Annotated in this window: 41 protein-coding genes and 1 riboswitch (2 of these 42 cut by a window edge); of the genes, 19 read left to right on the forward strand and 22 right to left on the reverse strand. The window is 73.1% G+C overall.

All coding sequences use genetic code 11. The features are described 5' to 3' along the window. Positions 1-697: the 5' portion of a TetR family transcriptional regulator gene (locus tag LQ326_RS18365; protein WP_234538077.1), read on the reverse strand. 47 nt of this gene lie to the left of the window's left edge; 697 of the gene's 744 nt are visible here — the first part of the coding sequence; it begins with the start codon at positions 695-697; its stop codon lies beyond the left edge, outside the window. 183 nt (positions 698-880) lie between these two features. Here LQ326_RS18365 and LQ326_RS18370 point away from each other — a divergent pair, with 183 nt between their 5' ends. After that, positions 881-1,675 carry a peptidoglycan-binding protein gene (locus tag LQ326_RS18370; protein WP_234538080.1) on the forward strand — a complete coding sequence of 265 codons (795 nt, stop codon included), beginning with the start codon at positions 881-883 and terminating at the stop codon, positions 1,673-1,675. A gap of 251 nt (positions 1,676-1,926) precedes the next feature. On the opposite strand, the gene LQ326_RS18375 is transcribed toward LQ326_RS18370, so the two are convergent. The 6 genes from LQ326_RS18375 to LQ326_RS18400 all read right to left on the reverse strand — a co-directional run bounded on the left by LQ326_RS18375 (position 1,927) and on the right by LQ326_RS18400 (position 11,205). Further along, positions 1,927-4,281 (reverse strand): SpoIIE family protein phosphatase, encoded by a 2,355-nt coding sequence (locus LQ326_RS18375; RefSeq protein WP_234538082.1) that lies wholly within the window; start codon positions 4,279-4,281, stop codon positions 1,927-1,929. 84 nt (positions 4,282-4,365) lie between these two features. Beyond that, positions 4,366-4,749 (reverse strand): hypothetical protein, encoded by a 384-nt coding sequence (locus tag LQ326_RS18380; RefSeq protein ID WP_234538085.1) that lies wholly within the window; start codon positions 4,747-4,749, stop codon positions 4,366-4,368. 432 nt (positions 4,750-5,181) lie between these two features. Further along, positions 5,182-6,105 (reverse strand): MurR/RpiR family transcriptional regulator, encoded by a 924-nt coding sequence (locus LQ326_RS18385; protein ID WP_234538086.1) that lies wholly within the window; start codon positions 6,103-6,105, stop codon positions 5,182-5,184. Positions 6,106-6,283: 178 nt separating this feature from the next. Next, on the reverse strand, positions 6,284-7,981 hold the full coding sequence (locus tag LQ326_RS18390) for a phospholipid carrier-dependent glycosyltransferase (RefSeq protein WP_234538088.1): 1,698 nt from the start codon (positions 7,979-7,981) through the stop codon (positions 6,284-6,286). 90 nt (positions 7,982-8,071) lie between these two features. Further along, positions 8,072-10,003 (reverse strand): phosphatase PAP2 family protein, encoded by a 1,932-nt coding sequence (locus tag LQ326_RS18395; protein WP_234538090.1) that lies wholly within the window; start codon positions 10,001-10,003, stop codon positions 8,072-8,074. A gap of 296 nt (positions 10,004-10,299) precedes the next feature. Continuing rightward, entirely contained in the window at positions 10,300-11,205 is a 906-nt protein-coding gene (locus LQ326_RS18400) for a BadF/BadG/BcrA/BcrD ATPase family protein (protein WP_234538092.1), read from the reverse strand. Between the two features lie 323 nt (positions 11,206-11,528). Between LQ326_RS18400 and LQ326_RS18405 the strand changes: the two genes are divergently transcribed. From LQ326_RS18405 to LQ326_RS18430, 6 genes are all read left to right on the forward strand, one after another. Then, entirely contained in the window at positions 11,529-12,662 is a 1,134-nt protein-coding gene (locus tag LQ326_RS18405; protein WP_234538094.1) for an ROK family transcriptional regulator, read from the forward strand. A gap of 274 nt (positions 12,663-12,936) precedes the next feature. Next, complete coding sequence (locus LQ326_RS18410) at positions 12,937-14,259, forward strand: ABC transporter substrate-binding protein (RefSeq protein WP_234538096.1); 1,323 nt, start codon at positions 12,937-12,939, stop codon at positions 14,257-14,259. 123 nt (positions 14,260-14,382) lie between these two features. Further along, complete coding sequence (locus LQ326_RS18415; RefSeq protein ID WP_234538099.1) at positions 14,383-15,294, forward strand: carbohydrate ABC transporter permease; 912 nt, start codon at positions 14,383-14,385, stop codon at positions 15,292-15,294. Continuing rightward, positions 15,291-16,193 carry a carbohydrate ABC transporter permease gene (locus LQ326_RS18420; protein WP_268207231.1) on the forward strand — a complete coding sequence of 301 codons (903 nt, stop codon included), beginning with the start codon at positions 15,291-15,293 and terminating at the stop codon, positions 16,191-16,193. Before LQ326_RS18415 ends, LQ326_RS18420 begins: the two co-directional genes overlap by 4 nt. A 2-nt stretch (positions 16,194-16,195) precedes the next feature. Beyond that, positions 16,196-17,920, forward strand: a complete 1,725-nt coding sequence (locus LQ326_RS18425; protein WP_234538104.1) for a hypothetical protein — start codon at positions 16,196-16,198, stop codon at positions 17,918-17,920. Positions 17,921-17,967: 47 nt separating this feature from the next. Further along, positions 17,968-19,785 (forward strand): hypothetical protein, encoded by a 1,818-nt coding sequence (locus LQ326_RS18430; protein WP_234538106.1) that lies wholly within the window; start codon positions 17,968-17,970, stop codon positions 19,783-19,785. A gap of 136 nt (positions 19,786-19,921) precedes the next feature. Here the strand turns inward: LQ326_RS18430 and LQ326_RS18435 are convergent, their stop codons facing one another. Further along, entirely contained in the window at positions 19,922-20,590 is a 669-nt protein-coding gene (locus LQ326_RS18435; protein WP_234538109.1) for a nucleoside/nucleotide kinase family protein, read from the reverse strand. A gap of 77 nt (positions 20,591-20,667) precedes the next feature. Here LQ326_RS18435 and LQ326_RS18440 point away from each other — a divergent pair, with 77 nt between their 5' ends. Together LQ326_RS18440 and LQ326_RS18445 are read left to right on the forward strand one after the other, a co-directional pair. Next, on the forward strand, positions 20,668-21,402 hold the full coding sequence (locus LQ326_RS18440; RefSeq protein WP_234538110.1) for an HAD family hydrolase: 735 nt from the start codon (positions 20,668-20,670) through the stop codon (positions 21,400-21,402). After that, positions 21,399-23,744 (forward strand): glycoside hydrolase family 65 protein, encoded by a 2,346-nt coding sequence (locus LQ326_RS18445; protein WP_234538112.1) that lies wholly within the window; start codon positions 21,399-21,401, stop codon positions 23,742-23,744. Before LQ326_RS18440 ends, LQ326_RS18445 begins: the two co-directional genes overlap by 4 nt. Positions 23,745-23,769: 25 nt before the next feature. Here the strand turns inward: LQ326_RS18445 and LQ326_RS18450 are convergent, their stop codons facing one another. Beyond that, positions 23,770-24,654, reverse strand: coding sequence for a M56 family metallopeptidase (locus LQ326_RS18450; RefSeq protein ID WP_234538114.1), 885 nt, complete (start codon positions 24,652-24,654; stop codon positions 23,770-23,772). Further along, complete coding sequence (locus LQ326_RS18455; RefSeq protein ID WP_234538116.1) at positions 24,651-25,034, reverse strand: BlaI/MecI/CopY family transcriptional regulator; 384 nt, start codon at positions 25,032-25,034, stop codon at positions 24,651-24,653. The genes LQ326_RS18450 and LQ326_RS18455 overlap by 4 nt, the downstream gene beginning before the upstream one ends. A 147-nt stretch (positions 25,035-25,181) precedes the next feature. On the opposite strand from LQ326_RS18455, the gene LQ326_RS18460 reads away from it, so the two are divergent. Then, the gene (locus LQ326_RS18460) at positions 25,182-26,129 is read left to right on the forward strand and encodes a lysylphosphatidylglycerol synthase transmembrane domain-containing protein (RefSeq protein WP_372496890.1); all 948 of its coding nucleotides are present in this window, start codon (positions 25,182-25,184) and stop codon (positions 26,127-26,129) included. A gap of 73 nt (positions 26,130-26,202) precedes the next feature. Continuing rightward, positions 26,203-27,057, forward strand: coding sequence for a proteasome subunit beta (gene prcB, locus LQ326_RS18465; protein WP_234538120.1), 855 nt, complete (start codon positions 26,203-26,205; stop codon positions 27,055-27,057). A 1-nt stretch (position 27,058) separates the two neighbouring features. Here the strand turns inward: prcB and LQ326_RS18470 are convergent, their stop codons facing one another. After that, positions 27,059-27,742, reverse strand: coding sequence for a phosphatase PAP2 family protein (locus LQ326_RS18470; RefSeq protein WP_234538122.1), 684 nt, complete (start codon positions 27,740-27,742; stop codon positions 27,059-27,061). Between the two features lie 275 nt (positions 27,743-28,017). Here LQ326_RS18470 and efeU point away from each other — a divergent pair, with 275 nt between their 5' ends. The 3 genes from efeU (at position 28,018) to nicT (ending at position 32,826) form a co-directional block, all read left to right on the forward strand. Continuing rightward, entirely contained in the window at positions 28,018-30,195 is a 2,178-nt protein-coding gene (gene efeU / locus LQ326_RS18475; RefSeq protein WP_234538124.1) for an iron uptake transporter permease EfeU, read from the forward strand. A 47-nt stretch (positions 30,196-30,242) separates the two neighbouring features. Continuing rightward, positions 30,243-31,514, forward strand: coding sequence for an iron uptake transporter deferrochelatase/peroxidase subunit (efeB, locus tag LQ326_RS18480; RefSeq protein WP_234538127.1), 1,272 nt, complete (start codon positions 30,243-30,245; stop codon positions 31,512-31,514). A 148-nt stretch (positions 31,515-31,662) separates the two neighbouring features. Further along, the gene (gene nicT, locus LQ326_RS18485; RefSeq protein ID WP_234538129.1) at positions 31,663-32,826 is read left to right on the forward strand and encodes a Nickel transporter NicT; all 1,164 of its coding nucleotides are present in this window, start codon (positions 31,663-31,665) and stop codon (positions 32,824-32,826) included. A 30-nt stretch (positions 32,827-32,856) separates the two neighbouring features. On the opposite strand, the gene LQ326_RS18490 is transcribed toward nicT, so the two are convergent. From LQ326_RS18490 to LQ326_RS18505, 4 genes are all read right to left on the reverse strand, one after another. Next, the gene (locus LQ326_RS18490) at positions 32,857-33,822 is read right to left on the reverse strand and encodes a hypothetical protein (RefSeq protein WP_234538131.1); all 966 of its coding nucleotides are present in this window, start codon (positions 33,820-33,822) and stop codon (positions 32,857-32,859) included. A gap of 11 nt (positions 33,823-33,833) precedes the next feature. Then, positions 33,834-35,306, reverse strand: a complete 1,473-nt coding sequence (locus tag LQ326_RS18495; RefSeq protein WP_234538134.1) for an APC family permease — start codon at positions 35,304-35,306, stop codon at positions 33,834-33,836. Positions 35,307-35,601: 295 nt separating this feature from the next. Further along, positions 35,602-37,005, reverse strand: a complete 1,404-nt coding sequence (sthA, locus tag LQ326_RS18500; RefSeq protein WP_234538136.1) for a Si-specific NAD(P)(+) transhydrogenase — start codon at positions 37,003-37,005, stop codon at positions 35,602-35,604. Positions 37,006-37,178: 173 nt separating this feature from the next. Further along, complete coding sequence (locus LQ326_RS18505; protein WP_234538138.1) at positions 37,179-37,385, reverse strand: hypothetical protein; 207 nt, start codon at positions 37,383-37,385, stop codon at positions 37,179-37,181. 130 nt (positions 37,386-37,515) lie between these two features. Between LQ326_RS18505 and LQ326_RS18510 the strand changes: the two genes are divergently transcribed. Continuing rightward, the gene (locus LQ326_RS18510; RefSeq protein ID WP_234538140.1) at positions 37,516-39,351 is read left to right on the forward strand and encodes a glycoside hydrolase family 15 protein; all 1,836 of its coding nucleotides are present in this window, start codon (positions 37,516-37,518) and stop codon (positions 39,349-39,351) included. A 28-nt stretch (positions 39,352-39,379) separates the two neighbouring features. Here the strand turns inward: LQ326_RS18510 and LQ326_RS18515 are convergent, their stop codons facing one another. The 6 genes from LQ326_RS18515 to LQ326_RS18540 form a co-directional block, all read right to left on the reverse strand. Further along, positions 39,380-42,118 carry a SpoIIE family protein phosphatase gene (locus LQ326_RS18515; RefSeq protein WP_234538142.1) on the reverse strand — a complete coding sequence of 913 codons (2,739 nt, stop codon included), beginning with the start codon at positions 42,116-42,118 and terminating at the stop codon, positions 39,380-39,382. Positions 42,119-42,198: 80 nt separating this feature from the next. Continuing rightward, a complete protein-coding gene (locus LQ326_RS18520) occupies positions 42,199-44,742 on the reverse strand; it encodes a SpoIIE family protein phosphatase (protein ID WP_234538145.1) in 2,544 nt (847 codons plus the stop codon). 100 nt (positions 44,743-44,842) lie between these two features. Further along, positions 44,843-45,529 carry a 2-phosphosulfolactate phosphatase gene (locus tag LQ326_RS18525; RefSeq protein WP_234538148.1) on the reverse strand — a complete coding sequence of 229 codons (687 nt, stop codon included), beginning with the start codon at positions 45,527-45,529 and terminating at the stop codon, positions 44,843-44,845. 20 nt (positions 45,530-45,549) lie between these two features. Further along, positions 45,550-45,831 (reverse strand): YkvA family protein, encoded by a 282-nt coding sequence (locus LQ326_RS18530; RefSeq protein ID WP_234538150.1) that lies wholly within the window; start codon positions 45,829-45,831, stop codon positions 45,550-45,552. A gap of 40 nt (positions 45,832-45,871) precedes the next feature. Then, positions 45,872-47,023 carry a hypothetical protein gene (locus tag LQ326_RS18535; protein WP_234538152.1) on the reverse strand — a complete coding sequence of 384 codons (1,152 nt, stop codon included), beginning with the start codon at positions 47,021-47,023 and terminating at the stop codon, positions 45,872-45,874. Positions 47,024-47,324: 301 nt separating this feature from the next. Continuing rightward, positions 47,325-48,689, reverse strand: a complete 1,365-nt coding sequence (locus LQ326_RS18540) for an FAD-dependent oxidoreductase (RefSeq protein ID WP_234538154.1) — start codon at positions 48,687-48,689, stop codon at positions 47,325-47,327. A gap of 248 nt (positions 48,690-48,937) precedes the next feature. Here LQ326_RS18540 and LQ326_RS18545 point away from each other — a divergent pair, with 248 nt between their 5' ends. After that, entirely contained in the window at positions 48,938-49,999 is a 1,062-nt protein-coding gene (locus LQ326_RS18545; RefSeq protein WP_234538156.1) for an NAD-dependent epimerase/dehydratase family protein, read from the forward strand. Positions 50,000-50,013: 14 nt separating this feature from the next. On the opposite strand, the gene LQ326_RS47920 is transcribed toward LQ326_RS18545, so the two are convergent. Next, the gene (locus LQ326_RS47920; RefSeq protein ID WP_268207232.1) at positions 50,014-52,356 is read right to left on the reverse strand and encodes a C40 family peptidase; all 2,343 of its coding nucleotides are present in this window, start codon (positions 52,354-52,356) and stop codon (positions 50,014-50,016) included. Between the two features lie 10 nt (positions 52,357-52,366). Continuing rightward, positions 52,367-52,541: riboswitch (cyclic di-AMP (ydaO/yuaA leader) on the reverse strand. A 417-nt stretch (positions 52,542-52,958) separates the two neighbouring features. Between LQ326_RS47920 and LQ326_RS18555 the strand changes: the two genes are divergently transcribed. From LQ326_RS18555 to LQ326_RS18565, 3 genes are all read left to right on the forward strand, one after another. Then, positions 52,959-54,908 (forward strand): DUF1996 domain-containing protein, encoded by a 1,950-nt coding sequence (locus tag LQ326_RS18555; protein WP_234538180.1) that lies wholly within the window; start codon positions 52,959-52,961, stop codon positions 54,906-54,908. Between the two features lie 678 nt (positions 54,909-55,586). Beyond that, a complete protein-coding gene (locus LQ326_RS18560) occupies positions 55,587-56,903 on the forward strand; it encodes a lipase family protein (protein ID WP_234538158.1) in 1,317 nt (438 codons plus the stop codon). 278 nt (positions 56,904-57,181) lie between these two features. Continuing rightward, positions 57,182-57,671: the 5' end (the start) of a hypothetical protein gene (locus LQ326_RS18565; protein ID WP_234538160.1), read on the forward strand. It continues 1,643 nt past the right edge of the window; only the first 490 of its 2,133 coding nucleotides appear in the window; its start codon is at positions 57,182-57,184; its stop codon lies off the right edge, out of view.

Raw genomic sequence — 57,671 nt, forward strand, 5'->3', positions numbered from 1 at the left:
GCGGGGCGTCGCGCCGCGAGACCAGGACGACCACGTCGTCGGGGTGTTCCACCGGGCCTCCGAACAGCGCGGCGGCCGTCCCGCCCGGAGCGGGCGCGGCGGGCTCGGTGCCGAACGCGTCCTGCACGTACCCGAGGGCGTGGCCGACCGTCTCGTCCGGGTCGCCCCGCCCGTCCGAGCGCAGCCAGGAGCGGAGCGCGTTGTTGTGCGCCGCGACCACGGCCGCCGCGATCACGTCCGCCCGCAGCGTCCCGTCCGGACGGCCGGCGTACCGGCCGCGCAGGTAGTCGGCGAGCGCGCGCTCGTAGCGCCACACCACCGACAACTCGTACGCGCGCAGTCCCGGGACCTGCTTGGTGAGCCGGTAGCGCTGCACGGAGAACGTGGGGTTCTCGGCGTACATCCGCAGCACCAGCCGCGCCGCGTCGCACACCCGCCGTACCGGTTCGCACTCGGGGTCGCCCGCCGCCAGGAAGGCCGTCATGTCGGCCAGGCACCCCTCGTGGTCGGGGAAGACCACGTCCTCCTTGGACGGGAAGTAGCGGAAGAACGAGCGCCGCCCGACCCCGGCGAGGGCCACGATGTCGTCGACGGTCGTCTGCTCGTAACCGTGCTCCAGGAAGAGCCGGAAGGCCGCTGTGACCAGGGCGTCCCGCATGGGCGGCTTGACGGGCGGTGCCACGCTGCTGGAGCTCATGGACGCGAACGTAGCATTCCGTCGGCTTCCTGGCACTCAGTGCACGTGACCAGGGGACTGAGTGCTTCGCCGCTCCCGCCCGGAACCACTCGCGCCGCCGGACTGAACCGGTGGGCCGGTCCTCCCGTATGTGTTCTCGGGGATCGCGGACACCCGTGCCACGGCACGTGGAAGGAGAGCAGTGTGTCGACACCGCCCGGCCCTGAACAGCCGCATCGCGGACCGGTCCTGGAACCGGTCCGGGTCCTGCGCCCGCGCCGGCTGGACACCCTCGCGGAGCTGATGCGCGAGTTCCACGAGGGGGCGGAGGCCGACGCGAGGGCGGAGGCCGACGCGAGGGCGAAGGCGCCGAAGAGCCGGCACCAGGGCGACTTCGAGGCCTTCGACGCGGTCTCCGCTTCCGGTACCGGGACCTTCGGCTCCGGCACGGAGGACGAGACCCAGGAACTGCCGCCCGTCACCGACGGCCCGCGCACCGCCCCCGGCGGCCGTGGCCGCGGGTACGGCCGCGGGCCGGGCGCCGCCCCGTCCCGTGCCTTCGGCTTCGGGCCGGGACTGCGCCGGGCCGCCGTCGTGGTGGCCGTCGGCGCGGCCGCCCTGGTCGGCTTCGGCTGCGCCCTGCTGCTGCCCGGCCGCGAGGGCACCGCCGAGGCCGCCCAGCCCGCCCAGCCCTCCGAGTCGGCCACCACGGCACCGGCCACCACCCCACCGGCCTCCGACACCTCGGCCGATCCCGACGGCGCCGGCACCCTCCGCCAGGGCGACACCGGGCCCGGGGTGGTCGAGCTGGAGCAACGCCTCCTGCGCATCCCGGACGTCTACCGCGACGGCTCCACCGGCGGCACCTACGACGCGGCCCTGACGGCGGCCGTGGAACGCTTCCAGGTCTGGTACGGGATCAGCGGCGACGAACGGGGTGTCTACGGCAACGACACCCGCCGGGCCCTGGAGTCCCGCACCAGCCTCTCCGCCGGCTGACCCGCGGGTTTCGAACGGTGGGCGACGGACCAGGAGAGCACCGGGAACCCGCGACGGGCGGGCGTCACGACGGGCAGCCCCCGGCCGCCCCGCGCCGCCCGTGCCGCGGCGTGTCCACCGGACGGCCCGAAGCCCATGCCGATGAACGGCTCGGGTGCCCCGGTCCCGCCGCTGCCCGCGGTCTGCCTGCCGGCTTCGGCGGCAGGGCTGCTCCGGCACCGGCTCCACCGCGACGGCGACCGACGGTCCGGCTACTCCTCGCCCGCCTCCGGCACCCGGATGTCCAGCACGCACACGTCGTCCCGCCGTTCGCCGCTCAGCATCGCCGCGAGGAGGTCGTCCAGGGAGGCGGGGCCGGCGGCGAGGGCGGCCGCGGCCAGGCGGTCCAGCCCCGTGTCGATGTCCTCGCCCGGCCGCTCCACCAGGCCGTCGGTGTACAGCAGCAGCCGGTCTCCCGGCTCCAGCTGGAACTCGGCGGACTCGTAGACCGGGTCCACGCACGCGCCGAGCAGCATGCCGACCGGCCTGTCGAGGCGGTGCGCCTTGCCCCCGCGCACCAGCAGGGGCGGCAGGTGGCCCGCCTGCGCCCAGGCGAGCCGGCGCTCGGCGGGGTCGTAGCGGGCGAGGACCAGCGTCGCGGTGGACTGGGCGTCGCGCGAGTGAAGCAGCAGGAAGTTCAGCCGGGCCAGCGCCCCGGTCAGGGAGGAGCCGGTGGTCACCATGCCCTTGGCGGTGAACCGCAGCTGGGCCATCGTGGCGATCGCGTCGACGCCGTGGCCCGCCACGTCGCCGACCACGAACAGCGCGGTCTCGTCGGGCAGTTCGATGGCACTGAACCAGTCACCACCGACATGCACCCCCGCCTGGGCGGGCAGATAGGCGACCTCGACGCGAAGCCCGCGCAGCAGCACCGGCTTGCTGGGCAGCGGCAGCAGCGCGTGCTGGAGCCGGGCGGCCACCGCGCGCTCCGCCTCCAGGACGCCGCGCTGCATGATGATCGCCCGCTCGCTGTCCACCAGGGCGAGTTCGGCGCTGCGCTGCGCGGTGAGGTCCTGCACGAAGCCGTGCACCTCGATGACCGTGCCGTCCCCGGTGGTCACCGCCTCCGCGACGGCCCGCAGATGCCGTACGGCGTTCCCGGTCCTGATCCTGAACGGCACGTCGAACGACCGGCCGGTACGGGCGAGTTCGGAGACGGCACGGGCCAGCGCGTGGGCGTCCTCCGGCAGTACCAGGTCCGGCAGCAGGTCCAGTGGCACCGCACCGCGGCCCGGGTCGCGGCCCAGGATGGTGTACACCTGGGGCGACCAGTTGACCTGACGGGTGACCAGGTTCCAGTTGGCCCAGCCGAGGTTGCCCAGCCGCTGCAACTCCGCCAGCCGCTGCTCCTGCCGCTCCTCCGTGTCGTGCCGCAGCCAGGTCACCAGCAGTCCGTCGCCGAGCCGGGCGGCGCGCACCGAGTAGGTGGCCGTCACGGTCATCCCCGCGAGGACCTCCTCGTAGACGAACGGCTCCCCCTCGTACGGCTCCCCGCCGAGCGCCTTCAGGTACCCCTGCCACAGCGCCTCGCCGGCGACCGAGGGATAGCTTTCCAGGAGGTGCGAGCCCACCATCTCGTGGCCGGTGCGGCCGAGGATGTCGACGGCGTTCGGGGTGGCCGCGTCGATGCGGTAGTCCTCCACCTCGCCGGCGGGGGTGCGCAGCGGGGTCAGCAGGACCGTCGCTCCCGGCAGCGCGTCCAGCACCGTCTGGACCGAGCCGGACAGGTCCGAGGACACCGGCTCCGCGGTGGCGTCCAGGGTGCTGAGCCGGCCGGCGCTGAGCCGGGCGACGGACTGCAGCAGCTCGCGTTCCGCGAGGCTGAAGGCGGCCGCGGGCCGACGCACGACGCCGAGGACCAGGCCGGCCGGGGCCGGTATCCACGCCCGGGACAGCCAGTGCCCGGCGGGCTCGTCGATGAGCTGGAACCTCTCCCGGTCCTCGGCGAAGCGCTCCAGCCAGAGCGGCTCGCCGGCCTTGAGCGCCTCCAGCGGGGCGATCCCCTGCAGCGGCGGTACCTGGCGCCACTGGGCGGCGAGCGTCGCGCCCAGTCCCGCGTGCCCGACGAGTTCCAGGACGTCGCCGGGCAGCCGCCGGTAGAGCAGCACCGCGTCGGCGTCGACCTGGGGCGCCAGGTGCTCGAGGAGCGTCGCGGCCAGCTGCTGCGGGGAACCGACGGTCAGCAGGGCCTTGCCGAGACGGCCGAGGATCTTGGCGGTGCCGGCCGGGGCGGACGACTCCGGGGGCGCGGCCGGGGCGGGCGGTTCGGGGGCGGGGGTCCCGGTGGCGGACGCGGCGGGCATCAGGGCGCCGAGGGTGAGCCAGCACTCCTCGAGCAACGTGCGGCTGCCGGCCTCGGCCCGTTCCAGCAGTGCCTCGTGCGCGGCGTCGGGGGAGCAGCCCGTGGTGGCCATCAGGGCTCCTGTGGCACGCTCGACCGCCGCGGACGTGGCAGCCGCGTCCCGCAGCCGGTCCAGCTCGGCACGCTGCCTGGCCACGATCCTTGCCAGCGCTGCCGGCTCGGCGACGGCACCGGTGTCCAGGGAAGGCACGTACTCGCTCGTCACGAGTCGAGCATGGCACAGGAAGGCACCTGCGATCACACTGGTGCCCGATCCGTGAAGGATGTGGGCATCGGTGGACCGTCGTGGTCAGCGCCCGGTGCTGTGCCCCACGAGCGCCTCGGTGACCGCGCGCACGCTGCGGGCGATGTGCTGCAGCTGCATGACCTCCGCCGCGTACAGCTTGATGGTGTGCTCGATGACCGATTCCGGCAGACCCAGCAGGGGCAGTTCGGCGCGCGCGGTCTGCAGCGCCGTGCGCGCCACCCGGACCTCGTACTGGACCTGGATCTGCGCGTGCCGGGCGAGCAGCACGGGATGCCGGATCAGCGCCGGGTAGCTGGCGTAGCGGGCCGGCACCAGGCCGCGCAGCCACTTCGCGGCGGAGCGCTCCCAGTCGTAACTGCCCGGTGCCTTGACCTGGCAGGGCCAGTCGGAGCTGATGCGCGCGGTCGTCGTCAGAGTCATGATCATCTCTTCCGGGGGTGCGGCGTCGTGAGGGTGGCCGACGGATGTCTGGGCGGCTCCGGCCTAGGGGATGGCCGGAGCCGCCGCGGGCGAATCGCACAGGCGATGCCCGTTGGAACACCCCGGGCGCCGACGCGGGTAGGAGACGGCGGCTGGGGGTGTTCGTGCGAGGCCCCGGGCGCCGGCCGCCGGCACTGCTGGTGGTGCTGCGTGCGCATGGGCGGTCCGTCGGCTTTCTCGGGGCGGGTGCGAGCGGTGCGTCCTCGGGTGGGGAACATGCCCGGAGCGGGCCGGGGTGATCCGTGAGCAGTATTTATATATGCCGTCCGGTTTGCAAGACGTATGAAAACATTCATGCGCGAAATGAGGTGAATACTCCCCCTACGCGACCTTGCACGGGGAGGCGGAGAGAGGGAGCGGGGCGGCCGGACGGCGGGGTCAGTCCTTGAGGAAGAACTGGTGCTCCTCGGCGACCTGCTCGTACTCCTCCAGGCGCGCCTGGGTGCGCTCCGGGTCGGCGTCGGTCATGGCCTGGAGCAGTGCGGCGGCCATCAGGCCGGGCCCCGCGTAGGTGTCGAAGACCAGGCGGGACCCGATGCCGGTGCCGAAGGTGACGTCGGCCTCGTCGGCCAGCGCGCCGAGGGCCAGGTCGGTCACCAGAGCGACCCGGAGGCCCGCGGTGCGCGCCACCCGGATCGAGGTCAGCGTCTCCTGCGCGTGCCGGGGCATGCCGAACGCCAGTACCCAGGTGCCGCCCGCCTCGCGCGACTGCAGCAGCGCGTCGTAGGCGACGCTGCCCCCCCGGGTCACCAGCCGCACGTCGGGGTGGATACGGCGGGCGGCGTAGGCGAAGTACTCCGCCAGCGAGACGGAGATGCGCAGGCCGAGCACGGTCAGCGGGGACGACCGGGACAGCTCGCGGCCGATCCAGATCACCCGGTCCGGGTCGGCGAAGTCCCGGCGCAGGTTCTCCAGGTTCTCGATCTCGGCGTCGACGGCGGCCTGGAGCTCGTTGCTGCGGTGCTCGGTGGCCGCCCCGGTGCCGCCGGCCAGGGTGCGCAGTGCGATCGACTGGAGCCGCTCGCGCAGCGCGGGATACCCGCTGAAGCCGACCGCGCCCGCGAACCGGGTCACCGACGGCTGGCTGACCCCGACCCGCTCGGCGAGGTCGGTGATCGACAGGAAGGCCGCCTCGGTGATGTGGTCGATCAGGTACTGGGCGATGCGGCGCTGGCCGGGGGAGAGCCGGGGACCGTCGAAGAGCTCGCGGAGCTGGGAGGTGGGCGCGGCCTCGGCCTCCGGCACCGTTTTGCCCGAGGTGATCGCGGATGCCTGTGCGCGGGCCTGCTGCGGCGATGGCACCGAAGCGCCTCCTTTGTCTCCCACGAGGACTCAACATAGCTCACGGACCGTGGTGACCAGGGGGTGTGCGGTACGCCGGACCGTCCCGGCGGCCGAACGCTCAGGTTGCCGAGCAGGCACCGGGATTGCGCTGCTCACCGGCGACGGACGCGGTGGCCGTCGCCGGTGAACCGTCCGGTCACCGCCGGTAGATGGTGATCGAATGCCCCACATCATCGATCGGACGGCTGGTGTCGATCAATTCGGCCAGCGTGCCCCGTGCCTTGGCGACCCACGAGTCCGAGACGACCAGCAGCCCGTGCACCCGCCCGGCCGGCACCTTGCGGGGATCGGCGGCGTGGATGCCGTAGTACGCCGGGACGCCACTGCCCTTGTAGACCAGCCAGATCCGCTCGCCCGGGTAGCGCTCCCTGAGCCGGTCGGCGAGCCGGCCCAGGTCCTGCCCCCAGTCCACGTTGGAGTCGTGCAGCCACCGATGGGTGTCCGCCGGACCTCCGAACGCCTCGTTGGCGTAGGGCAGATAGAACGGGAAGGTGAGCAGCGAGCTCACCGCGACGAACAGCGCCAGCGCCGCGCCCGCCGGCCGTGCCCACCGCAGGCGCGAGGCCAGGACCGAAGCGCCGCCCACCGCCAGGAACATCGGCATGAAGATCGCGTACCGGGTCCCGAAGTCCCGGGACCCGGTCATCGCCGCGGCCAGCAGCACGGCCGGCGGCAGCAGCAGGTACGGCGCGGCCGGCCGCAGCCGCCGTACCGCGACCAGCGCGACGGCACCGGCCGCCCACAGCGCCAGCATGCCGAGCGGGGTCTTCACCAGCAGGGCGGCCGGCAGGTAGTACCAGCGGGAGCCGGTGTAGAGGTGCCCGAACAGGTAGCCCTGCCAGGGGAGGTCCTCCAGGGCGAACTGCATCCGCATGCCGTCCCGGTAGGACCGCGGAAAGGGCATCAGGTCGACCAGGAGGCCCCGCAGTCCGTGCACCGCCGGGGCGGGCTCGGCGGACAGCAGGCGCAGCCGGGGATCGACCGCCAGGTAGGAGAGCCACACGACGGCCACCGCGGTCACCGCCACCACGGCCGCGGCCGCCAGGGTGCGCGCCGCACGGCCGGGGCGCGCCCCCCACACCGACACCACCGCCAGCGCCACGAGCACCGGGACCGCGGGCAGCGCGCTCATCTTCGCCGCCAGCGAGGCCCCCAACGCGGCGCCGGCCAGCGGCAGATACAGCCGGGGCCGGCGCCGGGCCCGCCACACCAGCCAGGCCGACGTCAGCACGAACCCGGCCGACGGCACGTCCAGGGTGGCCAGCGAGCCGTGCGCGATGACGTCCGGGGAGAAGCAGTACAGGGCGAGCGCCAGCAGCCCGGCGGCCGTACCGAGGACCTCACGGGCGAAGGCGAGGACCACCAGACCGAACAGCAGCGTCAGCGCGATCACCGGCAGCCGTGCCCACAGCATCACCCGCCAGGGGTCGTTGCCCGACGAGTACAGCAGATGCCGGCCCACCTGCCCCTGGTCGCCCCGGTACGACGGGTCGTAGTGCGGGCCGGCGACGGCGATGCCGGCCATGATGACGAGCTTGCCGAGCGGCGGGTGCTCGGCGTTGTAACGCACCCGGTGCTCGTGGAGGTAGTCGGTGGCCGCCGCCACGTAGACGGGTTCGTCGACGGTGGGCGTCTGCTGGACGGCGGTGGTCACCATCGCCACCGCCATCTGGGCGAGCAGCAGCGCCGCGAGGACCGGCACCAGCCACCGGCGGCGGGCGCGCAGGGCGGCGGCCACCCGGGCCGCGAGGGCGGGCCCGGGGCGCGGCCCGGGACCGGCGGGGACGCCGGGGAGGTCGGGTTCGAGCACCGACTGCTGTTCGCTTGCCATCATCCGCCCCACGGGAACACCGGGCCCGCGGTGACGGGAACGATCACGAGCCGCCATGGCCCTACTGTCGCATCGCTCCCGTCACCGGGCGCGTCACCGCTTCACGAGTCGTACCGACAGACCGTCTGCCGTGTAGACGGGTACGGCCCGCAGCGTGGCGGAGTTCAGCTCCACCGCGGCGAACTGGCCGCGCAGCCGCGGTGCGCCGACGACCGGGAGCGTGCTGCCCGCGGCCGGCGGGCGCTCGGTGTCCAGGTTCAGGGACAGGGTGCTGCCCCTGCCGAGGACGGCCAGGTGCTTCACCGTCAGCGGCGCCCTGCGGCCCTTGGCCAGGGTGACCTCCAGGGTGCCCGCGTCCTGCGTGTACGTACCGCGCACGAACAGCTCGTCCGTGACCCGCAGGGTGCCGTCCGAGATCCGGACGTCACCGCGGCCCAGCGCGTCCGCGGAGGCGGCGACCAGGGTGCCGGCGGCCAGCACGGTGCCGCCCCGGTAGCGGTTGTGGCCGGTCAGGGTCAGCGTGCCGGTGCCCTGCTTGGTCAGACCGCCGGGGCCGTCGATGTCGTTGCGCCAGCTGTCGGCCGCCGAGAAGCCGCCGGCCGCCGCGTCCAGGGTGACCGTGACGTCCGCGTCGAAGGCGCCGTAGCCGTCCGCCGCGGCGAACAGGTTGAGGCGGCCCCACTGCTCCGGGCCGTCGAGGAGCACGTACCCGGAGGGCAGGCCGGTGGTGCGCAGCACCTCGCGGCGCTGGTCGGCGGTGAGGTAGGGCTGACGCGTCTCCAGCAGCACCTCGGCGCCCTTGGGCACGGTGAGCGGGAGGTCGCGGCCCTCCCGGTCGAGGATGTACGTCAGCCGGGGCGTGGCCGCGCGCTCGTTGGCCTCGCGGTCGGCGTACGGGTCGGTGCCGGAGTCGGCCGAGTGGGCGTAGGCGTACAGGGTGTCGGCGGTGCTGCCGGTCTGCGCCTCGAAGTAGGCGAGGGCCTGGGCGCGGGCGGCCGCCTTGAGGTCGGCGTTGGCCGGGTCGGCGAGGGTGGCGGCGGCCAGGGCGGTGGCCATGATGCGGCCGCCGATCACGTCGACCGTGTTGTGCATTCCCGCGATGATCCGGGTGTCGCTCAGCTCCAGGGCACGGGCGACCAGCTCCTGGAAGCGCTCCGGAACGGCGTACGCGTAGGCCAGGCCCGCCAGGTGGAAGGCGTTGGTGTGGCCGGACGGGAAGCCGCCGTCGTCGGCGGCGGAGGTGCTGCGCTGGCGCAGCAGCTGCGGGGCCACGACCACGTCGGACTCGTAGACCGGGAAGCCGTACGCGTCGGTGCCGCCGGTGTCGACGACCTCGCTGTCCTCGTTCATCCGCCACGGACGCGGGTACTGGTAGGCGTACTTGGAGGGGTTGCCGGACGCGTAGTTGCCGCGCACGGTGTCGACCAGGGCGGCCACCTTGCCCAGCGCCGAGTCGTGCGAGCCCGCGCCGAGCGCCGAGCCCGCGGGGGCGCCGGCCGGGACCGCGTCGCTGATGGTGGTGGCGGGGGTGCCGTCGGGGGCGCTGGTGATCGAGGTGACCGCGAGGGAGCCGGCCTTGTACAGGTCGGCGAGCGGGCCGAGGCCGGCGATCATGGCGTAGCTCTGGTGCTGGCGGTCGTAGAGGAACGCCTTCTTCGCGTCGGCGGCGCTGCGCTTCTTGGTGATCTTGGCGCAGTAGCGCATGTTGGCACGCAGGATGTCGGCGCGCAGCACCGTGCCGGTGTTCCAGGCGGAACCGGTCTTCCACACCCGCGCGAAGCCGCCGAGGATGCGGACCACCGCGTTGGTGTCCGCGGTGAGGTTGGTGCTGATGTTGGTCTTGTAGTCGTCGACGAACGCGAGGGCCGTCGCGGCCTTGGCGTCGGCGGCCGCGAGCCAGCCGACGAGGGTCGGGGCCGCCAGCACCCCCGCCGACGCGCCGAGCGAGGTCTTCAGGAATCCCCGTCGGCCGACGGCGAGTCCACGGGCCGGAGAAAGGGAGTGGGGCCCGGCAGGTGACGGCATGGGTGTGCCTCTCTTTTGTTCTACGGGGACTTCACGGGTTCTACGGGGACTTCACGCGGACCGTCGGTGTTCCCGATGCGCGTGAGCGTGTGGGTTCGCGTGGGAAAAGTGCTGAACGAGCGCAGTTCTAGGGCGACTTCGTGACCCGGTGGTCATGGTCCGAAGGACGTCGCATGACCCGGAGTTGAACGACGGCCCGGTGGTTCACCCGGACGACCGGCCGCGACCTGCGCGGTCGCGGCGTCGAACGGCTTGTGGTCCGGGCCCGCGGGAGCGGACGTGCCGCGCACGGGTTCTCACAGGATCGAACGCGCCAGTGCCACCGCTCCCTCGACCGGCGGGAGCCGCAACGGCTGCGGCCGGGCCCCGGGTACGGCCTCGGCGAGCGCGGCGGCGAAGGCGTCGTACAGGCGCCGCTGGGAGAGGATCGTGCCGCCGGCGACCACCACGTCGTCCACGGCGAGACCGCGGGCGGCGAGCCGGGCCACCAGGCCGGCCAGGGCGCGGCCGCCGTCGGCTATCACGTCCGCGGCGAGGCGGGAGCCCGCGTCGGCCGCGGCGAAGAGCACCGGGGCGTGCCGGCCCCACTGGGCGGAGACGTCGGAGGCGCTCTCCAGCGCGGCGCCGAGTGCGGGCACCTCGGCCACCTCGAAGGCGGCGAGGAGCCCCGTCGCGAGGGCGTCGGGTGCCTCGCCCCGGTCGTGGGCGGCCCAGACGGCGCGGGCGGCTTCCCGGACGAGCCCGGCGGCGCCGCCCTCGTCACCGAGGATCGCGCCCCAGCCGCCCACCTGCACGGGGCTGCCGTCGGCCTGCCGGCCGACGGCCACCGAGCCGGTGCCGGCGACCAGGCCGACGCCCTTGTCCAGGCCGGCGGCGGGGACGAGGAGTTCGGCGTCGCCCACCACCCGGACGGGCACGTCGAGCAGGTCCCGCAGCGCGGCGGCGATGCCGGCGCACTGGCGGGGGGTCTCACAGGCGTGCCCGCCGACGGCCAGGGCGGCCGGGCGGGTACCGGGAGGCAGGGCGTCGTGGACGAGCGCGGTCAGCCAGCGGGCCGCGGCGTCCGGGTCGTGCGGCCGCCAGCCGCTGCTCGGGCGGACGTGGTCGGCGACCCGGTCCGCGCCGGCGAGGGCGCGGAGCTGGGTCTTGGTGCCGCCCACGTCGATGCCGACCAGGAGCGGGGAGGAAGGAGTTTCCTGCACGGATCCTCTTTCGTCGTCTGGGCGAAGAGCGCCGAAGAGCCTGGCACTGTGCTGTGACGGCGGGCGAACCGGTCTGGCCGAACAGGAGTCGAGCACGTCAGGAAGCCCCGGGACGGGCTTCTTGCGGAGCACGGCAGGCGAGTACCGTGAACTTCGTTAGGAAGTTAACTAACGAAGTACAGTGCGTCAAGAGTTGCCGCGGACTCGGTCGACGGGACGCTGTCGAGGCCACGATCGCGCGGCACACCGGCACCGCATCGCCGCATCCCGCGACACCCGGGGGAGCGCGGCCCCTGACCCCTGGGGGAACCGTGGAACACGTCGTGGCTGAAGCCTCCCGGCTCACCGAGAGCGCCGGCGCGGTCTTCGCCGTGCTGGCCCAGGTCGGCAGCGCCACCCGGCCGCAGCTCGCGAGTCTGGCCGGCCTGTCCAAACCGACGGTCTCCGCCGCCGTCGCGGAGCTGGAGGGAGCGCGGCTGGCCACCCACTCCGGCACCTCCTCCAGCGGCACCGGCCGCTCGGCCGCCGTCTACGGCCTCGGGGCCGCCTCCGGCTCGGTCCTCGCGGTCGACCTCGGCCCGGCGCGCACCCGGGTCCGCGGCTGCGCCCTGGACGGCACCCTGCTCGCCGAGGCGGACACGCCCCGCACCCGGGCCGCCGACGCCGTCCGCGAGGCCCTGGCCGCGCTGCCGGCGGGCGCCCCGCTGCGGGCCATCGTGGTCGCCGTCGGTGATGTCACCGCCCCCGACCGGGCGGGCAGCGGGATGCGCCCGGCGACCGCCAAGGCCGGGCCCGTCTTCGACGCGGTCTCCGTCGCCCTGCCGCCGGGCGTGCCCGTCCACCTGGAGAACAACGTCAACTGCGCGGCCCTCGCCGAACTCCACGAGGGCGCCGCCCGGGGCCGGCGCACCTTCGGCTACCTGCGGATCGGCGTCGGTGTCGGTCTGGGCATCGTCATCGGCGGCCAGGTGCTGCGCGGCGCCAACGGCGCGGCCGGTGAGCTGGCCCGGCTGCCCTACCCCTGGGACGACGACCGGGAGCCCCGCCAGGAGGCCCTGGAGGCCTACGTCGGCTCACACGCCCTGCTGCGCCGGGCCGCCGAGATCTGGCGGGAGGCCGACGGCCCGTGCCCGCGCACCGCCGACCGGCTCTTCGCGCTGGCCGCCCAGGGCCGGGAGCCCGCCCGTGCTGTCGTCGCCCGGCACGCCGCCGACGTGGGCCGGCTGGCGGCGGCGGTGACCGCCGTACTGGATCCGGGGCTGATCGTGCTGGGCGGCAGCACGGGCGCGGACCCGCAGCTCCTGCCCGGGGTGCGGGCCGAGCTGGACCGGCTGAGCTGGCCCACCGAGGTGGTCAGCAGCCAGATCGGCGATCTCGGTACCGTGGCGGGTGCCGCCCGGCTCGCCGTGGCCAAGGGAGTCCAAACCGTGACCGAAGGCGCCAGGGTGAAGGATTGACGGCTTCCTCATCGGTCTGCCAATGTCCGGACAAGCGCTTTCTAAGTCGGCCGGGACGCCGGCTTGGGGTGAGCCTCCCAGCCCGTACACGACGTACGGCAACCGCACGAGGGCGTGCCCGTGCGGTGACGGCCCAGGCGGCCGGGGATCTCGCCCCGCGTGGACGATGCGGCCGGGCGAGGCCGCGACCCCGGAAAGCGACTTTCCTTCAAAATGCACCCGTGCCGCCTCAGCCGGCGCCGTGCTCCGTCCCTCCGAAGAAATGGGATCGAAGATGACCACTGTGGGTGTGCGGCGCTCCCGCCGACTCGGCCGCGGCGGTATGCGCCGCCTGGTTCCCCTCGCTGCCGTGGCCTCGGCAGGAGCCCTGCTGCTCTCCGCCTGCGGGTCGGGGTCCGGCTCGGGCGGTACCTCCAAGTCGCTGACGTTCTGGATCTCCACGGTTCCGGGGCAGGACGCGGGCTGGAAGAAGCTGGTGGCGCAGTACAAGAAGGAAGCCGGCGTCGACGTCAAGCTCGTCAACATCCCCTACGACGGCTACACGACGAAGCTGCACAACTCCGCGCAGGCGAATGCTCTGCCCGACGTGGCGGCCGTACCGGCGCTGGACCCGATCTGGTCGAACAAGCTGATCGACCTGAGCTCCATCGCCGGGAACAAGAGCTACAACATCAATGCGAACTTCCTGGCGAAGGACTCGTCCGGCAAGGTGCTGGCCATCCCCTCGGACGTCACCGCGTCCGGGCTGTTCATCAACACGACGCTCTTCAAGAAGGCCGGCGTCTCCTTCCCCACCTCGTCGTCGAAGACCTGGACCTGGACCGACTTCATCGCGGCCGCGAACAAGGTCCGGGAGAAGACCGGCGCCAAGTACTCCCTGACCTTCGACCAGTCGCCGTCTCGACTGCGCGCCATGGTGTACGAGATGGGCGGGAATTACGTCCACGCGGACTCCTCCGGCAAGTTCTCGGTGGACGCCGCGACCAAGAAGGCCGTGAAGACCTTCGTCGGATGGAACGACGACAAGATCATGCCGAAGTCGGTGTGGACCAGCGGCGCCGACCCGTCCGCGATGTTCCAGAGCGGTGACGTGGTCGCCTACTGGTCCGGCGTGTGGCAGGTCGCCGCGTTCGCGGACAGCATCAAGAAGTTCGACTGGGCCAGCGTCCCGACCCCCGCCCAGCCCGTGCAGGCCAGCGACGTCAACAGCGGCGGCCTGATGGTCGGCTTCAACAACAACGGCGCCGCGGCCACCGCCGCGAAGAAGTTCATGACCTGGGTGTACGACCCGAAGCAGTACACCGAACTGGTCGAGAGCTCCGGATTCCTCCCGGTCGAGAGCGGTCTGAGCCCGAACTACCCCTTCAAATCCGACGCGGCGCAGTCGGCGTTCAAGCTGTACAACGAGGAGATCCCGCTGTACGCCCCGATCTCCGGCTACTTCAACGGTGCGCAGACGGACTGGGTGCTGAAGGGCAAGAGCCTCACCACCGACCCGACCAAGACGGAGCTCGGCAAGGCGATCAACGGCCAGCAGTCGTCCGACAAGGCGCTGGAGAACATCGTGGCCGGCTACAACCAGCAGGTCGGCGGCTGATCGCAGCCCCCAGGGCGGGGCGGCGGGACCGAGCCCCCGCCGCCCCGCCCTGGCCAACCACGTGATGCCGGGCTCATCGCGTGAACCCACCGCAACCCATTCCACCAGCACGGAGTCAGGAAGATGACAAAACGCGCCTCGGCCGTGTCCGCGAGCCCGCCCAGAAGACGCAGTAAGTACACCCTTGCGCCGCTCACTCTCATCGCGGCCAATGTCGTGCTCTTCGCGCTGTTCTTCGTCTGGCCGGCGGTGATCGGGCTCGTCTACTCCTTCACGAACTACACCGGTGTGGGCGCGTTCCAGTTCATCGGGCTGGACAACTATCACAACCTGTTCGGGGACTCCACGTTCTACGACGCGCTGACCCGGACGCTTCTGTACACCGTGCTCTTCGTGCCGCTGAACTTCGCGCTCTCGCTCCTCGCGGCCAACCTGGTGGTGAACAAGCACGCCAAGGGTTCGTCCGTCGCCCGCGTCATCTTCTTCATCCCGTGGCTGCTGTCGCCCATCGTCGTGGGTGTGCTGTGGCGGTGGCTGTTCGGTGAGAATTTCGGCCTGGTCAACTACGTCATCGAGAAGCTCGGCGGCAGTGCCGTTCCGTGGCAGTCGAACGCGGACCTGTCGCTGCTCGTGGTGGTGGCGGCGGCGTCCTGGATGTGGACGGGTTTCACGATGCTGCTCTTCATCGCGGCGATCAAGAACGTACCCGTGTCGTACTACGAGGCGGCATCGCTCGACGGTGCCGGACCGTGGCGCCAGTTCTTGAGCATCACGCTGCCGAGCATCGCGCCGACCTCCTTCATCGTCGTCCTGCTCAACACGATCAACGCGATGAAGGAATATCCGGTGTTCGTCTCCCTGAACAACGGCGGACCCGGAACGTCGAACAACCTGCTTGTCCAGTACATCTACCAGACCGGCTTCCAACGGGGCCAGATCGGCTATGCGAGCGCCGCGTCGTTCGTGCTCATGCTCATCCTGATGGCCGTCGCGATCATCCAGCTGATCGTCAACCGGCGGGTGGAGAACCGATGACAACCACAGACATACCCCGCAAGGCCGACGCCGATCCCGGTCGGACTGTATCCAAGAAGCGGACCCGCGGCGCGGTGAGCGGCGGGATCCGACAGGCGGTGTCCGCAACCACCCTGCTGTGGATCCTCGCGTGCCTCTACGGGCTGCCGGTGCTGTGGTTCATCCTCAGCTCCCTCAAGCCGGCCAGCGACCTGTTCTCCTATCCGCTGACGCTGGTTCCGCACCACCCCACCCTGTCCGGGTACCTGACGGCGTGGCGCAGTGCCAACTTCTCCCAGTTCTTCATCAACACGACCATCGTGTGTGTGATCACGACGATCCTCACGGTGGGAGTGAGCTGCTGCACCGGGTACGCGCTGGCCAAATACGACAACAGATGGCTCAAGGCGTTCTTCATCTGCATCCTGGCCACCACGATGCTGCCGGGCGAGGTCATGCTGGCCCCGGAGTTCCTGGTGGTTCGCAACCTCGGCCTGTACAACTCGTTCGCCGGCATCATCCTCCCGGCGGTGCTCACCGCGACCGGATGCTTCATGTTCCGCCAGTTCTTCCTGACGGTTCCCGACGAACTCGTGGAAGCGGCCCGCATCGACGGTGCCCGCGAACTGTCGATCTTCCTGCGGATCATGGTGCCGCTCTCCCGGCCCATCATGCTGACCCTCGCCATCCTGTCCTTCCAGTGGCGGTGGAACGACTACATCTGGCCGCTGCTGATGCTCAACGACCCCAACAAGTTCACCGTGCAGATCGGCATCCAGAGCATCGTCGGCGCGCAGAACATCAACTGGTCGGTCCTGCTCGGCGCCTCGGTCATCTCCATGGTCCCGCTGATCGTGATCTTCCTGGTCTTCCAGCGCTACGTCATGGGCGCCGACATCAACGCCGGACTGAAGGACTGACCGTGCCCACCCCGCTCGACCACGAGTTCCTCCGCGCGGTGGCCGGCGCCGCTGACCGGTCGGCCGCCCCACTGGTGGCCGGCCCCGAGGACGAACCCGCCGGTGTGACCCACCGCGTCCTGGCCCGCCGGGTGAAGACCCTGGTCGCGGCGTACCGCTCCCCGGACTCGGCACTGCACGGCAGCAGCCGGGCCGTCGCCGCCGCACTGACCCACCTCCGCGCCCTGCTGGCCGCGCAGACCGCCTCCGGTCTCTTCGCCGGCGGCGACAACGTGCAGTCACCGCCGGACTCCGCGTTCACGGTGAACGACGTGTGCGACGCGCACGTGCTCGCCGCCGGCGCGGGACCGGAACTGCGTGACGTCACGGCCGCGCTTGCCGAGATCGCCGGCGCTGCCTCCGCCGCCCTCCTCACCGGCGGGGTGCACACCCCGAACCACCGCTGGGAACTGTGTGCGGCGCTGGCCCGGCTGCACCGGTCGTTCCCGGACGCCCGGCTGCTCGACCGTGTCGACGCATGGCTCGCCGAGGGCGTCGACATCGACGCGGACGGCCTGTACTCGGAACGCAGCGCCGTCTACGCGTCCCACGTGTCCAATCCCTCGCTGCTCCTGCTGGCCGAAGTCCTCGGCCGCACCGACCTGCGGGACGCCGTCGAACGCAACCTCACCGCGACATTGGACCTGATCAGACCGGACGGCACGGTGGAGACCGTGCACTCGCGCCGGCAGGACCAGCACCACCCGTTCCCGCTGGCGTCCTACCTGCCGCACTACCGGCTGCTCGCGGTCCGCAGCGGCCGGGGCGACTTCGCCCGGGCGGCGCGGCTGGCAGCAGCCGACGGGGTCGACGACCCCGGCCTGCTCGCCGAGACCCTCCTCACCCCCGACCTGTGCCACGCGCTGCCGGCACCGGACCCGGAGCCCCTGACCCGCGACCGGTACCTCGGCACGGCGCGCCTCGCCTCACATGCCTCCGCCACCGCACACACCGTCCTGTACGGCGGCTCGGACGTGCCCGGGCACCGGCGCATCCGCTCGGGACTCGCCTGCAACCCCACCTTCCTGCGCCTGTTCGCCGGCGACGCCGTCCTCGACGCGGTCCGGCTCTCCCGGGGCTTCTTCGACCTGGGCCCTTTCCGCGCCGCCGACATGCAGCAGGTCGCCGGCCACCAATACCGGCTCACCGAGACCCTGACGGCCGCCTACTACCAGCCGCTCCCGCCGGACCGGCGACGGGACGACGGCGCCTACCGCGTGGCGGACGAGGGACGCTTCTCGGCCGCGATGGCCTTCCCGGACCGGCCCCGGGACGAGGTCTCCCACACGACACGCGTCGAAGCGGAGCTGCGGGACGACGGCGCCGACCTGAGGATCGACATCAGCGGCCCACGGGTGCCCTGGGCACTCGAACTGACCTTCCGGCCGGGTGGCGAGCCGCAGGGCGCCGTACCGATCGGTGACAGGCGCTGGTGCCTGACGACCGGGCCGCTGACCTACCGGGTGGGCGACGACGAGATCCGCGTCGAGGCCGCCGTCGAGGCCGGCGAACCACTCGCCGGACCGGACCGGAGCGACGTACTACGGTACGACCCGGGCCAGGACTACACCGTGGCCGGCGGCACCGACGCGACGACCGGGAACCGCGTCTACCTCGGTGGGCACGGCCCGCAGACACTGACCGTCACCCTGCGCGCCCGGCGTTCCGTACCCGGCGTCCGACCCTGACCACGTCCGCCACGGCCACCTCCGCAACGAAGGGCTGACCTCCCCCGATGCACCTGCCGCGCCAGCTCGGCCCGCTGCACGACCTGCCGGCCACCCCCGAGGCGTACGACGCGGTCCTCGCCGACGTCGTGGCGCAGGCCCTGGCCCGCCTCACCCCCGAGGGCAACCTCGAACACCCCGACGCCGACGACGACATCGGCGACACCTCGCTCGGCGTCACCTCCCTGCTGGCCCTCGCCTGGCAGCGCTCCAAGGACCCGCGGCTGCCGGAGGCGGTGCGCCGCAGCCTCGCCTTCCACCTGCGCGAGCGGGTCTACACCGAGGACAACCCCGGCTACCCGAACCTCACGGTCCGCGGCTCCGGCCTGCCGTACGCCCGGTACGTCCTCGAGGCGGGCGCGCACCCGATCGGGGACTGGCCCAGCACGGTGTGGGCGCTGCTCCAGGCCGTGAACATCCTCGACCTCGCGGACGGCCTGGTCGACGACGAACAGCGCGCGGAGCTCGTCGAGGTGAGCCACGGCTACTGGCGCTGGCTGACCGAGGCCACCTGCTTCAACCCGCAGGAGGCCGGGAACCAGGCGATCGGGTGCGTGGTCGGCGGGCTGATGCTGGCGCGCCATCTGCCGCCCGGGCAGGAGGAGCCGGTCAGGGCGCGGGCGCTCGCCCTGTACCGGGACCGGATCCGGGCCCACCGCGTCCTGGACCGGGGCGCACTGCTGCCGCCCGAGCACGGCGGCGCCTACGACAACAACTACGGCCCGATCTCCCTGTCCTTCCTCGCCCAGGCCCACCGGATCAGCGGCGCGGAGATGTTCGCCGAGGACGGCGACGCGCTCGCCCGCTACCTCGACGCCCGCCTGACCAGCGGCGGCTTCGACAACGGCGGTCCGCGCTACAGCGAACAGCACTCCGGTTTCGAGTCGGTGCTCGGGCTGCGCTACTTCGGCGCCCGGGTCGGCTCCGACCTGGGCCGCTACCGGGGCGACACCAACTGGGGCCGGCACGCGGTGAAGCCGGACGGCGGGGTCGACGGGCACTTCGCCTGGATGCTGGTCTGGCAGATCCAGGACACCACCCCCTGGCACCGGAACCCGTCCGCCGGCCCGGCCCGCCACCAACTCCGCGCGGATTCGGTCTCGGTGGCCTTCGACAGCCGCATGACCCCGTCACTCCTCGAGGCCGGCGGCACCTACTACCTGCCGGCGGCGGTGAACCGGCAGCACGGCTTCGGCCCGGTCCTGGACGGCTTCCTGTACTGCCGGCCGATGGGCGAGGTCCGGGTCCGGGACGTACGCGCCGGCGGCCTGAGCGCCAAGCTGGTGAGCAAGCCGGTCGTGGGCCGCGACCACGTCCTGCGCCACGTACGCTCCCTGTACGTCACGGACGGCACCCGGCTCTGGGTGACGGTGGCCGTAGAGCGCCTGGACGGGACGCCCTACCTGCTGGCCGGGCTGCCGTACGCGGCGGACGACGGCGACCGGGTGCGTCGGGTCGCCGAGGGCGAGGTCGCCTCGGCGGGTGCCCTGCGCCTCACGCATCCCGCCGCGCAGGGGACGGACTGCTTCGACGCACGCGCCGAACTCACCCAGGAACAGGCCGCGTTCGCCCTGGCCGCCGACCCGCGCGGCTACGGCGACCCGGACGAGGGCTGGCGCCACCTGGTCACTTCCACTGCCTACGAGGCCGAACCGGCGCCGGGCGCGCCGGAGAACCTGCACGTGTTCGCCGTACGGTACGGCCCCGGCGGTGACTTCACCCCCTCGTTCGAGGGCGATCTGACCGTGCACACCGAGGCGTTCACGGCCGTCATCGGGGCCGAGGACGCCCGCGGCGAGCCGGCACTGGCCCTCGCTGCCCGCTGAGCGCCCGGCTGTACCACCGCGACCTGCGAGATGCCGACGGCGGCGCCGCCGTGGCCGGCCGCGCCCACGCGGCGGCAGCCGCATGCCGGATCCCGCATCGCGCCCCTTCAGGGCGCTGCCGCCGGGCCCGCCCGGTTCAGCGACCGCTGCCCGCGTCGTACGGCGCGGGCAGCGCCGTGCCGGGCACCACCAGGTCCGCCAGGTCCCGGGTGGCGGCGACCAGGTCGGCGTTGAGCTGGTCGGTGCCCGCCACCCAGGCCACCGCCTGCTCGTGCGCCTTGCCGAACTCCTCGTGCCGGGCGACCAGCCGCCGTACCCGCTCCGCCTCGTCCGTCTCGCAGAACCACACCTCGTCCAGGGCCGGCCGCACCCGCGCCCACAAACCGTCCGCCAGCAGCAGGTAGTTGCCCTCCGTCACCACCAGCCGGGCCGTCGGCGGGACGGGGACCGCGCCCGCGAGCGGCTGTTCGAGGACCCGCTCGAAGCCCGGCGCGTACACCACGGTGTCCGTCTCTGCGCGCAGCCGCCGCAGCAGTGCCGCGTACCCGGCCGCGTCGAAGGTCGCGGGCGCCCCCTTGCGGTCCCGCAGACCGAGGCGGTCCAGTTCGACGTCGGCCAGGTGGAAGCCGTCCATCGGCACGTGCGCGGCCCACGGCTCGCCGGTGCCGTTCAGTTCCCGCACCAGATGGTCGGCGAGGGTCGTCTTGCCGGCACCGGGGCTGCCCGCGATGCCGAGGATCGCGCGCGGACCGCGTCCGGCGAGTGAGCGGGCGCGGTCGAGGAGGTCGTCGAAAGTCAGCGGCACGCAAAAAGTGTGACACCGGGCCCGGAATGTGGCGGGCGCCACCCCCTGGAAGCCGTCCGGTGGGGAAGATGCCGGACATGACTGCACTCGGGCTGCCCGACACCATCCAGGCCTGTCTCTTCGATCTCGACGGGGTGGTCACCAAGACGGCCGTCGTGCACGCGGCGGCCTGGAAGGAGACCTTCGACGCCTTCCTGCGCGGCTACGGGGGACAGCGGCCCTTCGATCCGGTCGCCGACTACGACGAGTACGTCGACGGACGCCCCCGCGCCGACGGGGTCCGCGCCTTCCTCGTCTCCCGCGGCATCCATCTGCCCGAGGGCGACCCGGACGACCCACCGGACGCCCCGACCGTGCACGGCCTCGGCAACCGCAAGAACGTACTGCTGCTGGAGAAGATCCACACCGAGGGCGTCGAGGCCTACGACGGCACCCTGCGCTATCTGGAGGCGGTCCGCGCGCACGGGCTGCGCACCGCGATCGTCTCGTCCAGCGCCAACTGCCGTGACGTGCTGCGCTCGATCGGCGCCGAGCACTTCTTCGACGTCCGTATCGACGGGGTCGTGGCCGCCGAGCGCCGGCTGCCCGGCAAGCCGCGCCCCGACACCTTCCTGGCCGCCGCCCACGACCTGGGGGTCGAACCCTCCGGTGCCGCGGTGTTCGAGGACGCCCTCGCCGGAATGGACGCGGGCCGCGCGGGCCGGTTCGGGTACGTCGTCGGCGTCGACCGCGTGGGACAGGCGGACGCCCTGTACGCACACGGCGCGGACACGGTCGTCAAGGACCTCGCGGAGCTGGGGGGCAAGGAGTGATCACCCACCGGTCGTACGCCGTGGAACCCTGGACGGTCCGTGAGACCGCGCTCAACCTGGACGTGCTCGCACAGAGCGAGTCCGTGTTCGCGCTGTCCAACGGGCACGTCGGCTGGCGCGGCAACCTCGACGAGGGCGAACCGCACGGTCTGCCGGGCAGCTACCTCAACGGCGTGCACGAGGTGCACCCGCTGCCGTACGCCGAGGCGGGCTACGGCTACCCCGAGTCCGGGCAGACCGTCATCAACGTCACCAACGGCAAGATCCTGCGGCTGCTGGTCGACGACGAGCCCTTCGACCTGCGCTACGGCCGCCTCGCCGCCCATGAGCGGGTGCTGGACCTGCGCCGGGGCGTCCTGGAGCGGACCTGCGAGTGGACCTCGCCGGCCGGCTCCACCGTGCGGGTCCGCTCCACCCGGCTGGTCTCGCTGACCCAGCGGGCGATCGCCGCCGTCTCCTACGAGGTGGAGGCCGTCGACCGGCGCTGCCGGATCGTGGTCCAGTCCGAACTGGTCGCCAACGAGCAGCTGCCCGGTTCCGACGGCGATCCGCGGGCCGCCATGGCGCTGGAGTCGGCGCTGGAGCAGGAGGACGCCTTCTCCTCCGGGCACCGGCTGCGCCTCGTGCACCGCACCCGGCGCAGCGGCCTGCGGGTCGCGGTCGCCGCCGACCACACCGTCGCCGGCCCCGAGCGGACCTCGACCCGTGCCGAGAGCGGTGCGGACGTGGCCCGGCTCACCGTCACCTCCGTGCTGGAGCCCGGGCAGCGGCTGCGGGTGGAGAAGTTCGTCGCCCACGGCTGGTCCGGGGTGCGCTCGCTGCCCGCCATGGCCGACCAGGTGGACGCGGCCCTCGCGGCCGCCGCCCACGAGGGCTGGCAGGGGCTCACCGAGGACCAGCGCGGCTACCTGGACGACTTCTGGTCCCGCGCCGACGTGGAGGTGGACGGCGACGAGGAGGTCCAGCAGGCCGTACGCTTCGCCCTCTTCCACGTGCTCCAGGCCGGGGCCCGCGCCGAACAGCGGGCGATACCCGCCAAGGGCCTCACCGGCTCCGGATACGACGGGCACGCCTTCTGGGACACCGAGATGTTCGTGCTGCCCGTCCTCACCCACACCGCCCCCGGCGCCGTCGCCGAGGCGCTGCGCTGGCGGTACAACACCCTGCCGGCCGCCCGTGAACGAGCCGCCCAGCTCGGTCTGGACGGGGCCGCGTTCCCCTGGCGGACCATCGCCGGCTCGGAGGGCTCGGCCTACTGGCCGGCCGGTACCGCCGCCTTCCACGTGAACGCCGACGTCGCCGACGCGGTGGTCCGCTACGTCGCCGCCACCGGCGACACCGACTTCGAACGGGACACCGGCGTCGAACTCCTCGTGGAGACCGCCCGGCTGTGGCGCTCGCTCGGACACCACGACAGCCGGGGCGCCTTCCACATCGACGGCGTCACCGGCCCCGACGAGTACAGCGCGGTCGCCGACGACAACACGTACACCAACCTGATGGCCCGGGCGAACCTGCTGGCCGCCGCCGACGCGGTCGAACGCCACCCGCGCCAGGCGGCCCGGCTCGGCGTCGACGCGGAGGAGTCCGCCGCCTGGCGGGACGCCGCCGAAGCGGTGCACATCCCCTACAACCACGAACTCGGCGTCCACGAACAGCACGCCGGGTTCACCCGCTACCAGCGCTGGGACTTCGAGAACACCCGCCCCGACCAGTACCCGCTGCTGCTGAACTTCCCGTACTTCGACCTCTACCGCAAACAGGTCGTCAAACAGGCCGACCTGGTGCTGGCGATGTACACCTGCGAGGCGTACTTCGACGAGGAGCACATCGCCCGCAACTTCGCCTACTACGAGCCGCTGACCGTCCGCGACTCCTCGCTGTCCGCCTGCTGCCAGGCCGTCGTCGCCGCCCAGACCGGGCATCTGTCCCTCGCCCACGCCTACACGGCCGAGGCCGCGCTGATGGACCTCGACGACCTGGAGCACAACACCCGCGACGGACTGCACATCGCCTCCCTCGCCGGCACCTGGATGGCACTGGTGGCCGGCTTCGGCGGGCTGCGCCACTACGACGACGGGGCCAGATTCGCCCCCCGGCTGCCGGAACGGCTGCGCCGGCTCGCCTTCAGCCTGCAACTGCGCGGCAGCAGGCTGCGCGTGGAGATCGGCGCGGACAAGGCGACGTACACCCTGCTGGACGGCCCGCCGCTGACCGTGTTCCACCACGGAGAACCGGTGACGGTCGGCACGGACAGCCCGGCGGTGCGGGCGGTGCCGCCGCCCAGGCCGGGGCCGACGCCGGCACAGCCGCCGCACAGGGTGCCGACCCGGCCGAGTTGATCTGCAGCGCCCCTTACGGGGCGCTTCACGTCAGCGCGTCGGACAGCAGGGCGAGGAGGTCGCCCGTCGCGTCGGCGGCGAACAGGGCGGCTCCGACGCCGAGCGCGAGAACCGCCGCGGCTGCTGGCCACAGCGAGGGCGGGGGAGCCATTTGCAGCGCCGCGATCCGCCGGGTCACCGCGCGCTCGGCGAAGTTCAGGGCGCAGCCCGGCCCCGCGCTGAGCGCCGCGCGAGCCAGCGCCCGGGCGGTGGTCCCGCGGTCCCCGACGTCGGTCGCCGCCTGCTCGTCCGCCCACCGCTCCACCAGGAAGATGACGGCCGAACGGACCGGGCCGAGCAGCGGGTTGGCGGCCGCGGCGAATGTCACCGCGGTCACCAGCTGGCCATGCCGGTGTCTCAGGTGGGCGCGTTCGTGCGCGAGCAGCACCCGCCGTTCCGCCGGTGCCAGCGCGCCCAGCATCGCCGAGGTGACCAGGATGCGGCCCGGCCGGCCCGGGATCGCGAACGCCTGCGGCACCTCGGAGGCGGCCACCACCAGTTCGGTGTCCCGCGGATGCCCCTCGCACAGCCGCCGCAGCATCCGCCGGGTGCGCCGCTCGGTCCGCACCGCCCGCCGCACCCGCCGGACCACCACGGCCAGCGCGACGCACGCGGCGACGCCGATCACCTCGGGCACCGGGTCGGCCAGCGGGCGGCCGTCCTGGTGGGCCTCCCGGATCAACGGCGGAGCGTCGCCCAGCAGGGCTGTCGCCAGCAGGACCAGCGACCAGGTGGCCGCGGCGGCGGTCAGCACGGCGGCGGACGACAGCACGCGGGCCGCCAGCGCGGGCGCCACCCGGCGGCCGATCACCGGGCTCACCAGGGGCAGCAGCAGGGAGACCAGCAGCGGGGTGTAGACGTCGAACCTCATGCGCCGCCTCCGGCGAACAGGTTCCGCAGCGCCCGCTCCTCCTCCGGGCTCAGCCCGGACACGAACTGCTGGAGCGCGGCGATCGGGTCCGGGCCCCGGTCCAGGGCCTCGTGCATGGCCTCGGCGGTCAGCTCGGCCGCGTTCTTCGCCGGCCGGTAGGCGCCGCGCCGCCCGTCCGCGTCCCGCAGCACCAGGCCCTTGTCGTACAGCCGCTTCAGGATCGTGTGCACCGTGTTGTACGCGAGCCCGCCGCCGATCTCGGTCTGGATCTCGGCCGGGGTCAAGGGGCCTTCGGTCGCCCACAGGGCTGCCAGGACCTCGCTCTCCAGTTCTCCGGCGCTGCGCCGCTCCGCCCTTCCGCGGGACCCTGTGCCAGCCATGGCACAACCTTACAGCGCGTAGTGCCGCGGTTCGTATGGCCGTCCCCGCGCGGCCTCCGCCGGTAAGTCCGGTTAGTTTGTCAGTGTTTGTCCCTGAAGCCCATGGAGGGTCCTGCGCGCCGCAGAGGAACAGGGGTGGGTGCCTCGATGGTCCCGAACGTGAACGCCACGCCCGCCGTGGGCCGCCGGGGACTCTACTGGCAGAGCGGTGCCTGCCTGGTGCTGCTGCTCGGCGCGGGCTGGCTGGCGCGGCGGCACTGGCCGGCCGTGGCGCGCGGGGCGGTCCGGCTCGCCGGCGCCGACCAGGGCTGGCTGCTGGTGGCGGCGACGGCGGCGGCCGGCACCTGGGTGTGCTCGGCGCTCGCCCAGCAGGGCGCGGTCACACCCCGGCTGCCCGGCGGACGGCTGGTCGCCGTGCAGTTCGCCGCCTCGGCCGCGGGGCACGTGCTGCCCGCCGGGCTCGGCTCGGGCGCGGTGAACCTGCGGTTCCTGATGCGCTGCGGACTTCCGGCGGGCCGCGGGGCGTCGGCCCTCGCGGTCAAGGCGGCCGTCGGTGCCGTGGTCCGGCTGGTCCTGATCGCCGTGCTCGCCCCCGCGTGCCCGGGGCTGCTGCGGATCCCGCACGTGTCCGCGGCCGCGCTGCTCGCCGTGGCCGGCCTGGCCGCTGTGGCCGGGGTGCTGCTCCGGGTCCGGGTGTGGCCCCGCTGCCGGGGCGCGGCGGCCGCCGTGGCCGCGGACATCCGGGCCCTGCACGCCCGTCCGGTCCGCGCGGCCGCGCTGTGGGGCGGGTCCTTCGCCTTCGCCGGACTGCACGCGCTGGTCCTCTTCGCCGTCACCCGGGCGGTCGAACTTCCGCTGTCCCCCGCCAGGGTGGCGCTGCTCTACCTCGCCGCGAGCGGCGCCGCCGCGCTGCTGCCCACCCCGGGCGGCCTCGGCTCCCTCGACGCGGCCCTCGCGTTCGCTCTCACCGCCTCCGGAACCCCGGCCGTCGCGGCCGCCTCCGCCGTGCTCGGCTACCGGCTGTTCACCGTGTGGCTGCCCCTGCTGCCCGGTCTGCTGTTGCTCGGCGTGCTGATCCGGCGCCGGGCGCTGTGACCGGGCGTGCGTTTCCCGGCGGCCCGCATCAGGTAGGAGTCCGGTGTCGTCAGCCGACAGAAGGGGGATCGGTATGCCAGCGCAGGAGACCGGGGGCCGGCTGGGGGAGGAGTTCTTCACACCGGGAACCTCGTCCTTCGCCGGGTTCCTCGCCGCCCACCGGCCCGAACTGCTGCCCACCCGCAGTCCGCTGCCCCCGGGCACGGTCGCCGCGCCCGGCGCCTTCCCGCACGGCACCACCGTCCTCGCCCTCCGCTTCCGCGACGGCGTGCTGATCGCCGGCGACCGCCGGGCCACCATGGGCAACCTCATCGCCCAGCGCGACCTGGAGAAGGTGCACCCCGCCGACGACCACACGGCGGTCGCGTTCGCCGGCACGGTCGGGCTCGCCCTCGACATGGTCAAGCTCTACCAGGTCGAACTGACCCACTTCGAGAAGATCGAGGGCCTCCCCATGACCCTCGACGGCAAGGCCCGCCGGCTCGCGACGATGATCCGCGAGAACCTCGGCCAGGCCATGCAGGGCCTCGCCGTCGTCCCGCTGCTCGCCGGTTACGATCCCAAGGCGCCGGCGGGGGCACGCGGCCGCATCTTCAGCTTCGACATCGCCGGCGGTCTCTACGAGAAGCGCGCGTTCCACGCCGAGGGCAGCGGCTCGCCGTACGCGGCGGGCGCCCTGAAGAAGCTGCACCACCCCGGCCTCACCCGCCGCGAGGCCGCCCTGGCCGCACTCCAGGCGCTGTACGACGCGGCCGACGACGACTCGGCGACCGGCGGCCCCGACCTCAACCGCCGTATCTTCCCGCTGGTCTCGGTCATCACGGAGGACGGCTTCGAACGGCTGCCGGAGGCCGAGACGGCGGAACTGACCCGGGAGATGGTCGGCCAGCGCCGCACGCGCCCGGACGGCCCCGGCGCCACCCCCTGACTCAGGGCGCGGCCACCGGTCTCTTCGCCGCGTCGTCCGGTGTCCCCGCGTCCGGGACCCACCGGGCGGCCACGCACACGCAGAGCCCGAGCCACCCGGCCGCGAACAGCCAGCCGCCGATCACGTCGGTGCACCAGTGCACGCCGAGGAAGACCCGGGTGGCCCCCACGGCGAGCCCCCAGCAGGCGACGGCCGCGCACCACGGCGTACGGCCGCGCGGGGCCCGCGTCCGGATCGCGAGGATCACGAGGCCCGCGGCGAGCGCGGCGGTAGTGGTGTGGCCGGAGGGGAACGACCAGCCGGAGGCCGATGCCTGCCAGCCGGCCCGCGGCGGCCTGGGCCGGGCGACCAGCTCCATCACGGCGAGCCGGGCCGCCTGGCCCAGAGCGAGGCAGCCGGCGCCGAGCAGCGCGGTGAACAGCCGCTGCCGCCGGGTGCGGCCCACGACCAGTCCGGCCGCCACGACCAGGGCGTACGGCACGATCCCGGTACCGGTCGCGGTGATCCCCCGGGCCACGGCCACCGCCATGTCCGGGCGATGCCCGAGGGACCAGGCCAGCAGCGCGCGGTCCGGGGCGAGCGGGGCACCGTGCCGGCCGGTCACGACCAGAGCCAGCACCACGAACGCCGCCCACGCCCCGAACGCGACACTTCCCGCGAATTCCGCGGTCTTCTTGCGGTCCATGACGACGGCGACGGCCCTCTCGGTGCGGTGACTACGAAGATCCGGTGCGGTGACTACGAAGATGTAGACGGTCTACCCGAATGTAGACGATTGACTTTCGACCGGTGCTCGGAGGTGTGCGTGTCCGCGCCCGGCCGCTGCTTTTGCCGCACCATTACCAGTTCATGGCCGGCTGGCTGCACGGGCGTAGTCATCATGGTCGGCGGAGTAAGGCATGCCTTCACTAAGTTCGAGCCAAAGGGCGGGGACGGGCCTGCCGGGGAGGGCTGGGGCGGATGTGGGACGACGCGTTTCCTAGTTTCCTGATCGGGTTGCGGGAGGGTCTCGAAGCCGGGCTGATCGTCTCGATCCTCGTCGCCACGCTGGTGCGGGCCGGGGCCAGGAACCGGCTGGCACAGGTGTGGACGGGCGTCCTGGCCGCGATCGCGCTGGCGATGAGCTTCGGCGCGGTCCTCACCTTCACCGCCGCCTCGCTCTCCGAGACCGCCCAGGAGGCCTTCGGCGGCACCCTCAGCGTGATCGCGGTCGCCTTCGTCACCGCGATGGTCTTCTGGATGCGCCGCTCGGCGCGCAGCCTGGCCGGCGAGATCAAGGAGAAGGTCAGCGACGCCCTGGCCATGGGCGCGGGCGTGCTGATCCTGACCTCGTTCCTCGCGGTCGGCCGCGAGGGCCTGGAGACCGCGCTGTTCCTGTGGACCACCGCCCGCGCGGCCGGCGAGTCCGCGGGCCCGCTGACCGGCGCGGGGATCGGCCTGGTCCTGGCGGCCGGCCTCTGCTGGGGCCTGTACCGCCGCGTACTGAAGATCAACCTCACGAAGTTCTTCACCCGCACGGGCGTGGTTCTGATCGTGATCGCCGCCGGTGTCCTCGGCTACGGGCTGCGCGACCTCCAGGAGGGCGGCGTCGTTCCGGGCGACGCGGCGTACGCCTTCGACCTCGGCGCCCACATCGACGCGGGCTCCTGGTACAGCACCCTCCTCCAGGGCGTCCTCAACGTCACCCCGGAGATGACCTGGCTCCAGGTGATCGGGTACGCCGGCTATCTCGCGGTCGTGATGACCCTGTTCGTACGGGGCGTGCGGGGCGTGCGCGCAGGGGCGGCGTCCGGTGCCGGTGTGCCGCGGCCTGCTGCCGAAAAGCCCGAGCCGCGGGCGGCCGCCGACGGGTCCGAGCCGCGGCTCGAAGCCGAGGGGGCCGGGTCCCGGCCCGCCGGGAGGCCCGAGCCGCAGGCGCAGCCGGACCCCGCGGTCCGCCGGCCGGAGCCGGGCCCGAAGCCCGCCGGGGTGCCGCGCGGCCGTCCCGCCTGGGTGGTCCCGGTCGCCGTGGTCGCCGTCCCCGTGGTCGTCGCCGGGCTCGTCGTCGCCCTTGGCCGGCCCAAGCCGAGCAGCGGGCAGGCCGTCGCCGTCTCCGAGACCGAGTGCGGCAAGGGCTTCACCGCGCCGAAGCCGGGCCGCCGGACCTTCCGGATGCAGAACACCGGCAGCAAGACCGCCGAGGTGTACCTGATCGACCCGGGCACCGGCTCGGTCTACGGCGAGATCGAGGGCCTCGCCCCCGGCACCACCCGCGACCTGGTGGCCACCGTGGCCGACGGCACCTACGCCTGGCGCTGTGTCCCCTCCAGCGGCAAGGCCGTCACCTCCAGGTCCGTCACCGTCAGCGGTGGCAAGAGCAGCGCCAAGGCGGTCGTACCGGTCTCCGAGAACGACCTCGCGGCGCCGCTGAAGGCCTACCGGGCGTACGTCGAACAGGGCCTGGCCACCCTCGTCACCCAGACCCGCACGCTCGACGCCGACATCGCGGGCGGCCACCTCGGCAAGGCCCGCACCGACTGGCTGACCGCCCACCTCACCTACTCCTCCCTCGGCGCCGCCTACGGCACCTTCGAGGACTTCGACAAGAAGATCAACGGCCGCGCCGACGGCCTTGCGGGCGGGGTCGCCGACAAGGACTTCGCCGGGTTTCACCGGGTCGAGTACGGGCTGTGGCACGGCCAGTCCGCCGACCGGCTGAAGGGTCCGGCACAGGCGCTCGCGGACGCGGCCGCCGGGCTGCGGCAGGCGTTCCCCGCCCAGGCCTTCGACCCGGGCGACCTGCCGCTGCGCGCCCACGAGATCCTGGAGAACACCCTCCAGTTCGAGCTGACCGCCGACACCGACGAGGGCGGCGGCACCAACCTCGCCACCGCGAACGCCAACCTCGCGGGCACCCGCGAGCTGCTCACCGTACTGCGGCCGCTGCTGACCACCCGGGCGCCGAAGCTGCTGCCGGCCGTCGACGCGGACATGGCCCGCCTGCAGAAGCTCCTGGACGCCGAGCACCAGGGCGCGGGCTGGACCCCGGTCGAGAAGCTCGACACCGTCACCCGGCAGCGCGTCGTCGGGGCCACCGGGCAGCTCCTCGAGGACCTCGCCCCGGTGCCGGACCTCCTGGAGATCAGGAAGTCCGCCTGATGAACCCCGCAGAGCACCCGCACCCGTACGACGAAGGGAACCCTCCGATGTCCGCTGCCGACACCCCGTCCTGCCCGATGGGCACCGGCCGCCGCTCCTTCGTGCGGACCGCGCTGGGCGCGGGGGCCGCGGGCGCGGTGCTGGCCGGCGGCGGCTTCGCGCTGAGCCAGGCCGGCGGCACCGCCGAGGCCCGGGCCGCCGACGCGAGCAGCACCACGAAGGTCCCCTTCCACGGCGCCCACCAGGCCGGCATCCTCACCGCGGCCCCGGCCGCCGCCACCTTCGTCTCCCTGGACGTCATCGCCGACAGCTGGCAGGAGCTCGCCGACCTGCTGAAGACGATCACCGCACGGGCCCGGTTCCTCACCTCCGGCGGTGCCCCCGAAGACCTCGGCGTCGGCGCGCCACCCGCCGACAACGGCATCCTCGGCCCCGAGGTCCCCTCCGACGCGCTGACCGTCACCGTCGGCGTCGGCGCCTCCCTGTTCGACGACCGCTACGGCCTGGCGAAGGCGAAGCCGGCCCGGCTGACCCCGATGCGGACCTTTCCCAACGACAACCTGAAGGCCGCCGAATGCCATGGCGACCTCTCGCTGCAGATCTGCGCCAACAGCACGGACACCGTGCTGCACGCGCTGCGGGACATCGCCAGGCACACCCGTGGTGCCATGCAGATCAAGTGGCGGATCGACGGCTTCCAGAACGCCCCGCGGCCGACCGGCGCCCAGCGCAACCTGCTCGGCTTCAAGGACGGCATCGCCAACCCGGACGTCACCTCGGCCCGGGAGACCGACCGGCTGATCTGGGTCGGTGCGGGGCAGGGCGAGCCGGCCTGGACGGCGGGCGGCAGCTACCAGGTCATCAGGATCATCCGGATGCTCGTCGAGTTCTGGGACCGGGTCTCGCTCAGTGAGCAGGAGCTGATGTTCGGCCGCCGCAAGGACACCGGTGCCCCGCTGGACGGCGCCGAGGAGACCGACATCCCCAACTACGCCAAGGACCCGAAGGGCGACGCCATCCCGCTGGACGCCCACATCCGGCTCGCCAACCCGCGCACCGCCAAGACCGACGGCTCCCGCATCCTGCGCCGCGGCTACAACTACGACCGGGGGATCGACAGCGTCGGCAACCTCGACATGGGCCTGGTCTTCTGCTGCTACCAGCAGGACGTCCAGCGCCAGTTCGAGGCCACCCAGACCCGGCTCATCGACGAGCCCCTCGTCGACTACATCTCGCCGACCGGCGGAGGCTACTTCTTCGCCCTGCCCGGTGTGAGGAACGCCGGGGACTGGCTGGGGAGCGGACTGCTGGCGGCCTGACCGGCAGGCCGATCTTTGCCTTTTCATGGCTTTCTCTTGGTGAAGACCTGGCGCAGGGCTTACTGCGAACGATGTGCAAGTACGGGAAGATGGCACAAGGCTGCCGACGGCAGCTGCCCATCGCCCGACCGAAGGATGTCGCCTCCCGATGACGGCCGCCCCTGGTTCCGCTCCGTCCCTCCCCGTCCAGGCCGAGACCAAGCGCTCGGCCTGGCGTCGGGTCCGAGGCTCCATGACACGCCAGGAGTGGCTCAGGGTCGGCGGGATGGCCGGCTTCGTGCTGGCCCTCCACGTCATCGGCTGGGGCACCCTGGTCGGGATCATCGCCCCGCAGCACTTCAGCGTGGGCACCGAGTCCTTCGGCATAGGCATCGGCGTGACCGCCTACACCCTCGGCATGCGGCACGCCTTCGACGCCGACCACATCGCGGCCATCGACAACACCACCCGCAAGCTGATGGGAGCGGGGCAGCGGCCGCTGTCGGTCGGCTTCTGGTTCTCCCTCGGCCACTCCAGCATCGTCTTCGGGCTCGCCCTGCTGCTCTCGCTCGGCATGAAGACCCTGGCCGGACCCGTCCGGGACGACGGCTCGCACCTCCACGAGGTCACCGGCCTGATCGGTACGACGGTCTCCGGCACCTTCCTCTACCTCATCGCCGGCATCAACCTGGTCATCCTGGCCGGCATCTGGAAGGTGTTCCGGCAGATGCGCTCCGGCGCCTACGACGAGGCCGCGCTGGAGACCCAGCTGAACAACCGCGGCCTCATGAACCGTTTCCTCGGCCGGGTCACCGGCTCGATCAGCAAGCCCTGGCAGATGTACCCGCTCGGCCTGCTGTTCGGGCTGGGCTTCGACACCGCGACCGAGATCGCCCTGCTGGTCCTGGCCGGTTCCGGCGCCGCCTCCGGGCTGCCCTGGTACGCCATCCTCACCCTGCCGGTGCTCTTCGCGGCCGGGATGTCGCTCCTCGACACCATCGACGGCTCGTTCATGAACTTCGCCTACGAGTGGGCGTTCTCCAAGCCGGTCCGCAAGGTCTACTACAACCTCACCATCACCGGCCTGTCCGTGGCCGTCGCCCTGATCATCGGCACCGTGGAACTCCTCGGCCTCCTCGCCGACAAGATGGACCTGCACGGCGTCTTCTGGGACTGGGTCTCGGGCCTCGACCTCAACACCGTCGGCTTCGTCATCGTCGGCCTCTTCTTCGCCACCTGGGCGATCGCCCTGCTGGTCTGGAAGGCGGGCCGGATCGAGGAGAAGTGGACCACCGGCCTCGCCCCCGCGCCCGCCGAGCAGGCCGAGGGCTGAGCCCGGCGGGCCGGGGGAGCGGTGGCGTCGTCAGCTCCGTACCTTCAGGTCCGCCCGCCATTTGACGATCTGCTTCTCCGCGTCGCCGGTGTACGACCACGGGGTGCGGGTCGCGCGCCGGCCCTGGAGCCGCAGCAGGGCCGTGGCGAGATCCGTGACGCCCGCCTGACAGGCAGCGTGCGTCAGGTAGTTGAGGTCACGCAGCTCGCCGGGGGCGACGGGAGCCTCGCCGCGCTGGGCGATCCAGCGCTCCCAGGTGCGCCGTACGTCGCTGACCGCGCCGTCGTGCTTCCAGTGCTGGCTCAGCGCGACCGTGTTCTGCTGTCCCTGCGCCTGCGCCGCGTCCAGCGCGTACCGGAACTCCTCGACGCGGGCGTACTGCACCAGGACGGGCAGCGGGCACCCCGGCGGGGCGACCCCGGCCGCGTCCCGGGCGAAGTCGTACATCAGGCCGTGCGTGCCGTGCCAGCGCGCGGAGTAGTAGTGGAGGACCTGGAGGTGGCCCTCCACGTTGTACGGGTCGCGCCGGTGCAACTCGTCCCACCAGCGGGCGAGTTCCTGCCGGCGGACCCCGGTCGGATACAGCCGGGCCACCGAGATCAGGGAGACCCAGGGGGTGGGGTCCTGCGGGTGGGCGTCGGCGGCGGCCAGGCAGGCCAGCACGGCGGTGTCGATCCTGGCCCGGTCGATCGGGACACCCCGGCCCGCCGAGATGGCCAGGGTGAACGCCCGGGCGGTCTCGGTCGCCGCCCGCAGCATCAGCGCGTCGGCGCCGTGCGGCTCGGCGGCCAGCCAGGACTCGGCCGTCGAGTTTCCCGCGCAGGCCTGCGCCAGCAGCCGTACCCGGTGCCCCCGGACCAGCCAGTCGGGGCCGGTGGTCCGGAGCAGTTCCCTGAGTCCCTGCCAGCGGCCGATGACGATGTCCTGACGGGCCGAGGTGAGGGATTCGTCCCCGCAGTCCGGGTCGAAGTCGGGGACGAAGCGGTCGCGCGCCATCGGCTCTTACCTCAGAAATCGGTGGGGAGGCCTTCGTAAGCCTGGGCCTGCGCGGTCACGTGGTCGTCGGGAACGTAGTCGGCCGCCACCGTACGGGCGGCGTCCAGCTTGGCCGGCCGGTAGTAGTCGCTGCCCTGCCTCCAGTACCAGAGCATCGGGATCAGGCCGACGGCCAGACCGCCGATGCCGATCGAGATCGCCGCGGTGCTCAGCTCGCCCAGCGACTCGACGAAGATCCAGAACATGAACGCCGCGCCGAGCAGCGGCCACAGCCCGCCGAACAGGAAGTTGCCCGCCGACTTGAAGAGCATCTTGCGGTAGGCGACGACCACCGCGAGGCCCGCGAGGCCGTAGTAGACCGCGATCTGCAGGCCGATCGCCGAGATGGCGTCGGAGAGGATCTCCCCGACCGAGCCCAGCGCGTTGGAGGCGATGAACAGGGTCAGCGCCACCACGCCCACCACGGCGATCGCCACGTGCGGGGTGTTCCAGGTGCGGTGCACCCGGCCCAGCGCGGACGGCATCGTACGGTCACGGCCCATCGCGAACAGCGAGCGGGTGACCTGGATGAGGGTCGTCTCCAGGGTGGCGATGGTGGACAGCATCACGGCGACGACGAGCAGCTTGCCGCCCCAGCCCGGCCAGACCTCCTCGCCCAGCACGCCCAGCACGTTGGCGTCGTTCGCCGCGATCTGGTCCGAGGACAGGATGACGTTCACGGTGATGGTGAACACCTCGAACAGGGCGAAGACGATGCCGACACCGATCAGACCCGCGAGGCCGGTGGTACGGCGGGAGTTGCGGGTCTCCTCGCTGAGGTTGCTGGTGACGTCCCAGCCCCAGTAGTAGAAGGCGGCGATCAGCGCGCCCGAGGCGAACCCGGAGACGCCGTCGAAGTGGGAGAAGCCCAGCCAGGACCAGTCGAAGGTGCGGGCGTTGCCGGTGTGGAAGAGGGCCAGCACCGCGAACAGCAGCAGGATCGCCAGCTCGATGCCGGACATCAGCAACTGGGCGCGCACGGTGAGCCGGGCGCCGCCGAGCACGACGGCCAGCATGATGATGAACCAGGCGGCGCCGACCACCGTGGACAGGCCCACGTTGTCGGCGAGTTCCGCGTCGAACAGGGACAGCGTCATGGACCCGGCGGGCAGGGAGCCGGCCACCATGAAGATGGTCGCGGACACCACCAGCGCCCAGCCGCTGACGAAGCCCAGGAAGGGATGCAGGGTGCGGCCCACCCAGGAGTAGCTCGCGCCCGCGTTCACGTCGATGCGGCCCAGGTAGCTGAAGGCGAGCGCGATGCCCAGCATCGGTATCGCACACCACAGCAGGGCGGCCGGACTGGCCAGCCCCACCGCCCCGACCAGCACCGCGGTGGTCGCGGCCAGTGAGTAGGCGGGGGCGCTGCCCGCGACGGCCATGACCACGGTGTCGAACGTACCGAGGGCATTGGCCTGAAGCCCTCTGCCCCTGATGTTGCTCATCGTTGTGCTGCTTTCCGGTCGTGCAGGGCGCACGGGAGTGCAGACCCGCGGTGGTACGGGTGGGGGGTGCACGACCCGCCCCCTACCCGGTGAGGGATGGCCTCGAGCAGGGGGCCGGTCGGAAGAAGAAAGGGGTGGTGCGCGCCGCGTGCCCAGAGTCGGCGAACGGTCACACCGCGTGTGTGGGTGTGACTATAGCGGCACTCTTTGGCCTTTCAAGCTGACCGTCCGGTAATCACATATGACATCCGAGGCCGAAAACCGTCACACCGGAAGCAGCGGTCACGTCGCCCTCTCAGTCCTCCAGCCGGTCGAGCTGCCGCAGCTTGTTGGTGGCGTCCAGGGCCGCGACCTTGTACGACTCCGCGAGCGTCGGGTAGTTGAACACCGCGTCCACCAGATAGTCGACCGTGCCGCCGCAGCCCATCACCGACTGACCGATGTGGATGAGTTCTGTCGCTCCGCTGCCGAAGCAGTGCACACCGAGCAGCCGCCGGTCCTCGGGGGAGACCAGAAGCTTGAGCATGCCGTGCGAGTCGCCGATGATCTGGCCCCGGGCCAGTTCCCGGTAGCGGGCCACCCCGACCTCGAACGGCACGCAGTCCTCGGTGAGCTGGTCCTCGGTCCGGCCGACGAAGCTGATCTCGGGGATGGTGTAGATGCCGATGGGCTGGAGGTTGTCCATCTGCCCGACCGGCTCCCCGCAGGCGTGGTACGCGGCGACCCGGCCCTGCTCCATCGAGGTCGCGGCGAGCGCGGGAAAGCCGATGACATCGCCGACGGCGTAGATGTGCGGCACCTCGGTGCGGAAGTGCTCGTCCACCGTGATCCGGCCACGCCGGTCCGCGGACAGGCCCGCCTTGTCCAGGTCCAGCCGGTCGGTCAGGCCCTGGCGGCCCGCCGAGTACATCACCGTGTCCGCCGGTATCTTCTTGCCGCTCTCCAGCACGGTCAGCGTGCCCCGGGGGTGCCGTTCGACGGCGGCGACGGTCTCCCCGAACCGGAAGGTGACGGCAAGGTCCCTCAGGTGGTACTTGAGCGACTCCACGACCTCGACGTCGCACATGTCGAGCATGGCGGCGCGCTTCTCGACGACGGTGACCTTGCTGCCGAGCGCGGCGAACATGCTGGCGTACTCCATGCCGATGACGCCGGCGCCGACGATGACCATGGAGCGCGGCACCCGCTCCAGGGACAGCACGTTGTCCGAGTCCATGATGGTGCGGCCGTCGAACTCGACGCTGTCCGGGCGGGCCGGCCGGGTGCCGGTGGCGATGACGATGTGCTCCGCGCTCAACAGCCTTTCGTTGCCGGTCGGTTCGCGCAGGGCGACGGTGTGCGGGTCGGTGAACCGGCCGATGCCGGAGCAGAGGGTGACGTGGTTGCGGGAGAGCTGGTTGCGGATGACGTCCACCTCGCGGCCGACCACGTGCTGGGTGCGCGCGGTCAGGTCGGCGACGGTGATGTCCTCCTTCAGCCGGTAGCTCTGGCCGTACAGGTCGCGCTGGGTCAGGCCGGTCAGGTAGAGGACCGCCTCGCGCAGGGTCTTCGAGGGGATGGTCCCGGTGTGGATGGACACCCCGCCGACCATGTCGGGGCTGTCGACGACGGCGACCCGGCGGCCGAGCTTGGCCGCGGCGATGGCGGCCTTCTGGCCGCCGGGTCCGGAACCGATGACGAGCATGTCGAAGTCAGGCACCCTGGGAAGTCTGTCAGCAGCCGCCCCCGCTTCGAAAGGGTGAACGGGCAACCTTCGCGTGAAATCCGGTACGGACCTGGGTAGTTGCAGGCCTCACGGGTCCCGGCCGCCATCTCGGCCGCCGGGACGGGTGCGACGGCGCGGGGCGCGTTCGGGCACGCCCGCGGCCTCGGTCAGGGCAGGAGCCGCTCGATGCAGTTCGGTCCCTCGCGCTCCATCTTCTTCCTGGCCCATTCGAGGGTGGCCGGGGTGATGTCCCGGCCTGACGCCATCACCAGGTCTTCGGGCGCCACCCCGGTGCCGGGGGCGCTGTGCAGCAGGGAGTCGGGGGTGGTGCGGTCGTCGGGCGACCGGGACGCTTCGGGTTCTGTGGTCGACATGGTCCCTCCTTCGCGGAGCGGGTGCACACTCTCACGATTGCCCGCCCGGCCGCACCGCGCATCCCGGGAAGCAATTCGCCCCTTTCGGGCTGTATGGTGACCGTACATCCGTACCGGGGAGGCCGTCACGATGGCCGAGCAGCCCTACTTCCAGAACGCACCCGGGAGCCCCCGCTACCTGCCGATCGCCGAACACGGGCTGATCGGCGATCTGCGCAGCGTGGCTCTCGTGGGCAGCAACGGCACGATCGACTGGTACTGCAGCCCGTCCTTCGACGCCCCCAGCGTCTTCGCCGCCGTCCTGGACGCCGAGCGCGGCGGATTCTTCGCCCTGGCCGCGGCCCTGCCGGCCCGGACCAAGCAGTTCTACTTCCCCGACACCAACGTGCTGATCACGCGGTTCTACACCGACGAGGGTGTCGGCGAGGTCCAGGACTTCATGCCGGTGGCGAGCGGGTCGGCCGAGTGCGAGCGGCACCGGCTGATCCGCCGGGTGCTGTGCGTGCGCGGCACCGTGCCCTTCCGGGTCCGGGTGGCCCCCCGCTTCAACTACGGCGCCGACCCGCACACCCTGCGCCTGCTCGACGGCACCGCCCTGTTCGAGTCCGCGGACAAGGGCTTGCTGCTCACGTCCACGGTGGCCCTGGAGGGTGACGGCCCGGACGTCCGCGCCGACTTCAAGGTCTCCGAGGGGGAGTCCGCCGTCTTCGCCCTCGACCAGGCCGGCGAGGGCATCCCCCCGCGCGGCTGTGCCCGAGCCGAGGCCGAACTTCAGTTCGAGGCCACGGTCTGCTACTGGCGCCGCTGGCTGCACCAGTCCCGCTACCGGGGCCGCTGGCGTGAGATGGTGCACCGTTCCGCGCTCACCCTCAAGCTGCTCACCTACGCCCCCACCGGCGCCATCGTCGCCGCGCCCACCACCAGCCTCCCCGAGCAGGTCGGCGGCGAACGCAACTGGGACTACCGCTACGTCTGGATCCGCGACGCCGCCTTCGCCGTCTACGCCCTGCTGCGGCTCGGCTTCAGCAGCGAGGCGGCGGCCTTCATGAAGTTCGTGACCACCTACATCAGCCCCGGCGACGGCTTCGCCTCCGGTCCGCTGCAGATCATGTACGGCATCGACGGCCGCACCGACCTGCCCGAACGCGAACTGACACACCTCGACGGCCACTGCGGCTCCGCCCCGGTCCGGATCGGCAACGGCGCGGCCGGGCAGCTCCAGCTCGACATCTACGGCGCCCTCATCGACTCGATCTACCTCTACGACAAATGGGCCGAGCCCATCTCCAGCGCCCAGTGGGACGACGTCACCCGCCTCGTCGAATGGGTCTGCGACCACTGGGACCAGCCCGACGAGGGCGTCTGGGAGACCCGCGGCGGCCGCAAGAACTTCCTCTACTCCCGTCTGATGTGCTGGGTCGCCGTCGAGCGGGCCATCCGCCTCGCCAACCGGCGCGGCCTGCCCGCCGACCTGCGCCGCTGGCAGCAGTGCCGCGACACCATCTACCGGCGGATCATGGACCGCGGCTGGTCCGAGCGGCGCCGCGCCTTCGTCCAGCACGAGGGCAGCGAGGTCCTCGACGCCTCGGTCCTCATGATGCCCCTGGCCAAGTTCATCGCCCCGACCGACCCCAAGTGGCTGTCCACCCTGGACGCCCTCACCGAGGACCTGGTCTCCGACTCCCTCGTCTACCGCTACGACCCGCAGGCCAGCCCCGACGGACTCCGCGGCGACGAGGGCACCTTCTCCATCTGCTCCTTCTGGTACGTGGAGGCCCTGGTGCGCGCCGGACGCGTGGACGACGCCCGGCTCGCCTTCGAGAAGATGCTCACCTACGCCAACCATCTCGGCCTGTACGCCGAGGAAATCGGCCGCACCGGCGAGCAACAGGGCAACTTCCCGCAGGCGTTCACCCATCTCTCCCTCATCAGTGCCGCCTTCAACCTGGACCGCGCGCTGGGCTGAGAGCCCTGTCCCCGGACGGTCCGAGGGGTCACGGCAGCGGCTGCTCCGCCCAGATGACCTTCCCGGCGGGCGTGTAGCGGGTGCCCCAGCGCTCGGCGAGCTGCGCGACCAGGAACAGGCCCCGGCCGCCCTCGTCGGTGCTCGCCGCGTACCGCAGGTGCGGCGAGGTGGTGCTGGCGTCGGAGACCTCGCAGATCAGCGTCCGGTCGCGCAGCAGCTTTACCCGGATGGGCGCCCGGCCGTGCCGGATGGCGTTGGTGACCAGCTCGCTGAGGATCAGCTCGGTGGTGAACGACAGCCCGTCCAGGTCCCAGTCGGCGAGCTGCCGGGTCACCTTGGCCCGCACCTCGGAGACGGCCGCGGGATCGGCCGGTACCCCCCACTCGGCGATCCGGTCGGCGCCGAGCGCCCGGGTGCGGGCGACGATCAGCGCCACGTCGTCGCTGGGACGGGCCGGCAGCCGCTCCAGCACGGCCGCACAGGTGGCGTCCGGGGTGCTGCCGGCCGCCGACTCCAGGGCACCGGCGAGCAGTTCGAGGCCCTCGTCGATGTCCCGCCGCCGGTCCTCCACCAGCCCGTCGGTGTAGAGGACCAGACTGCTGCCCTCGGGCAGCTCCAGCTCGGCCGTCTCGAAGGGCAGCCCGCCCACCCCCAGCGGCGGACCGGCCGGCACGTCCGGGAACTCGACGCCGCCGTCGGGTCTGGCCAGCGCCGGCGGCGGATGACCGGCCCGGGCCAGCGTGCAGCGCCGGGACACCGGGTCGTAGATCGCGTACAGGCAGGTCGCCCCGGTGATCGTGGCCATGCCGTCCGCGGGGGTCTCGTCCTGGTCGATACGGCTGACCAACTCGTCCAGCAGGCCCAGCAACTCGTCGGGCTGCAGGTCGAGCGCCGCGAAGTTGTGCACGGCGGTGCGCAGCCGCCCCATGGTCGCCGCCGCGTGCAGCCCGTGCCCCACCACGTCCCCGACCACCAGCGCCACCCGGGCCCCGGACAGCGGCAGCACGTCGAACCAGTCGCCGCCCACCCCCGACTGGGCCGGCAGATAGCGGTAGGCGATGTCCAGGGCGCTCTGCGCGGGCAGGCTGCGGGGCAGCAGACTGCGCTGCAGGGTCACCGCCATGCTGTGCTCGCGCGTGTAGCGGCGGGCGTTGTCGATGGAGACGGCGGCCCGCGCCACCAGCTCCTCCGCGAGGGCCAGTTCCTCGGTGTCGAACGGCGCGATCTTCTGCGAACGGCAGAAGTTGGCCAGCCCCAGCACCAGGTTCCCGGCCCGCAACGGCACCGTGATCAGCGAGTGGATGCCGAACTCCAGGATCCGCGCGGTCAGCTCCACGTCCTGCGCCCGCCAGCCGGGCGCGTCCCGCAGCCGGGGCTCGACGACGGACTCGCCGGTCTCCAGACAGCGGCCCTGCGGCGAGGACGGCACGAACTCGAACCGCTCCCCGACCGGGTACAGCGGGGCGTCCTTGCGGACACCGGCGGACGCCACCCGGCGCAGCGCGTCCCCGGGCTTGGGCTCCTCGCCCTTGAGGACCGCGTCGTACAGGTCGACGGCGGCGTAGTCCGCGAACCGCGGCACGGCCAGCTCCGTCAGCTCCTCGGCGGTGCGGGTGACGTCCAGGCTGGTGCCGATGCCCACCCCGGCGTCGTACAGCATGTTCAGGCGTTCGCGGGCCACCTCGGCACGCCCGGACAGGGCGCGCAGCTCCGTGGAGTCGCGCAGCGTGATGACGCTGCCGGGCGGGCCGCCGCGCACCTCGATGGGGCGCTGGTTGACGGCCAGCAGCCGGTCCTTGACCAGGTGCACCTCGTCGGTGGCGACCCGTCCCGAGGCGATCAGCGTCGACGTCCGGGCGTCCAGGCCGAGGTCCCCGACCCGGCGGCGCTCGGCGTCCGCGGGCAGGTCCAGCAGACGCCGGGCCTCGTCGTTGGCGAGCATCAGCCGGCCGTCGCCGCCCACGATCAGCACACCCTCGCGTACGGAGTGCAGCACCGCGTCGTGGTGCTCGTACATGCGCGTCATCTCGTCCGGGCCGAGACCGTGCGTCTGGCGCAGCAGCCGCCGGCTGACCAGCGCCGTGCCCGCCGTCGCCAGGGCCAGCGCGGCGGCGGCCGCGGCCAGCATCAGCGGCAGCTGCTGGTCGACGGTGCCGCCCACGTGCGCGGTGGTGATGCCGGCCGACACCAGGCCCACCACCGTGCCGTTCGCGTCCCGCACCGGGACCACGGCCTGCACCAGCTCGCCGATGGTGCCCTTGACCCTCTCGGTGACGACCCCGCCGGCCAGCGCCGGCCCGATGGTCCCGACGAACTTCTTGCCGATGCGGTCCGGCCTGGGGTGGGTGTACCGGATCCCCTCGGTGTTCATGACGACGACGAAGTCCACCCCGGTCGCCTTGCGGACGGCCTCCGCCCGCGGCTGGAGCACCGTCGTCGGATCGGGCAGCCGCAGCGCCGCCGCCGTGCCGGGGGCGTCGGCGAAGGTCTGGGCGACGGCCAGGGACCGGTTGCGGGCCTCCGTGGTGCTGTTGTGCTGTTCCTGGAGCACCAGTGCGACCACGGCCGACACGACCAGCAGCAGCACGATCGCCACTTGCAGCACGAAGACCTGCCCGGCCACGCTGCGTCTGCTCAGCGCCGACCACAGCCGACCGGACCGGATGCGCCCCGGCCCGCCGGGCTCCCGCTCCCGCCGGGCGAGCGGCGCGCGCCGAGTCCCGGATCGGGACGGCCGAGTGTCGGACCGGCCGGACTGACGGACCATGAGCCCATGTCTACACTGTGGCGCCCCGCTAGGCGAGAGCGTCCCCGGGGCAACCGGCCCGATACCCCGTCGGGCCCCGATCACCCCCGGTCCGCGGACCGGGGGTGGCGCACCGCGAGCAGCAGCGCCACGTCGTCCGGGCGGTCGGTGGCGTGCCGGGCCATGGCGGTGAGCCGGTCGGCCACCCCGGTGAGGGTACGGGGGCCGCGCCGCCCCGGCGCCGCCCCCGCCTCGGCCAGGGCCGCCCCCAGCGCCGCGATGCCCTCGTCGATGTCGGCACCGGGCCGCTCCACCAGCCCGTCCGTGTACAGGGCGAGGATCGCGTCCGGCGCCAGCTCCAGCCCGGTCACCGGATAGCCGGCCCGCGGATCCACGCCCAGGACGACACCGCCGGGGACCTCCAGGACCCGGGTACGGCCGTCCGGGGCGCGCAGCAGGGGCGGCGGATGACCGGCCCGGGCGATCCTGGCACGCCCGGTGGCGGGGTCCAGACGCAGATAGCAGCAACTGGCGAACTGGCCCGGGTCGAGGTCGATGAGCAGCCGGTTGGTGCCGCTCAGCACCTCGTCGGGCGGCCGGTCGCTGAGCGCGAACGCTCGGACCGCGCTGCGTAGTTGCCCCATGGTGGCGGCAGCCTGCACGCCGTGCCCCTGCACGTCGCCGATGACCAGGGCGAGGCCGTCGCCCGCCCCGACGACGTCGTACCAGTCGCCGCCCACGTCCATGCCCTGGGTGCCCGGCAGATACCGGCCCGCGGTCTCCACCTGGGGGTGCGCCGACAGCCGGCGGGGCAGCAGCGCCTGCTGGAGACCGCGGGCGAGGGCGGCCTCGCTGTCGTAGCGCCGGGCCTTCTCCATGGCGTGCGCGATCAGGCCGGCGAGCGCCGTGAGGACCGTGCGCTCCTCGGTGCTGAAGCGGCGCTCGACGTCGAAGCCGAGGATGCAGGTGCCGACCGGGTGCCCGGAGGCGATCAGCGGCAGGAAGGCGCGGGCGCCCACGTCGGCGTCCAGGGCGAGGTCCGGGTAGGTGTCCGCCAGCTGCCGCATCGACTCGAAGAACAGCGGCCTGCCGGTGGTGAGGGTCTCGACACCGGGGATGGGGGCGTCCAGACCGACGCCGTCGAACGGGGTGAGGAAGCCGGGCGGGAAGCCGTTCTCCCAGGCCAGGTAGAGATGCCGGTCCTGGAGCAGGTAGATGGCCAGCCGGCCGCCGCCGAACGCCGGGAGCAGCTCCTGGGTGACCACCGCCGACACCTGCCGGGCGGTCACCGCGTCGGTCAGCGCGATCGCGAGGGCGATGGGCCGGTACAGCGGGGCCAGCGAAGAGCCGCCCGGCCCGCCGGGCCGCCCGGGCCCCGCCGTCGTGCCGGGTTCGGCCGTGGGGTCGGGGCCTGCCGTGCGGGGCAGGTGCATGGCCGGGTCCATCCGGTTGGCCGGCTCGACCGTGCAGGTGATCAGACTCGGGCTTGGGTGCACGGACAGGGCGAGCAGGCCGCCCTCGGCGGTGTCCCCGCGACGGGCCTGGAAGCGCACCGTGTCACTGGCGAGCAGCGCGCCCCGCCAGTGGTCGTCGTAGGGCGGCCCGCTCAGCCACGGCATCGCCTCCCACACCGGCCGGCCGAGCAGCTCGGCGTGCGGCCGGCCCGCCAGCCGGACGGCGGCCGGGTTGGCGTAGCGGACGACCCCGGACCGGTCCAGGCAGAAGACGCCCTGGGGGAGCAGATCGGCCGCTCCGTCGGCGGCCACGGCCGGGCCCGGGCCGACGACGATCCCGGCGACCAGAGGCGGCTCGGCGGCGCCGGGCGGCGGCCACAGCTCCAGGAGCAGCGGGGCGCCGTCCGCGGCCCGCACCCGCAGCGGGGCGTGCGGCGGCCTGCCGGCCGCGGTCCGGCGCAGCGCGGCCAGCACGTCGGCGGCGGTGTCGTAGGTGTCGTCGGGTGTCACGGCCGCGGCCAGCTCGGCACCGGTACGGGGGACGTCCCGGGGCGCCATGCCGAGCAGGGCGTGCAGCCGGTCGTCCGCGCGCACCGCAGAGGTGGCCGGATCCCAGGTGAAACGGCCCACCCGGGCCGTCCCCGGCGGCGTCGCGGGCGGCCGTACGCACACCGGCTCGCCCTCCCAGGCGACCGCCGCGTCGCCCTCCTCGGCCACCAGCTCGCGCAGTCCGGCTCCCAGCGTCTCGGCCAGCCGCCCCAGCCGGTCCAGGTCGGGCAGCTCGTCCACGGTGTCCGAGGTACCGGGAAGCAGCACGGTGAGCACCCCGAAGGACGATTCCGCGCCGGGCACGGGCGTGTACACCGAGCCGAACTGGAACGGCAGGCCCGCCGCGAACTGGGGATAGCGGCGCACCATCTCGGTGGCGTTGGGCAGCACCACCCGCACCCCGAGCCGGTAGGCGTCCGCGACCGGGAACGGCCGGTCCACGTGCAGCCGCCACCAGGGCCTGAACAGCGGGCCGGGAAGTCCCACCAGCGTGGCCAGGCGGAGCAGCCCGGGGGTGCCGGAGCGCAGGTACACACCGGCGACGTGGCAGCCCGCCGCGCCCAGGGCGCCGGTCGAGGCCTCGACCAGCAGCGCGGTCAGCCGCTCACGCGCCCGGCCCACGTGCTCGCCGCTCCCAGTCATCGGGTCCTACCTCGTCCGCGCACCGCCGGGTGGGTGACACAGCAAGAATGCGCCACGACGGCCCGAACACGCACCTGGGCGGCGGCGCGGACCCGCCGGCTCAGCCCGCGGCCACCGGCCGCAGCACCAGGTGACCGTCCTCCCGGCCGGCCACCATGGCGAAAGGGAAGGTGTCCGTCTCCAGACACAGCGGCACATCCTCCGGATGGACGCCTTCCCAGCCGAGCCGCAGCCCCTCGGCGAGCCGCGCCGCCCCGCCGGAGTTCCGGGCCCGCTCCACGAACGGCTCCGCACCGGCGGAGCCGTCGGCCACCAGCCGGGCGATGTACTCGGCACAGGCCAGGTCCTCCTCGGCCCGCCCGTCCTCCCCGGTGACCACGAAGGTGACCGCCGCGGGCCGCGCGCGCCGCAGCACGGCGGCGGTGGCCCCGGCGACCACGAAACTCGCGCACAGCAGCAGCCTGGCCCCGGCGGCGGCCAGCGCCCCGGTCGTGCCGGCGGTGGTCTTCTGGACGACCGTGCGGCCCCCGACGTCCAGCGAACGCAGCTGGGCCGGCGAGTTGGCCAGGTCGAAACCCGGCACCACCGGACCGTCCTGGAAGGCCAGCCAGCCGGGGTGACGGGCCTTCAGGTCCAGCGCCTCGTCCAGGGTTTCGGCGAACACGATGCGCTCGGCGCCCCGCCCGAACGCCCAGGCCGCCACGGTGAACGCCCGCATCACGTCGACGACCACGGCGACTTCGGGCGTCGAGGACAGGCCGGGGACACCGGTGAACGTGGTTCGCATCCCCCCATCATGCCCGGCGGTCAGAGTTCCGGGTCGTCGGCCGGCAGGGCCGCGCGCATCGAGCGCAGGGCCAGCAGCAGGACGCCGATGTCGTCCAGGTAGATCGGGTCGGGCAGCAGGTCGGTGGGCAGCACCAGATACAGCACGGCACCCCAGAACACCCAGCGCGAGCCCGTCGGCAGCCCGGCCCGGCGCAGGGTGCGCCGGGTGCGGACCAGCCGTACGAGTACGGCGACGGCGCAGGCCAGCAGGGCCGCGGCGACGATCGCGCAGATCACGAGCACGGTCGTGGTGGTGTCCATGGCTGTCCTGTCGTCCGGCCCCGATCCGGCCCGGGGTCTCTCACCGGTCCGTCTTCCCGCTTTCGTCCCCGGGCATGGCAGCCGGCCCGGCACTCTCCTTCGGAGCCCGCAGCCCCTTGAAGGCACGGGTCAACTGCTGGAAGGGGGAGGCGGGTCGGGGCACTGTCGGTACGGCCGGGGCGGGGGTGTCGCGGAGGGCGGCGAGCGCCTCCCCGGCCCGCTCGGCGGCCTCCCGGTACAGGTCGCGGGACCTGGTCATGGCCTCCAGCGCCTCGGCGTACCGCGCGACGCGCTTGCGCTCCCGCGCCAGCTCCTCCTCCAGCGTCATCAGGGTCCAGTTGTCGCGCAGATCGGCCAGCGCCTCCTCGGCGCCCCGCGGCGCGGGCCTCGGCAGCGCGGCGAACCGGCGCAGGGCGGCCATCAGTTCGGCCGGCTCCGAGCCGTCCAGGAAGACGCTGCGCACCGCGTACTCCTGCGGGTCGTAGCCGTCCGGCGCCGGGTCCGGCGGCAGCAGCACGGCGCCGCCGCGCGGGCACTCGGCACCGAGGTCGCGCAGCGCCCAGTTGACGGCACGGAACTGCTGCGGCGCGGCCCGGTGTTCCACCACGCGGTGCGCGAGGCCGGGCGGCAGCTGCCGGACCAGCGGCAGCCGGCCGAGCGCGTCGGGCGTCATCGCCTCGTGCACGACGAGGTTGACGCACCAGGCGTCCTTCGCCGCGTCCCGCAGCACCCGGCGCATGTCCTTGTCGTCGGCGGGCAGCGGGTTGACCGTGCGCAGCCGTACGCCCGCCACGGCCGGGAGGTAGTCCCAGGCCGCCTCGCCGCCGTCGCCGGCCTCCTCGCCGTCGGGCCAGAACATCGCCGCCGGGGAGGGCCAGGCCTCGTCCCAGGGCCGGTCGGCCTCGGCGACGAGCTGCCACTCGCGTCCCGCCTGCCGGCCCTGCGGGTCGACGAGGGTCAGCCGGGCGCGCACCGTCACGGTGCCGTCCCCGACGCGCCAGCGGGCCTCGAAGACGCGCCGCGCGGGGTCGTCGGGCACCGGGGGTTCCGCGAAGTCGTCGAGGGCGCCGCTGTCCTTGCGGCGGCGCAGGATCCTGCGGATCACCCCCTCGGAGTCCGGGCCCGTGTGGCGGCCACGGGCGGGCCAGACGGTCGGCGGAAGGGCGCTACGGGCGGCGGCGGAGTTCGACATGGGCCAATCTGCTGGTGGGAGGCGGCTGCGTCTTCCAGTATCGCCGCCCCGGAGCGGGTCTCACAGAGCGGGGGCCGCCCGCGCACGGGTGTGTCGCCCGCAACCGGGGTGCGCATCGTGTGCGTCGTACCACACCGGTTCACCCGTGTCCTTGATCCGGCCCGCCCCGCACAATGGTGCGGCGGAGGGGGCCCGCCCGTCCATCCGCTTCGGGGCGGGCCCCGTTCACGCCGCCGAAAGGCGTGCGAGAGGGGCCGACGGCGGTCCGCCGGCCCCGGTGGGTCCGCACCGTCTCAGTGCCTCACGCGCCGCTCTCGCGGAGCATGTCCTCGCGCTCGACGAGCTTGACGCGCTCGCGGCCCTGCGGCTCGCCCAGCGCCTTCTCGGCGGCGTCCAGCCGGTACCAGCCCTCCCAGGTGGTGAAGCGGACCCCGCGCTCGGCGAGGAAGGCGTCCACGGCCTGAGGCGCCGGCGCCTCGGGGGTGTGCAGCCGGCCGTTCGCGTAGTCGTCCAGCAGGTTGGACACCGTCTCGTTGGCGTCGCCCTTGGTGTGGCCGATCAGACCGACCGGGCCGCGGCGGATCCAGCCGGTGACGTACGTCGACCGGAGGTGGCTGCCGCTCTCCTCGATGACCCGGCCGCCGTCGTCCGGGACGGTCCCCGAGTCGATGTCCCAGGGCAGCTTGGGCAGTTTGTCGGAGAGGTAGCCGACCGCGCGGTAGAGCGCGGTGACGTCCCAGTCCTTGAACTCGCCGGTGCCCTTCACGTTGCCGGTGCCGTCCAGCGCGGTGCGCTCGGTGCGCAGACCGACGACCTTGCCGTCCTCGCCGAGGATCTCGGTGGGCGACTCGAAGAAGTGCAGGAAGATCTTGTGCGGGCGGTCGCCGGCATCGCGGATGGCCCAGTTCTCCAGGGTCTTGGCGACCATGTCGGCCTGCTTGTTGCCGCGCCGGGTCTCGATCGAGCCCTCGTCGTAGTCGATGTCCTCGGGGTCGACGATGACCTCGATGTTGGGGGAGTGGTCGAGCTCGCGCAGCTCCATCGGGGAGAACTTCGCCTGCGCCGGACCGCGGCGGCCGAACACGTGCACTTCGCGGGCCTTGTTGGCCTTCAGCCCGTCGTGGACGTTCGGCGGGATCTCGGTGGGGAGCAGCTCGTCGGCGGTCTTGGCGAGGACGCGGGCCACGTCCAGGGCCACGTTGCCGACGCCGAGGACCGCGACCTTCTCGGCCTCGAGCGGCCAGGTGCGGGGCACGTCCGGGTGGCCGTCGTACCAGGAGACGAAGTCGGCGGCGCCGTAGGAGCCGTCCAGCTCGATGCCGGGTATCCGCAGCTCGCGGTCGGCGGTCGCGCCGGTCGAGAAGATCACCGCGTCGTAGAACGAGCGCAGGTCGTCGAGGCTGATGTCGGCCGGGTAGTCCACGTTGCCGAAGAGGCGGATCTGCGGCTTGTCCAGCACCTGGTGCAGGGCCGTGACGATGCCCTTGATGCGCGGGTGGTCGGGGGCCACGCCGTACCGGATCAGGCCGAACGGGGCGGGCATCCGCTCGAAGAGGTCGATGGAGACGCCGGGCTCGGCGGCCACCTCGGACTTGAGCAGGGCGTCGGCGGCGTAGATCCCGGCGGGGCCGGCTCCGACGATGGCTACCCGCAGGGGGCGCGGCATGATCAGGTTCCCTTCGAGTGAGGACAAGCGATCTCGAACGGGAAGCCTAAACTAAGGCAGTCCTAAGTTAGTACGCGGGTCCGCTCTATGACCTCATAAGGCGATCTTATGACGTGTATCGGGTCCGGCTTATGGCGCGCGAGCCTGCACAGCTGCCCCCGGATGCTTGGCGGGCGCCCGGCCCATGCACCAACCTGTCCTCTTGCGGCGCACCGAGGCGCGGTGGCCCATGGGTGAGGGGTGAGAGCGTGGACGCACGCGGGGAGACGACCGTGGCGGTGACCGGCGGCAGCGGATTCGTCGGCAGCCATCTGGTACGACGGCTGCTGAGGCGGGGGTACCGGGTCCGCGCGACCGTCCGCCGGGCCGGTGACGCGGCGAAGGTACGGCCCCTGTGGGAGCTGCAGGAGGCCTTTCCCGGGCGACTCGCCCTCTTCGAGGCCGACCTGCTCGAGGACGGCTCCTTCGACGAGGCGTTCCGCGGCTGCGCGACCGTCTTCCACGTGGCCTCGCCGTTCCTGATGCCGGAGCGGATCAAGGACGGCCGACGGGACGTCGTGGACCCTGCGTTGCTCGGCACCCGCAACGTCCTCGGCAGTGTGGAGCGCACCCCCGAGGTGACGACCCTGGTCCTCACCTCCACCGTGGGCGCGATCTTCGGCGACTACGCCGACGTCCGCGAGATGGCCGGCGAGGTGCTGAGCGAGAAGTACTTCAACACCACCAGCACGGTGGCCGACAACCCCTACCACTACGCCAAGACGGTCGCCGAGCGCGCCGCCTGGGACGCCGAGGCCGCCCAGGACCGCTGGCGCATGGTCGCCCTCAACCCCGGTCTGATCCTGGGCCCTTCCCTGACCCCCGCCTCCGAGTCCGGCAGCCTCTTCCTGCTGGACGAGCTGTTCAAGGGCTACTTCTGCTACGGCGCCCCCGACTTCAGCTTCACCACCGCGGACGTCCGTGACGTGGCCGACGCGCACATCGCGGCGGCGGAGAACCCGGCGGCCAGGGGCCGTTACATCGTGGCCAACGAGACGATGACGTCCTTCGAGGAGATGTCCCGGATCATCCGCACCCGTCACCCCTGGGACCCGCGCCTGCCGCGCACCGCGCTCCCGCACGGACCGGTACGGGTCCTCGGCCCGCTCTTCGGCCTCACCCAGGACTACATACGCAAGCACCTCGGCATCCGCTTCCGCGTCGACAACAGCAGAAGCGTCGACGAACTGGGCCTTGTCTACCGGCCCGTCGAGGAGACCCTCCTCGACCACCACGAGAGCTGGCGCGCGCGGCGGAGGAGGAGGGGCTGACCCGAGCCGCCCGGTCAGGCCGGGCGGATCACGCGGTGGATCGCCGACTCCCCGGCGTTGTAGATCGACTCCTCGCGGATGAGCGCCCCCGGGCTCGGCGCGTGCACCATCGTGCCGCCGCCCGCGTAGATCCCGACGTGACTGTCGTCGTCGAAGAAGAAGATCAGGTCACCGGGCTCGACGGCGGCCAGCGGCATCGGGGTGCCGGCCATGCTCTGCTCCTGCGCGGTACGCGGCAGCGTCACCCCGGCGGCGCGCCAGGCGGCCTGCATCAGGCTGGAGCAGTCGTACGCCCCCGGCCCGGCCGCACCCCAGACGCACGGCCGGCCGATCTGCTCCCGCGCGAAGGCCAGCGCCTTCATGGCCTTGCCCGGCTCGGCGAAGGTGCCGGGCGTGGGCGCGGGGGCGGGAGCGCTGGGGGTCGGAGCCGCGAACTGCGCGGGTGCCGTCGGCAGGGGGGTGGTGGGGAGCGGAGCGGTGACGACCGGGGCGACGGTGGGCATCGCCATGGCGGGTGCGGGTGCGGGTGCGGGTGCGGGTGCGGCCATCATCGCTTCTGGCTGCGCCGGCATGGCCGCCGGCATGGCCGCCGGCATGGCCGCCGGCACGGGGGCCGCCATGGGCGTCGGCATGGGGGCCGCCATGGGCGCCGGCGCGGGTATCGCGGCGGCGGGCGGGGTCATCGCCGTCGGCATCGCGGCGCCGGCGTAGGCGTAGAGGGCGTTGGCGGGCTGCATGCCCGCGACGTAGGCGCCGGCCGTGTCGGCGGCGGGTGCCGCGGCGTAGGAGGCGGCCGGCGGGGTGGGGGCCATGGGCGCGGGGGCGGCGGGGGCTGCCGTGGCGTACGGGTACGCGCCGGTGGCGTAGGCGGTGTCGGCGGCGGTCTGGGGTACCTCGGCGTAGGCGACGGGCGCGTTCGGCGACATGACCCGGAAGCCGCCGGCGTCCATCGGGGCCGGGGCGGCAGCGGGGGCCGCGGTGGGGAAGGCGCCGCTGTTCGTGGGGGCGGCCGTCGGGAAGACGTCCGGGTTCGCGGGAGCAGCGGCCGGGAACACGCTCGTGCTCATGGCGTCCGCGGCCGGGAAGGGGCCCGAGTCGGCCGGGGTCGGCATCGGGAACGAGCCCGTGGCGCCCGGCGTCATGATGCGGAAGGACCCGGTGTCCCCCAGGGTCGGGGCCAGGGCCTGGGCGCCGCCCGCGTCCATGGGAGACGCGCTCTGATAGGTCCCGCCGCCCGAGCCACCCGGGGTCATGACGCGGAAGCCGTTGGAGTCTGCCGGGGGTTGGTTGGGGGTGGTGTCGGTGTGGCCCGGGGCCATGACGCGGAAGCCGTTGGAGTCTGCCGGGGGTTGGTTGGGGGTGGTGTCGGCGTTGCCCGGGGTCATGATGCGGAAGCCGTTGGAGTCTGCCGGGGGTTGGTTCCGGGTGGTGTCGGCGTTCCCTGGGGTCATGATGCGGAAGCCGCTGGAGTCCGCCGAGGCCCGGCTCCGGGAGTTGTCGGCGCCTCCCGGGGTCACGATGCGGAAGGTACCGGTGTCCGACGGGGACACGATCGGGATGCCGCCCGTCTCCGTCACCGCCGGGAGCGCGCGGGTGGCCGCGAGGGCGTCGGTCCGGAAGGAGTCGCTGCCGGTGCGCTGGCTGGGTATGCCGACGGCGGGAGCCTGCCACTGCCCCGCCGGGACCTGGGCCTCGGGCGTGGGCCAGGGGCTGGGGGCCGGCGGAGCGGGCTGGGAGACCGGGACCTGGGCCGGTTCGAGCGCGGCGATCGCGCGCTGCCCGGTGCGCTGGGACAGCACCTCGCGGGCCTTGGCGAGCTTGAGCTGGTTCTTGGTCTTGGAGGCACCCGGTGTGGGCCGTTGCGGCGCGGCGGCGGGCAGTGCCCTGGGCGCGCCCACAGGCCCCGCGGACCCCGCCGGCAGCGCCGCGGCGGGCCCCGCCGTCAACTCCGGTCTGGGGCGCGCCGGCAGCTCACGGACGACCTCGATCTCGCTCTGCGCGGACGGCCCCGCGGTCAGCTCCAGCCGGGACGGGCCGGAGTCCTCCAGCTGGGCGAGCAGGTCGGCCGCCATGGCGCTGACCGGCCGCCGCGGGCCGGTCCGCTCGGGCATCCGGTCGGAGGGCAGCGCGGCCGGGACGCTCGGTCCCAGCTTCGCGCGCGCGCCCTCGAACCACTCCCGGGCGATGTTGTCGAGGCCCGGGTCGTCACGGCGGGGCCGCTTGAACAGCGGGACACCGCGTGAGCGAGAGCCCCCGCTCGACGCACGGGTGGCGTTGTAGTTCCCGGTGGCGTTCTCGGCCTGGTCGTAGAGGCTGTCGATCCGCTGCCGAACCTCGTCACGGCTCTCGGGCGCCATTGAGGGGTCGTGCTCCTTCCGTACTCCGCCTACCGGGTTAGCTGTCGGGTTCGGGCGGTCGAATCCGGAAGGCATGCCCTACGGCCTCTGCCCTTGCGGACGGTCGGCCGATTCACCCCAGTGGTTCGGTTGGGTCCCCGGTTCCGGGTTCGCCCTGGGGGCACCGGACTCGGCGGAGGCCGCGCGGCCCGACGGGATTCGCCGGGGGGAGCCGAACGGCTTGACCGTCAACTTAGCCAACTTGTGTCACTCGTGTGAAGGTTGACGTGCGTAATGTCCGATACGTATTTGTGATGTTCGTCGTAGCGTTCGAACTCGACCGTACGGGAGGGCATTTCGCGCGCATCGAAGCACTTCCGCAGGGTCACCGAGCCGTTGCCGTCGGTCGCGTTTCCCCTGTTCCCCCTCGCTCCGGAACTCCCGCTTTCTATGAGGTCGCCGTGAATTCGCGGGTCTGTTGAACACGATGGCGCCACGGGCCGTATAGGGCCGGGGATTTCCATGTCCGGCCGCCCACGAGACGCGGGGGAACGACCTTGAGACGCAACAGGCGCAGGCGCCCGACCGGCGCACAACGCGCGACCTTCGCAGCGGTCGCCCTGATGCTCGGCGGCGCGGGACTGGTCGCGGTGAACGTCTACGCCTCGGCCACCGAGGGCGGCGGGGACCAGGCCCAAATCGCCACCGCCCATGTGCTGTCCGCGCCCACCGTCTACTGCCCCGACGTCGGCAGCCGCCTGACGGCGGTGCCCGAGGGAGCCCGCGCCGACGTCGACGGCGCACTCGCCGAGCTGGACCAGCAGGTCGCGGCCGCCTACCGGCAACTCACCCAGTCCGCCGCGGCGATCGAGCAGAACCCCGGCCTCGCCGACCAGACGATCATGAACCCGCTGAAGGAGAAGCGGGCCGAGTCGATCCAGCGCATCGCGGACGCCATCGCCCGCGAGGGCGGCCGCCCGCAGGGCCTTGCCGACCTCGCCGCCTGCACCCTGCGCTCCTCGAACCAGGGCGGCGCGCAGTCGGCGGCGCCCCAGGACAGTGCCACGCCGAGCCAGAGCGGGCAGGGCGGCGCCGCGCCGGCTCAGGGCACCGGCGCCGGAGGCCAGGGCGGCAACGGACCGGTCGCCGCGGACTACGCGGACATCACCTCCGTCCAGCCCGATGTCACCACCCCGCCCGCACGGCCCGGCGGCTCCACCGGCACCTTCAGCTCCAGCTGCGGCGTCAACGCGAACGGCCTGTTCAACTCGGACAACGTGATCGTCGCGCCCGGCGTCTCCAACGGCGCCCACCACTTCCACGACTACATCGGCAACCAGTCCAACAACGCCTTCGCCGGCGACCAGGACCTCGCGAACGCCGACACCAGTTGCGCCGACAAGGGGGACAGGTCCACGTACTACTGGCCCGTGCTGCGCCTGCAGAACGGCAGGCAGGAGCGGGACGCCGACAAGCCGGGCGGCGGCACCGAGGGCAACGCCGGGCAGATCGTCACGGCCAAGCAGGTCACGCTGACCTTCGAGGGCAACCCGACCTCCAAGGTCACCGACATGCCGCGGCTGCTGCGCATCATCACCGGCGACGCCAAGGCCTTCGTCAACGGCCCGGCCAACGCCAACGCCTCCTGGAGCTGCACCGGTTACGAGGACCGGCAGCTCAAGGACAAGTACCCGCTGTGCCCGGCGGGCAGCGACGTCGTGCGCACGTTCAGGTTCCAGAGCTGCTGGGACGGCCGGAACATCGACAGCGCCAACCATCGCACCCACGTGGCCTTCGAGGCTCCCGACGGCAGCTGCCCGGCCGGTTTCCAGGCCATCCCGCAGCTGGTGCAGCGCATCGTCTACGCCGTGGACGCGCCGAGCCTCGCGGACGGCGGCCGTACGGTCCCGCTGTTCGCGGTGGACTCGTTCCCCGAGCAGCTGCACAAGCCGGTCACCGACCACGGCGACTTCATCAACGTCTTCGACGAGAGTCTGATGCGGACGATGGTCGACTGCATCAACTCCGGCCGGACCTGCGGGGCGGGGGCCGGCGGGCAACCGCCGTCCCAGAGCGCGCAGCCGACCCCGAGCGAGACCGCGAGCCCGGTCGCCCCGCCGGCTCAGACGCAGAGCGCCGAGCCGTCCGGGCCGGTGACCGAGCGGCCGCCGTCCCAGCAGCCGTCGTCCGAGCCCCCGGCCGGCACCCCGGCCACGGAGACCGCCCCCGCCTCCGGCGGCACCGAGCTGCCGAGGGTCGACGCGACCGTGTCACCGACGAAGACGTCGACCACCAGGTCGTCGGGCGGCGGTGTGATCAGCAGGGCGACACAGCGGCCCGACACCGAGGCGCCGACCGGCACCGCCGCCGAGCCGACCGGCACCGCGGTCGCCGCCCCGGCCGGTCAGGAGACCCCGGCCACCGGCTCCCAGACGGAACCCCAGACCGAGCCCCAGGCCGTCCAGGGCGGTCTCGCCGAGAGCGGTGCCCACCTGTGGCCCGCGGTCTTCGGCGGGCTGCTGCTGGCCTTCGGGGCCGTGCTGCTGTGGTGGACCCGGCGGAACCCGGCCTGACCCCTCCCGCGCACCGCGCGGCGTGCCTGGGCGAGCTCGAACGCGGGAGCGTCTCGTCGTGCTCCGCGCCGTCGTGCCCGCCCGGGTGCGGTACGACGGGGGCCGTGCCGGGGGAGTACGGTCAGGGCCGGCTCCTGCTCGGTCCCGCCCGAGAGTTCGCCGGCGCGGACTGGCCGCCCCGCGCCCCGGGCATCCCGCCGCGGGTGAAGCACCGCTGTCCGGCCGGTGCCGGTGCCGCCCGTGGCGGCCACGGAAACCCGCGGGACCGCACGGGCGAAACCCCCGGCCGGCCCGCCGGTCGACGGGCCCTGTCACGGCGGGCCGTCCGCGGTGTCGCCGTCCGCGTGTCGCCGTCCGTGCCGGACGACGCGACGACCACCAGGACGGAAACCCCGGCCTCTTGGGACGGAAGCCCCCCGGCCGGCCCGCCGGTCGACGGGCCCTGTCACGGCGGGCCGTCCGCGTGTCGCCGTCCGTGTCGGACGACGCGACGACCACCAGGACGGAAGCCCCCGGCCTCTTGTTGACTCTATGTCATATTACTGAACCGTAACCCGACGGCTGCTACCGCCGGTAACGCATTGCTCGTTACCGTCGGGTAAACCGCACCCGCCCCGTCGGCCGCTCCGGGGACATCCGCCGCACCTCCCACGTCCAGCACGTCCAGGAGGGTTCCCCATGCCTGTCCGCACTCGCCTGCTGGCCACCGCCGTCGCCGCGGCCGCCTGCCTCTGCCTGCAGACCCTGCAGGCCACGGCCTCCCAGGCGGAGGTCTCCCGGGGTGTCACCATCCCGGCCTTCTACGACCCGCCGGCCACCCTGCCCGCCGCCGACGGCGCCGTCGTCCGCACCGAACCGCTACCGCTGGCCCTGAGCCTGCCGAGTCTGCCCGGCCCGCTGCCCGGCACCGCGACCCGGCTGATGTACAAGTCCACCGACTCGGCGGGCGGTCCCGTCGCCGTCACCGGCGCCTACCTCGAGCCGACCGCCCCCTGGCTCGGCCCCGGCGCCCGCCCCCTGGTCGCGCTGGCCCCCGGCACCATGGGGCAGGGCGACCAGTGCGCCGCGTCCATGGGCCTGGAGCACCCCCTGGTCCTCAACGGCAGGACGGTGTCCGTCGGTTACGAGGACCTGTCGGTCTACCGGCTGCTCGCCGAGGGCGTCGCGGTCGTCGTCACCGACTACGTCGGGCTCGGCGCGACGGACCGGCTCCACACCTACGTCAACCGCCTGGACGGCGCGCACGCCGTCCTGGACGCCGTACGCGCCGCCCGGAGCCTGCCGGGCTCCTCGGTCACCGCCGCCTCGCGGGTGGGCCTGTTCGGCTACAGCGAGGGCGGCGGCGCGACCGCCGCGGCCGCCGAACTCCAGCCCTCCTACGCCCCGGACATCACCCTGTCCGGCACCTACGCGGGGGCGCCGCCCGCCGACCTCACCGCCGTCACCGCCGCCATCGACGGCAGCGACCTGGCCGGCGCCCTCGGCTGGGCGGTCAACGGCTTCGTCCAGTCGGACCCGGCGCTGCGGCCGGTCGTCGACGCCCACCTCGGCACGGCGGGCCGGGCCGCTCTCGCCGACCTGTCGACGATGTGCGTCGGCGACGCGATCCTCGCCTACGGTTCCCAGCACAGCACCGCCTGGACCAACGACGGCAGCTCCATCTCCGAGGTGATCGGCGAGGAGCCGGCGCTCCAGGCCTTCCTCGGCGAACAGCGCATCGGCAGGACCGCGCCCGCGAGCCCGGTCCGGGTGGCGACCGGCGTCAGCGACGACCTCGTCCCGCACGCGCAGGCACGGCGGCTCGCCCTCGACTGGTGCGGCGAGGGCGCCGACGTCACCTACGTGCCGGTCGTCCTGCCGGACGCGGGCCGGGCCCTGCTCAACCACCTCGGCCCCCTGCTCAGCGACCAGGGCGACGCCATCGGCTGGCTCACGGCCCGGCTGTCCGGCGTACCGGCCGTCTCCAACTGCTGGACCATGCCCGCGCAGCCCTGACCGCCGGCCCGCCGGCGCTCGCCGTCGGCGGGCCCAGGCCATCGCAGGCCCGGACGCCGGCCGGCACCCGACGGAGTCGAAGCGCCCTTGTGCGAGCTCTCCGGCGGGCCCGGCATCGTGGCGGGGCCGGGAACCGGGCGCGACGCTCGCCGGCCTCCTCGCCGCGGGCACCTGGCCTGTCCGCGGGGTGCCGGTCACCCGGACGGACGAAGGTGCGGGCGCCGGAGCCAGGGCACACGATGGGAGCAGGCCCTGTCGTCGATCCGAGGGAGCGCCGGATGGCAGCGCAGCGCCGTGCCTGCGGGCCGCCCGCGGAGGAGATGCTGCGGGAGTGCGCCCGCGACGTGGTGGCCGTCGCCGAGGGCATCCGCGAGGTCTCCGCGCGCACCAGTTCCGTCCTGTTCGCCCCGGCGCTGACCGGTTCCGCGCGCCGCCACCCGCGCACCGGACTGGCCGCCCGCTGGGCGCTGCTGCGGACGCTCACCAACAAGCAGGGCCTCGGCGGCTCGGCGATCGTCGCGCCCGACGGCGTCGGTCATCTGCTCGGCGCGGCGGGAGAGGCGCTGGGCCGGGAGAGCCTGGCCGCGCTGGTGGCGGTCACCTCGCTGCGGCTCAGGATCGCCGCCGTCCTCCTCGACCACCCCGAGTTCGGGCACGACCCGGGGATGCGCCGGCTGACGGACGCCGTCACCGCCGACCGCGACCCGGAGGCCGTCCGCGCGCTGCGGGCCCTCTTCAAGGACCAGGGCGCCCAGCGCTCGCTGTCCG

This window comes from Streptomyces shenzhenensis (assembly GCF_021462265.1).
In the GTDB taxonomy this organism is placed as follows: domain Bacteria; phylum Actinomycetota; class Actinomycetes; order Streptomycetales; family Streptomycetaceae; genus Streptomyces; species Streptomyces shenzhenensis.

Coding starts and splice junctions, on each gene's coding strand:
- LQ326_RS18380 (WP_234538085.1), bottom strand. CDS start 4,749: ATGATCATGACTCTGACGACGACCGCGCGCATCAGCTCCGACTGGCCC.
- LQ326_RS18390 (WP_234538088.1), bottom strand. CDS start 7,981: ATGATGGCAAGCGAACAGCAGTCGGTGCTCGAACCCGACCTCCCCGGC.
- LQ326_RS18395 (WP_234538090.1), bottom strand. CDS start 10,003: ATGCCGTCACCTGCCGGGCCCCACTCCCTTTCTCCGGCCCGTGGACTC.
- LQ326_RS18410 (WP_234538096.1), top strand. CDS start 12,937: ATGACCACTGTGGGTGTGCGGCGCTCCCGCCGACTCGGCCGCGGCGGT.
- LQ326_RS18415 (WP_234538099.1), top strand. CDS start 14,383: ATGACAAAACGCGCCTCGGCCGTGTCCGCGAGCCCGCCCAGAAGACGC.
- LQ326_RS18420 (WP_268207231.1), top strand. CDS start 15,291: ATGACAACCACAGACATACCCCGCAAGGCCGACGCCGATCCCGGTCGG.
- LQ326_RS18430 (WP_234538106.1), top strand. CDS start 17,968: ATGCACCTGCCGCGCCAGCTCGGCCCGCTGCACGACCTGCCGGCCACC.
- LQ326_RS18440 (WP_234538110.1), top strand. CDS start 20,668: ATGACTGCACTCGGGCTGCCCGACACCATCCAGGCCTGTCTCTTCGAT.
- LQ326_RS18450 (WP_234538114.1), bottom strand. CDS start 24,654: ATGAGGTTCGACGTCTACACCCCGCTGCTGGTCTCCCTGCTGCTGCCC.
- LQ326_RS18455 (WP_234538116.1), bottom strand. CDS start 25,034: ATGGCTGGCACAGGGTCCCGCGGAAGGGCGGAGCGGCGCAGCGCCGGA.
- LQ326_RS18460 (WP_372496890.1), top strand. CDS start 25,182: ATGGTCCCGAACGTGAACGCCACGCCCGCCGTGGGCCGCCGGGGACTC.
- prcB (WP_234538120.1), top strand. CDS start 26,203: ATGCCAGCGCAGGAGACCGGGGGCCGGCTGGGGGAGGAGTTCTTCACA.
- LQ326_RS18470 (WP_234538122.1), bottom strand. CDS start 27,742: ATGGACCGCAAGAAGACCGCGGAATTCGCGGGAAGTGTCGCGTTCGGG.
- efeU (WP_234538124.1), top strand. CDS start 28,018: ATGTGGGACGACGCGTTTCCTAGTTTCCTGATCGGGTTGCGGGAGGGT.
- efeB (WP_234538127.1), top strand. CDS start 30,243: ATGTCCGCTGCCGACACCCCGTCCTGCCCGATGGGCACCGGCCGCCGC.
- nicT (WP_234538129.1), top strand. CDS start 31,663: ATGACGGCCGCCCCTGGTTCCGCTCCGTCCCTCCCCGTCCAGGCCGAG.
- LQ326_RS18490 (WP_234538131.1), bottom strand. CDS start 33,822: ATGGCGCGCGACCGCTTCGTCCCCGACTTCGACCCGGACTGCGGGGAC.
- LQ326_RS18495 (WP_234538134.1), bottom strand. CDS start 35,306: ATGAGCAACATCAGGGGCAGAGGGCTTCAGGCCAATGCCCTCGGTACG.
- LQ326_RS18505 (WP_234538138.1), bottom strand. CDS start 37,385: ATGTCGACCACAGAACCCGAAGCGTCCCGGTCGCCCGACGACCGCACC.
- LQ326_RS18510 (WP_234538140.1), top strand. CDS start 37,516: ATGGCCGAGCAGCCCTACTTCCAGAACGCACCCGGGAGCCCCCGCTAC.
- LQ326_RS18515 (WP_234538142.1), bottom strand. CDS start 42,118: ATGGTCCGTCAGTCCGGCCGGTCCGACACTCGGCCGTCCCGATCCGGG.
- LQ326_RS18520 (WP_234538145.1), bottom strand. CDS start 44,742: ATGACTGGGAGCGGCGAGCACGTGGGCCGGGCGCGTGAGCGGCTGACC.
- LQ326_RS18525 (WP_234538148.1), bottom strand. CDS start 45,529: ATGCGAACCACGTTCACCGGTGTCCCCGGCCTGTCCTCGACGCCCGAA.
- LQ326_RS18530 (WP_234538150.1), bottom strand. CDS start 45,831: ATGGACACCACCACGACCGTGCTCGTGATCTGCGCGATCGTCGCCGCG.
- LQ326_RS18535 (WP_234538152.1), bottom strand. CDS start 47,023: ATGTCGAACTCCGCCGCCGCCCGTAGCGCCCTTCCGCCGACCGTCTGG.
- LQ326_RS18540 (WP_234538154.1), bottom strand. CDS start 48,689: ATGCCGCGCCCCCTGCGGGTAGCCATCGTCGGAGCCGGCCCCGCCGGG.
- LQ326_RS47920 (WP_268207232.1), bottom strand. CDS start 52,356: ATGGCGCCCGAGAGCCGTGACGAGGTTCGGCAGCGGATCGACAGCCTC.
- LQ326_RS18555 (WP_234538180.1), top strand. CDS start 52,959: ATGCTCGGCGGCGCGGGACTGGTCGCGGTGAACGTCTACGCCTCGGCC.
- LQ326_RS18560 (WP_234538158.1), top strand. CDS start 55,587: ATGCCTGTCCGCACTCGCCTGCTGGCCACCGCCGTCGCCGCGGCCGCC.